Origin of the sequence: Vibrio sp. D420a (genome assembly GCF_030248625.1) — a bacterium.
Taxonomy (GTDB): domain Bacteria; phylum Pseudomonadota; class Gammaproteobacteria; order Enterobacterales; family Vibrionaceae; genus Vibrio; species Vibrio fortis_A.
In genome coordinates this window covers 173,015-219,694 of sequence record NZ_JAHGAN010000029.1, presented here as the reverse complement: position 1 = coordinate 219,694, position 46,680 = coordinate 173,015, and the positions used below count along the sequence as shown (strand labels likewise).

At 45.5% G+C, this 46,680-nt stretch carries 37 protein-coding genes and 1 tRNA gene (1 of these 38 running past the window's edge); 17 read left to right on the top strand and 21 right to left on the bottom strand.

The genetic code is table 11. From position 1 onward, the window contains the following. Nucleotides 1–15: 15 nt before the first annotated feature. The 6 genes from KI743_RS19455 to lptD all read right to left on the bottom strand — a co-directional run bounded on the left by KI743_RS19455 (nucleotide 16) and on the right by lptD (nucleotide 6,791). On the bottom strand, nucleotides 16–819 hold the full coding sequence (locus tag KI743_RS19455) for a symmetrical bis(5'-nucleosyl)-tetraphosphatase (RefSeq protein WP_285467803.1): 804 nt from the start codon (nucleotides 817–819) through the stop codon (nucleotides 16–18). A 30-nt stretch (nucleotides 820–849) separates the two neighbouring features. Beyond that, nucleotides 850–1,230 (bottom strand): Co2+/Mg2+ efflux protein ApaG, encoded by a 381-nt coding sequence (gene apaG, locus KI743_RS19450; protein WP_032553035.1) that lies wholly within the window; start codon nucleotides 1,228–1,230, stop codon nucleotides 850–852. A gap of 80 nt (nucleotides 1,231–1,310) precedes the next feature. Continuing rightward, nucleotides 1,311–2,126 carry a 16S rRNA (adenine(1518)-N(6)/adenine(1519)-N(6))-dimethyltransferase RsmA gene (gene rsmA, locus KI743_RS19445; protein WP_032553036.1) on the bottom strand — a complete coding sequence of 272 codons (816 nt, stop codon included), beginning with the start codon at nucleotides 2,124–2,126 and terminating at the stop codon, nucleotides 1,311–1,313. Beyond that, nucleotides 2,123–3,112, bottom strand: coding sequence for a 4-hydroxythreonine-4-phosphate dehydrogenase PdxA (gene pdxA / locus KI743_RS19440; protein WP_032553037.1), 990 nt, complete (start codon nucleotides 3,110–3,112; stop codon nucleotides 2,123–2,125). Before pdxA ends, rsmA begins: the two co-directional genes overlap by 4 nt. Beyond that, nucleotides 3,102–4,397, bottom strand: a complete 1,296-nt coding sequence (gene surA, locus KI743_RS19435) for a peptidylprolyl isomerase SurA (protein ID WP_285467801.1) — start codon at nucleotides 4,395–4,397, stop codon at nucleotides 3,102–3,104. The genes pdxA and surA overlap by 11 nt, the downstream gene beginning before the upstream one ends. Before the next feature lie 45 nt (nucleotides 4,398–4,442). Further along, nucleotides 4,443–6,791: an LPS assembly protein LptD gene (lptD, locus tag KI743_RS19430; protein WP_285467800.1), complete on the bottom strand. Its 2,349-nt coding sequence runs from the start codon at nucleotides 6,789–6,791 to the stop codon at nucleotides 4,443–4,445. 149 nt (nucleotides 6,792–6,940) lie between these two features. On the opposite strand from lptD, the gene djlA reads away from it, so the two are divergent. Then, the gene (djlA, locus tag KI743_RS19425; RefSeq protein ID WP_285467799.1) at nucleotides 6,941–7,795 is read left to right on the top strand and encodes a co-chaperone DjlA; all 855 of its coding nucleotides are present in this window, start codon (nucleotides 6,941–6,943) and stop codon (nucleotides 7,793–7,795) included. A gap of 51 nt (nucleotides 7,796–7,846) precedes the next feature. Next, a complete protein-coding gene (locus tag KI743_RS19420; RefSeq protein WP_285467797.1) occupies nucleotides 7,847–8,392 on the top strand; it encodes a DUF924 family protein in 546 nt (181 codons plus the stop codon). Between the two features lie 72 nt (nucleotides 8,393–8,464). Here KI743_RS19420 and KI743_RS19415 read toward each other — a convergent pair whose 3' ends face one another. The 5 genes from KI743_RS19415 to leuA all read right to left on the bottom strand — a co-directional run bounded on the left by KI743_RS19415 (nucleotide 8,465) and on the right by leuA (nucleotide 14,437). Beyond that, a complete protein-coding gene (locus tag KI743_RS19415; protein WP_285467795.1) occupies nucleotides 8,465–9,247 on the bottom strand; it encodes a DUF547 domain-containing protein in 783 nt (260 codons plus the stop codon). A 334-nt stretch (nucleotides 9,248–9,581) separates the two neighbouring features. Beyond that, nucleotides 9,582–10,184: a 3-isopropylmalate dehydratase small subunit gene (gene leuD, locus KI743_RS19410; protein ID WP_032553047.1), complete on the bottom strand. Its 603-nt coding sequence runs from the start codon at nucleotides 10,182–10,184 to the stop codon at nucleotides 9,582–9,584. Between the two features lie 15 nt (nucleotides 10,185–10,199). Next, a complete protein-coding gene (gene leuC / locus KI743_RS19405) occupies nucleotides 10,200–11,612 on the bottom strand; it encodes a 3-isopropylmalate dehydratase large subunit (RefSeq protein ID WP_032553048.1) in 1,413 nt (470 codons plus the stop codon). A 99-nt stretch (nucleotides 11,613–11,711) separates the two neighbouring features. Further along, nucleotides 11,712–12,803, bottom strand: a complete 1,092-nt coding sequence (leuB, locus tag KI743_RS19400; RefSeq protein WP_150870817.1) for a 3-isopropylmalate dehydrogenase — start codon at nucleotides 12,801–12,803, stop codon at nucleotides 11,712–11,714. An 86-nt stretch (nucleotides 12,804–12,889) separates the two neighbouring features. Beyond that, on the bottom strand, nucleotides 12,890–14,437 hold the full coding sequence (gene leuA / locus KI743_RS19395; protein ID WP_032553051.1) for a 2-isopropylmalate synthase: 1,548 nt from the start codon (nucleotides 14,435–14,437) through the stop codon (nucleotides 12,890–12,892). 563 nt (nucleotides 14,438–15,000) lie between these two features. Here leuA and KI743_RS19390 point away from each other — a divergent pair. From KI743_RS19390 to KI743_RS19345, 10 genes are all read left to right on the top strand, one after another. Then, nucleotides 15,001–15,651, top strand: a complete 651-nt coding sequence (locus KI743_RS19390; RefSeq protein WP_150895878.1) for a TetR/AcrR family transcriptional regulator — start codon at nucleotides 15,001–15,003, stop codon at nucleotides 15,649–15,651. A gap of 5 nt (nucleotides 15,652–15,656) precedes the next feature. Further along, nucleotides 15,657–16,982, top strand: a complete 1,326-nt coding sequence (locus KI743_RS19385; protein WP_285467793.1) for an efflux RND transporter periplasmic adaptor subunit — start codon at nucleotides 15,657–15,659, stop codon at nucleotides 16,980–16,982. Then, nucleotides 16,979–20,086 (top strand): efflux RND transporter permease subunit, encoded by a 3,108-nt coding sequence (locus KI743_RS19380; protein WP_285467792.1) that lies wholly within the window; start codon nucleotides 16,979–16,981, stop codon nucleotides 20,084–20,086. The genes KI743_RS19385 and KI743_RS19380 overlap by 4 nt, the downstream gene beginning before the upstream one ends. A 180-nt stretch (nucleotides 20,087–20,266) precedes the next feature. After that, a complete protein-coding gene (locus KI743_RS19375; protein WP_150895876.1) occupies nucleotides 20,267–20,791 on the top strand; it encodes a phosphatase PAP2 family protein in 525 nt (174 codons plus the stop codon). A gap of 46 nt (nucleotides 20,792–20,837) precedes the next feature. Beyond that, nucleotides 20,838–21,902 (top strand): MJ1255/VC2487 family glycosyltransferase, encoded by a 1,065-nt coding sequence (locus KI743_RS19370; protein ID WP_285467791.1) that lies wholly within the window; start codon nucleotides 20,838–20,840, stop codon nucleotides 21,900–21,902. A gap of 346 nt (nucleotides 21,903–22,248) precedes the next feature. Further along, complete coding sequence (gene leuO, locus KI743_RS19365) at nucleotides 22,249–23,208, top strand: transcriptional regulator LeuO (protein ID WP_285467790.1); 960 nt, start codon at nucleotides 22,249–22,251, stop codon at nucleotides 23,206–23,208. A gap of 202 nt (nucleotides 23,209–23,410) precedes the next feature. Continuing rightward, a complete protein-coding gene (locus KI743_RS19360; protein ID WP_285467789.1) occupies nucleotides 23,411–25,219 on the top strand; it encodes a long-chain fatty acid--CoA ligase in 1,809 nt (602 codons plus the stop codon). Nucleotides 25,220–25,677: 458 nt separating this feature from the next. Next, nucleotides 25,678–27,417 carry an acetolactate synthase 3 large subunit gene (locus KI743_RS19355; protein WP_032553059.1) on the top strand — a complete coding sequence of 580 codons (1,740 nt, stop codon included), beginning with the start codon at nucleotides 25,678–25,680 and terminating at the stop codon, nucleotides 27,415–27,417. 1 nt (nucleotide 27,418) lies between these two features. After that, a complete protein-coding gene (ilvN, locus tag KI743_RS19350) occupies nucleotides 27,419–27,913 on the top strand; it encodes an acetolactate synthase small subunit (protein ID WP_032553060.1) in 495 nt (164 codons plus the stop codon). Between the two features lie 103 nt (nucleotides 27,914–28,016). Then, nucleotides 28,017–29,900, top strand: coding sequence for a sensor domain-containing diguanylate cyclase (locus KI743_RS19345; protein ID WP_285467788.1), 1,884 nt, complete (start codon nucleotides 28,017–28,019; stop codon nucleotides 29,898–29,900). 514 nt (nucleotides 29,901–30,414) lie between these two features. On the opposite strand, the gene KI743_RS19340 is transcribed toward KI743_RS19345, so the two are convergent. Next, nucleotides 30,415–31,074: a GntR family transcriptional regulator gene (locus KI743_RS19340; protein WP_150870827.1), complete on the bottom strand. Its 660-nt coding sequence runs from the start codon at nucleotides 31,072–31,074 to the stop codon at nucleotides 30,415–30,417. 188 nt (nucleotides 31,075–31,262) lie between these two features. Next, nucleotides 31,263–32,675, bottom strand: coding sequence for a pyruvate kinase PykF (gene pykF, locus KI743_RS19335; protein ID WP_032553063.1), 1,413 nt, complete (start codon nucleotides 32,673–32,675; stop codon nucleotides 31,263–31,265). Nucleotides 32,676–33,105: 430 nt separating this feature from the next. Here pykF and KI743_RS19330 point away from each other — a divergent pair, with 430 nt between their 5' ends. Beyond that, nucleotides 33,106–33,876, top strand: coding sequence for a DeoR/GlpR family DNA-binding transcription regulator (locus tag KI743_RS19330; RefSeq protein WP_032553064.1), 771 nt, complete (start codon nucleotides 33,106–33,108; stop codon nucleotides 33,874–33,876). A gap of 109 nt (nucleotides 33,877–33,985) precedes the next feature. Beyond that, nucleotides 33,986–35,818 (top strand): glutamine--fructose-6-phosphate transaminase (isomerizing), encoded by a 1,833-nt coding sequence (gene glmS / locus KI743_RS19325; RefSeq protein ID WP_032553065.1) that lies wholly within the window; start codon nucleotides 33,986–33,988, stop codon nucleotides 35,816–35,818. Between the two features lie 75 nt (nucleotides 35,819–35,893). On the opposite strand, the gene KI743_RS19320 is transcribed toward glmS, so the two are convergent. From KI743_RS19320 to rpsU, 7 genes are all read right to left on the bottom strand, one after another. Beyond that, a complete protein-coding gene (locus KI743_RS19320; RefSeq protein ID WP_285467787.1) occupies nucleotides 35,894–36,970 on the bottom strand; it encodes a TRAP transporter substrate-binding protein in 1,077 nt (358 codons plus the stop codon). A 311-nt stretch (nucleotides 36,971–37,281) separates the two neighbouring features. Continuing rightward, nucleotides 37,282–38,550: an O-acetylhomoserine aminocarboxypropyltransferase/cysteine synthase family protein gene (locus KI743_RS19315; RefSeq protein ID WP_285467786.1), complete on the bottom strand. Its 1,269-nt coding sequence runs from the start codon at nucleotides 38,548–38,550 to the stop codon at nucleotides 37,282–37,284. A gap of 237 nt (nucleotides 38,551–38,787) precedes the next feature. Further along, nucleotides 38,788–38,863: transfer RNA gene (locus KI743_RS19310), tRNA-Ile, on the bottom strand. Between the two features lie 162 nt (nucleotides 38,864–39,025). Further along, the gene (gene rpoD / locus KI743_RS19305; protein WP_285467785.1) at nucleotides 39,026–40,876 is read right to left on the bottom strand and encodes an RNA polymerase sigma factor RpoD; all 1,851 of its coding nucleotides are present in this window, start codon (nucleotides 40,874–40,876) and stop codon (nucleotides 39,026–39,028) included. Between the two features lie 99 nt (nucleotides 40,877–40,975). Beyond that, the gene (gene dnaG / locus KI743_RS19300) at nucleotides 40,976–42,727 is read right to left on the bottom strand and encodes a DNA primase (protein WP_285467784.1); all 1,752 of its coding nucleotides are present in this window, start codon (nucleotides 42,725–42,727) and stop codon (nucleotides 40,976–40,978) included. Nucleotides 42,728–42,843: 116 nt separating this feature from the next. Further along, on the bottom strand, nucleotides 42,844–43,287 hold the full coding sequence (locus KI743_RS19295) for a GatB/YqeY domain-containing protein (protein ID WP_032553070.1): 444 nt from the start codon (nucleotides 43,285–43,287) through the stop codon (nucleotides 42,844–42,846). Between the two features lie 25 nt (nucleotides 43,288–43,312). After that, on the bottom strand, nucleotides 43,313–43,528 hold the full coding sequence (gene rpsU / locus KI743_RS19290) for a 30S ribosomal protein S21 (protein WP_001145625.1): 216 nt from the start codon (nucleotides 43,526–43,528) through the stop codon (nucleotides 43,313–43,315). Between the two features lie 229 nt (nucleotides 43,529–43,757). Here rpsU and tsaD point away from each other — a divergent pair, with 229 nt between their 5' ends. Together tsaD and KI743_RS19280 are read left to right on the top strand one after the other, a co-directional pair. After that, on the top strand, nucleotides 43,758–44,777 hold the full coding sequence (gene tsaD, locus KI743_RS19285) for a tRNA (adenosine(37)-N6)-threonylcarbamoyltransferase complex transferase subunit TsaD (RefSeq protein WP_285467783.1): 1,020 nt from the start codon (nucleotides 43,758–43,760) through the stop codon (nucleotides 44,775–44,777). Between the two features lie 64 nt (nucleotides 44,778–44,841). Further along, entirely contained in the window at nucleotides 44,842–45,660 is an 819-nt protein-coding gene (locus tag KI743_RS19280) for an alpha/beta fold hydrolase (RefSeq protein WP_150895864.1), read from the top strand. A 46-nt stretch (nucleotides 45,661–45,706) separates the two neighbouring features. Here the strand turns inward: KI743_RS19280 and plsY are convergent, their stop codons facing one another. Next, nucleotides 45,707–46,303, bottom strand: coding sequence for a glycerol-3-phosphate 1-O-acyltransferase PlsY (gene plsY / locus KI743_RS19275; RefSeq protein WP_032553074.1), 597 nt, complete (start codon nucleotides 46,301–46,303; stop codon nucleotides 45,707–45,709). Between the two features lie 122 nt (nucleotides 46,304–46,425). Here plsY and folB point away from each other — a divergent pair, with 122 nt between their 5' ends. Next, nucleotides 46,426–46,680 carry the 5' portion of a dihydroneopterin aldolase gene (gene folB / locus KI743_RS19270; protein ID WP_285467782.1) on the top strand. 105 nt of this gene lie beyond the right edge of the window, so only the first 255 of its 360 coding nucleotides appear in the window; it begins with the start codon at nucleotides 46,426–46,428; its stop codon lies off the right edge, out of view.

The window sequence follows — 46,680 nt, the reverse complement described above, 5'->3', positions numbered from 1 at the left end:
TCTCGTATCTCGTATTTATAGCGCTTTCTGTGTGAAGAATTTCTTATCTTCCCAGCGCAAGATGGTGAGCTCTCCTCCCCATACACACCCGGTATCCAAGCCAATGACATCTTTGCCTTGATAGCCTTCCAGTGCTGCCCAGTGGCCAAACAGTACCGTTTTATCGAGCTGTTTACGCTGTGGTAGGTTAAACCAAGGAATAAACTGGTTATCTGACACCTCTTTTGGTGGGAGTTTACATCCCATATCCAAACGCCCATCTGGGAAGCAAAAACGCATGCGGGTAAAGCTGTTAATGGCATAGCGATAGCGTTCGATTTTTTCTAAATCCTTGCTCCAGAGATCGGGAGTGTTGCTGTACATATTCTCGATCAGCCACGGCCATTTGTCTGACTGGAGGAGTTTGCTTATCTTGTCGCTCTCTTTACGAGCGCGCTTTAGGCTCCATTGAGGTGAAATACCAGCATGCGCCATCACAAATTCATCGTGCTCTTGCATTAGTGGCTGTTGTCGCAACCAGCTCAGTAGCTCTTCTCTGTCTGATGCATCTAGAATCGGTTGAGTCTTGTCTTTCGCTTTAGCAGGGAATAAGCCTTGAGACACGGCAAGCAAGTGCAAGTCATGGTTACCTAACACCACCTTTGCAGAGCTGCCAAGAGCGCGGATATATCTCAATGTTTCTAATGACTTGGGGCCACGAGCGACCAAGTCTCCTGCCACCCATAAGGTGTCTGTGCTCGGGTTGAATTGGATCTGTTCAAGAAGCTGCTCAAATTCATCAAAGCAGCCTTGGATATCTCCGACAATATAATTCGGCACGTTATTTCCTGTTAAATCAATGGGGGAGGGTTAGTTAAGAATATTGGGGATAGCCAAGCGAAACGGTTCAATCTCAGCAATAAATTCAGCCCCTTTACTGTCGGTCATGACGTAATGTCCTTGCATTACACCAACAGGGGTCTCGATGACAGTCCCACTGGTATAAGTGTATTCGTCACTGGACTCAATCACAGGTTGTTGACCAACGACACCATCTCCCTCAATAGAGAGTTGTTTTCCGTTAGAGTCGGTGATCAACCATCGTCTAGAGAGCAGTTGAACGGTCTCTTGGCTGAGGTTTTTGATTGTAATGATGTAGGCGAAGACGTAGCGGTTCTTAGTCGGCTCTGATTGGTCTTCTATGTATTTAGAGTGGACTTGGCACTTAATACAAGGCGTTGATACATCCATATTCGCACCTTTTTGTTATCGTTCAATCTAGAGTATTACATAAAAAAGAGGCTCCTAACCGTAGCTAGGAGCCTTTTTATTTATTTTGTCGCGTTGTGGTTATCGTATAACCAGTTCGCCATATCCACGAATTGCACCAGAGTAAGGTTTTCTGGACGCATGCTCGGGTTGATATCCAATTCTTCCAGAACTTCTTTGCTTATCAAAGATTTGTAGCAGTTGCGGACCGTTTTACGACGTTGGTTAAAGCCTTCACGACATACGCGGTCTAACCACTTCAGGTCTTTAGCTGGGTATGGAAGCTCTTCGTATGGCTGAAGACGAACCACTGCCGAATCTACTTTCGGTGGCGGAACGAACGCTGTTGGTGGTACTTCAAGTACAGGCGTTACTTTACAGTAGTACTGAGCCATAACCGTCAAACGGCCGTAAGCTTTGCTACCCGGCCCCGCTGCTAGACGGTTTACCACTTCTTTCTGAAGCATAAAGTGCATGTCTTTAATGTCTTTATGGAACTCAAAAAGGTGGAACATTAACGGCGTAGAAATGTTGTACGGTAGGTTACCGAAGATACGCAGTTTGTTGTTTGGCTTAACGAGCTGATCGAAGTCGAACTTCATCGCATCGCCTTCGTGGATCGTCAGCTTATCCGCTAGATCTGGATGAGTGCGTAGGCGCTCGGCTAGATCTCTATCGAGCTCAATCACGGTGAATTTGTCAACCAGTTTGCCCACTGGCTCTGTGATTGCACCTAGACCTGGGCCAATTTCTACTAGGTTTTGGCCTGGTAGTGGGTTAATGCTCGATACGATCCCGTCAATAATATACGGATCGTTTAGGAAGTTTTGACCAAAACGTTTACGCGCTTTGTGCCCTAAGTGGACATCATTTCTCATTGCTTTTTCTCTACTAATTCAATGGCGTGCGTGAGCGCTGTTCTAAAGCTCCCTGTATCAGCTTGGCCTTTCCCTGCCAAATCTAAGGCGGTGCCATGATCGACCGATGTACGAATAAATGGCAAGCCAAGCGTGATATTCACTGAGCGACCAAAGCCTTTGTATTTTAGTACAGGCAGAACTTGGTCGTGATACATACCTAAAACAGCATCTGCATCTTGCAAATATTTTTCATTGAAAATGGTGTCTGCTGGTAATGGACCAATCAGGTTTATGCCATCTTCTCGGCGAATTTTTTCGAGTGTTGGAGTGATGGTTTCAATCTCTTCACGTCCTAAACAACCATCTTCGCCGGCATGTGGATTTAGTCCACATACATAAATGTTAGGTTTCTCAATCGCAAATTTCTCAACGAGATCTCTATTTAGAATTTCGATAATTTGCGCAAGTCTGTCTTCGGTGACGGCTTGGGAAACATAGGCTAAAGGAATATGCGTTGTGACAAGCGCAACACGTAGTCCTTCAGTTGCCAACATCATTACAACTAATGGTGTGTTGGACTTCTCAGCAAAGAACTCAGTGTGACCGCTAAAAGCGACCCCAGCACGGTTAATTACTCCCTTATGAACAGGGCCGGTGACAATAGCATCAAATTCATTATTCATACAGCCTATTGCGGCAGTTTCTAATGTATTTAATACATAATGACCATTAGCTTCATTGAGCGTGCCAGCAATTGTGGGTTCTGCCATTGGAATATGGTTAACCACTAAGGTTCCGGCTTGCTGAGGTTGAGGTGCATCGTCACTTTTGTAGTCGAGTAGCTCAACATCTAAATTGAGGAGCTTTGCACGCTCAGCCAGCATTTGTTTATCTGCACACACCACTAATTGATGTGGCCAGCTCTCTTGAGATAGAGCCAATACTAAATCTGGACCGATACCGGCAGGTTCACCCGCCGTTACCGCAATTCTTCTAGTTGTCATCTTGCTCTTCCTCAACCATCTCTACAAAAGCACTTGCGCGAATCTCTTGTAGCCAAGCGCCAGCCTCTTCATTGAACTTACGGTTGAATAGAATCTGGTAAGCCTTGTTTTTAAGTGCTGAATCCGTGCGGTCTACTTCGCGGCGGTCAAGAACTTCAACAATGTGCCAGCCGTGAACGGTTTTAAATGGTGCACTGATATCGCCTTCTGGAAGGGTCTCAACTTGGTGTTTAAACTCGGGTACATACAGGTCTGGAGTCTGGTAACCCAGTTCACCGTTTTGAACTGCTGAGCCAGGGTCTTGGCTGTATTGCTGTGCCAATTCACCAAAGGTCGCTTCACCTGCTTTAACACGGCGTGTGATGTCGAGTAGTAGTTCTTGCGCACCTTCATCGCTCAAGATAACCGTTGGCTTCACTAGGATGTGTCGCGCATTTACTTCGGTAACTGCAACAGTTTCAAGACCTTTCACATCTTCGATTTTTAGAATATGGAAGCCTACACCACTTCGGAACGGGCCGATGATGCTGCCTTTATTCTGAAGTTTGATTTGGTCTGCAAAGATTGTTGGCATCTCTTCTTTACGCATCCAACCCCAATCACCGCCTTGCAGTGCTTTAGGACCTTTTGAGTAAGTGTAGGCCATGGTGCTGAAATCTTTGCCTGAGTTTAGTTCTTCAACAAGCTCATTGGCTTGTGCTTCTAGCTCTTCTTTGGTCTGGTCATCGTTAAAACGAAGCTGGATGTGGCCAATTTTGTATTGAACTGTTGCATTGGTTTCTTGCGCTAGGATGTCAGCTAGGTTATCGACTTCCGCTGGTAGGATATTGATTCGACGACGAACCAAAGCATTGCGCGCTTCGCTCGCGGCAATCTCTTTTCTTACCTGTTCGCGGAACGCGTTGTAGCTTAGGCCTTCTTCAGCGACTGAAGCGGTCAGTTGCTCAACGGTCTGGTTGTTGTCTTTAGCGATGCCTGTGATAGCTTGATCAAGGCGGCTATCATCGATACGTACACCAATGCGTTCTGCTTCTTGAGTTTGAATGGTGTCGATGATCAGTTTCTCTAATACCTGATCCTTTAGCACCTCTTGAGAAGGCAGAGTTTGTCCGCTTTTCTTAGCATTAGCACGTAATGTTTTCATCGAGGTGTCGATGTCACTTTGTAGGATAACGCCTTCGTTTACGATGACTTTTACTTTGTCTAGCTCAACAGGAGCTGCGTGGCTTACTGAAACAGTACAAGCAGTAGCAAGCGCGATTAGTGTGTGTTTCCACAGTGTCATGTGTTGTCCTTTCTATTTATCGGTTAAACACCAATAAACTCTAAATTAGTTATTTAAGAAGAATGGGCGGCCATACTCTAATGAGTTACCAGAGCTATCAAAGCCAGAAGTATTTGAGCCTGTGCCTGCTGCTGTACCAAAACCAACAATACCGAAGTTGATACTAAAGTTGTTTTCATAAACAGGGTCTGAGTTTAGATCTGAGTAACCGCCACCTGACCAGCTTCTCAATTCGTTGCTGTAGGTGACACCTACGTACCAACAGTCATCTTTGTAACGCAGGTTAGCGAGCCACTCGATAGCAATGTTTTCATTCATATCGTGGTAGTACTGGGCGCTAGCGTACCATTTTGGAGAAAACTGATAGCCTGTCACTAAGCCTGCTTGAGAAATACCATCACGGGTGATCTCATCAATATTAGTGATGGTGTCGCCTACATTGTCTTCAATGTATTCGCGGGTAACATAGCGATAGTTCGCTTGTACGAAGCCGTTCTCATCAATACGGTATTCAACCGTGCTGTTGGCCAGTTGCATGTCGCCATCGTCGATGTCGTATTGAACGCCGCCATGGTAGAAGAGGTAGTCATCGTAGTTGAAATCGATCTCGACAGCCCATGATGAGTAGCTCGTTTGTCCCTCTTCATCAGATGAAGCGCCCGGGTTCTTGGTATTTCTATCGATGAAGAAAATCTGACCAAAAGAGATGTTGAGTCGTTCTTTGTATTCATCGTCAAAGAAACGCGAAGAAGCACCATAGCTTAACTGGTTTGCTGCAGCTATACGGTCAACGCCACTATATTTACGGCTACGGAATAGGCCATAGTAGTCGGTTTGCAATAGAGTGGTATCGTATAAACCGATTTCACTTTGATCTTGCTTAGGTACGTATAAATATTGAACCTGCGGCTCGAGAGTTTGAGTATATCCAGTCAGGTAAGTTGTATCACGCTCAAGAATAATACCCGCATGAGTTCGAAACTCTGGGATCACTCGACTTGCTGTATCAGTGAGTTCTGGATTAGCCGCTAGGATAGTGCTGTCCAAATCTTGGTCATAGTAGGTGCCGAGCAGTCGGGCTTCTGTTGTCCAAGAGCCCCAAGTAGTGCTCAGAGGCACCTTAATTCCAGGTTCTACATGGACGCGAGTTGCAGATGGCTTGCTATCCGAATCTGTGTCAAAGCGTGAGATGTGACTGATCACATCCATCTCGACCGTATCCCAAATCAGAGGAGCGTAGTAGTTGAACTTAAGTTGTGGCATTACGCGATAAGGTTGGTTCTCACTTTCGGTTAAAACCTGAAAATCACGTACAGCTAAAGATGCGTCCCAATTTAGTGCACGATAAGCGACTTCACCTGACTGCATTAATTGACCGTCTTCACGGTTACCAATACTTGAATCCACATCCGTAAAATAATCTACATCGCTGACTTTTGAGTAATCGACGTCAAATTTCCAAGCTTCTTTGTAGATACCATTAAACTCAAACTGACCGCCCCAACGACTGCCTTTCTCTTTGAATTTTCTGTCGTTATCTAAGTACTCAAATGTGACCGTACTCTGACCAAACTGGCTTAAATGGCGGAATTCATTGTTTAGCTGAGTACCACGCTCAGACATGTACTTCGCTGTAGTTTGAAGATCGTAGTTCGGTGCAATGTTCCAGTAGAACGGTACTTCTGTTTCGAAACCATCGCTTGAGCCGTAAGAAAATGTTGGGTAAAGGAAACCTGTTTTACGACTCTCACCTACTGGAACCGTTAGGTATGGCAGGTAAAAAATGGGAACGTCTAATACTTCGAAGCGAGGGTTAATGAAAGTCGCGCTCTCTTCATCTTGATCAAGCTCGATATTGGAAGCTTTCAGGCGCCAAGATTTGTCACCAGGAGGACAAGAGGTGATCGTACCGTCTTCCAACTCGTAAACAGCTTTACCTGTGCGTGCAATGTATCTTGCATCACCACGGCCAGACTCACACAGCATCTGATACTGAGTATTTTCCAGCTCAAACTCATTGGTAGTGAGGTTGTTGGTCACTTTATCTGATGTGGCTTTGAACTGTCCGTCATTGAAAGTTACATTCCCTTCTGCGACAACAATATTCTCTTGCTGGTGTAAGGTAACCGTCTCGGCTTCAATGGTTTTGATGCCTTGAGTCACTTTTACAGACCCCGAGTAACTTGCTTTCTCACCGTTAACGGCTTCTAGGCGATCGGCCTCGACGTATGCCGGTGCATTAAGGTCTGAATCTTCAGATGATGCGATCAAACATTGATCTGTAGAGGGCATTTCCTGCACACTATCATCAATTGTTGTTTCAGCTTGAGTTGTCGGCACAAATAACGCAGAGCTGATCGATGCGGCTAACAAGGTGCGGGAGAAACATTGCATGAAGTTGAACTATCCTGTGTCACTAGAAGGAGGGTTGATCTAGTATCAATCCAATTAATAAAGCTTTGTCCTTATGATAAAGGAAATCTTAGCATTCAGCACCATAAGACAGCAGTACTCGAATAAAATTCATAGATAGAGAACACATAATGCAAATATTTGGCAAAATTTTGGGCGCTTTTTTTGGTTTCTTGTTTGGCGGACCCTTAGGCCTAATTTTTGGCCTATTTCTTGGTCATCAATTTGATAAAGCGCGCCGTTTAAATCAGTCAGGCTTTAACACTTCGGGGTTTGGTAGTGGGCCAAGTCAGGCTGAGAAGCAACAAGAGTTCTTTAAAGCGGCATTCGCGGTTATGGGACATGTTGCTAAAGCGAAAGGTCAGGTGACACGTGAAGAGATCCAATTAGCATCCACAATGATGGAGCGCATGAATCTTCATGGTGACCAGCGTATAGCCGCTCAGAATGCGTTCCGAGATGGTAAAGAGAGTGACTTCCCACTAAAAGAAACCTTGGAGCGAGTTAAGATTTCATCGGGTGGCCGCTTTGATTTGCTGCAGTTTTTCCTTGAACTCCAAGTATCAGCAGCGTTTGCTGATGGCAGCTTGCACCCTAGTGAACGCCAAGTTCTGCACAAGATAGCTCAAGGACTTGGCTTTTCATCGGAGCAGCTAGAGCGCCGCCTACAAATGCAAGAAGCGGCTTTTCGCTTTCAACAGCAAGGTGGCAGTTTTGGCGGTGGTCACCATCAAGGGCAGTCTTCCGGCTGGCAGCAGGCGACTCAACAAGATCAACTGGCGGATGCTTTTAAGGTACTCGGTGTGAGTGAGTCGGCAGATGGTAAAGCGGTGAAGAAAGCCTACCGTAAGTTAATGAATGAGCACCATCCAGACAAGCTTATGGCAAAGGGCTTACCACCAGAAATGATGAACGTTGCGAAAGAGAAATCTCAGGAAATTCAAAACGCTTACGATCTAATTAAGAAGGTCAAAGGCTTCAAATAATATCAATAGAGTCGCTCATTACAGCGGCTCTTTTTGTTTACAGGAGTAGATATGACAGTTAGTTATCAAGATGTTTTAGCGTTCTGGTTTGACGAATTAACCCCTCGAGATTGGTTCAATGGTGGCAAGGAAATCGACCTGCTGATAATAGAGCGCTTCGCTGAGCTACATTCTGCGGCAGTACAAGGCGAATTGTATACATGGCGTGAAAGCGCGTTAGGTCGTCTGGCAGAAATCATAGTGTTAGACCAGTTTTCAAGAAATATTGGTCGCGATACGCCACAAGCATTCTCCGCGGACCCAATGGCATTAGTCCTGGCCCAAGAAGCGGTGGCTGGTGGTTACGATCACCAACTCAGCGAACAACAGAAAAGCTTTTTATACATGCCTTATATGCACAGTGAGTCGTTGATGATTCATGAGAAGGCGGTCGAGCTGTTTAGTCAAACGGGGTTGGAACATAACCTCGATTTTGAGTTTAAACATAAGGTGATCATTGAAAAGTTTGGTCGCTATCCACACCGTAATCAAGTGCTTGGACGCGTTTCAACAGAAGAAGAACTGGCATTTTTACAGCAACCAGACTCTAGTTTCTAACACGCCCTAACTATCCATAAAATCAAGAGTAAGCCGTGGCTTACTCTTGAACCTTCATTGAATGCTATCAATTTATTTCGCTTGGTTGAGTGCCCAATCATATTCGTAATCGATGTTTTTTACGTTTGATAGCGGTTGAGTGCGATACTGATTGAGGTGCTCGATGAGTTGCTCCTGAGTACCAAAATCGGCGATAAACCAGTCATAAATTGAAGAGAGTTGTAATTTATTCTTTTGCACCAAAACTCCTTTGTCGCTGTTCACAAACTGACGAGCAGCCTGTTCCAGTAATGCTTCGGTGTTTTCAGCAGTGAAAGCTTGAGTTTGAAGGTTAGGGCAACCTAAGCTGGCACAGTTGACGGCGTAATGTGTTCTAGGGTCTTGCCAAATTGGGCGTAAAATTCGGTGCTCAATATCGTTCAGGGTCAGTGCTTTACTATTAATGGTAACGACTTCGTCTCCCCACGGACCAAAACTAAACAAACCGCCGAGTTTGGTGATCGATTTGACTGGATAAGCATCTAAGATTAGCTCCACAGTTATCGCATTGTAGAGATTTACCCAGTAGGCATATTGCTCCGCTTGAGGGAATTGTCGAGGGTCAGTGTTGGCGAGTTGTTCAATATACTGCTTCAGCAGTGAGCGATCATTAGAGCTAACGGCTTGGTAGCGGATGAGATGGTTTTGTCCGTCGATAACAATATAATTATCAAGAAACTGCTGCCAAGTAGCGTGAGAAATGGTGCCACTGTTTGACTCATTACTTTGATCCCAATATGACCATAGTTCTGATTTTGGTGCTGAAAAAGCCAATGAAGAAAAGAGTAGGCTAATAACTAGAAGTAGGTTTTTCATAAATGTTCTCCCTAATGACATCTATAAGACCTTGGCTACCCACACTTTCTTTCAACTTTTGCTAGTTTAAAGCCTAAGCATCAAAAAAGTTAAAGCCTAGACATCAAAAAAGGCTGACCTAAGCCAACCTTTTGAGTGTTACTAATACCAATCGTAGTAAATAATTGCTCAACCTAGCTTGCTAAAATGCTCGATAACTGCGTTAGAATTTTTGATTGTAGAATAACTACTTATCGAAAAATTCTGCCTTGTTCTCAAGCTTTTTTTCTGCGCTATTTTTGATCACTTACTTACTGTGATTGGTATAACATTGATTCTAGCTTGCGTTTAGGTGTTACTTTAGAAAGCTAGGGATGTTTGCTTCATACGCAGAAATTTTCTCTTCGTGTTGTAGCGTTAAACCAATGTTATCTAAGCCATTTAGTAGACAATGACGACGGAATTCGTCAATCTCAAAAGAGTACTCTTTGCCGTTCGCACGAACCACGTTTGCTTCTAGGTCTACTTCAACTTCAGCCCCTTCATTCGCTTCAACGAACTGGAAGATTTCATCGACTTCTTGCTCAGTTAGGCGTACTGGCACCATCTGGTTATTGATGGAGTTACCATAGAAAATGTCGGCGAAGCTCGGTGCGATCATCGCTTTAATACCGTAATCTGCTAGTGCCCAAGGTGCGTGTTCACGTGATGAACCACAGCCGAAGTTTTCACGAGCCAACAAAATAGAAGCGCCTTGGTAGCGTGGAGCGTTCATTACAAACTCTGGGTTTGGTTGCTGACCTGCATCATCTAGGAAACGCCAATCATGGAAAAGGTGTTTACCAAAGCCCAAGCGAGATACTTTTTGTAGGAACTGCTTTGGAATGATGGCGTCGGTATCAACGTTCGCAGCATCTAGAGGAACGACTAAACCAGTGTGTTGTTTGAAACCTGACATGTTAAATCCTCTAAATTAAAGTTCACGAATATCGACGAAGTGGCCAGCGATCGCAGCAGCAGCGGCCATTGCAGGGCTAACTAGGTGCGTACGACCATCACGGCCTTGGCGACCTTCGAAGTTACGGTTAGACGTTGATGCGCAACGCTCTTGAGGACCTAAGCGGTCATTGTTCATTGCAAGACACATTGAACAACCAGGTAGACGCCATTCAAAGCCAGCTTCTTTAAAGATTACATCTAGCCCTTCCGCTTCAGCTTGCGCTTTAACTTGTTCAGACCCAGGAACGATCAGAGCCTGTACATGAGATGCGACTTTACGACCTTTCGCTACAGCTGCTGCAGCGCGCATGTCTTCGATGCGAGAGTTAGTACAAGAACCCACGAATACTTTATCTACGTTGTAGTCAGATAGAGACTTGCCTGCTTCTAAGCCCATGTAAGCCAATGCTTTTTCAGCCGAGGCTTTTTCAACAGGGTCAGAGAAGCTGTCTGGTGATGGGATAGGAGTATCAACCGAGATAACTTGGCCTGGATTAGTACCCCAAGTCACTTGAGGTTTGATATCTGCAGCATTTAGTGTAACAACCGCATCAAACTCTGCGTCGTCATCGGTTTTCAGTGTGTTCCAGTACTCAACAGCCGCGTCAAAATCATCACCTTGTGGCGAGAATTTACGGCCCTTGATGTATTCGTATGTGGTTTCGTCAGGTGCGATAAGACCCGCTTTGGCACCTAGTTCGATAGCCATGTTACAAACCGTCATACGACCTTCCATCGTAAGATCGGTAATGGCTTCACCACAGAATTCAACAACATAGCCTGTACCGCCAGCAGCCGTTGTTTCACCGATGATCGCCAATACGATATCTTTAGCGGTGATGCCTGGAGCGACTTTGCCTTTTACTTCGATTTTCATGGTCTTAGCGCGAGCTTGTTTTAGCGTTTGAGTTGCTAGCACGTGCTCTACTTCTGAAGTACCGATACCAAAGGCTAGTGAACCAAATGCGCCGTGTGTCGCTGTGTGCGAGTCACCACAAACGATGGTCATACCCGGTAGCGTAATACCAAGCTCAGGACCCATTACGTGCACAATACCTTGGTATTTGTGGTTCAAATCGTAAAGTGTAACGCCAAACTCTTCACAGTTTTTCGAAAGCGTTTCCATCTGGATACGAGCCATCTCACCTGATGCATTGATGTCTTTGGTTTGAGTCGAAACGTTGTGATCCATAGTCGCGAAAGTCTTACCAACTTGGCGAACTTTACGTCCCTTTTCACGAAGGCCATCAAAGGCTTGCGGTGATGTTACTTCGTGTACTAGGTGGCGATCGATGTATAGGATTGGGTTTTCACCCTCAGCTGCAACGGCAACGTGCGCGTCGTAGACTTTTTCGTATAAGGTTTTGGCTTGCTGGTTTGTAGACATAGCTTGTTCTTCCTTGGGAGCATTAATCCCAGTGCTTATTTCAGCTCACCGCTTTGCAGTCAGTGAGCCGATATTGTTCTTATAGAGTGTTACGTGATCTTAAGCTTCTAGAATGTACTGTGCGATCTTATCGCCCATCTCTGAAGTGGTTAGTGCTGGTTTGTCGCCAGCAAGATCAGCGGTTAGTTCACCTGCAGATAGCGCTTTTGAAACTGCCGTCTCAATCGCTTGTGCTGCCTCTTCTTCACCTAAGCTGTAACGCAGCATCAATGCCGCAGACAGGATTTGAGCGACTGGGTTTGCGATGTTTTTGCCTGCGATGTCAGGTGCACTGCCGCCTGCTGGCTCGTATAGACCGAAGTTGCTCTCGTTTAAGCTAGCAGAAGGTAGCATGCCCATAGAGCCGGTGATCATTGCACATTCATCTGAGATGATGTCACCAAAGATGTTCGAACAAAGCATCACGTCAAACTGAGACGGGTCTTTAATAAGTTGCATCGTCGCGTTATCAATGTACATGTGGTTTAGCGTTACATCTGGGTAATCTTTTGCTACTTCTTCAACAACTTCACGCCACAAGATAGAGCTTTGTAGAACGTTCGCTTTGTCAATTGAGTAGACATTCTTGTTACGTAGACGAGCAGATTCAAAAGCGATTTTAGCGATACGCTCGATCTCGTAGCGGTGGTAAACCTCAGTATCGAACGCTTTTTCATTTGCGCCTTCGCCTTCACGACCTTTTGGTTGACCGAAGTAAATACCACCCGTTAATTCACGAACAACGACGATGTCGAAGCCGCGATCAGAGATGTCTGCACGAAGTGGTGAGAATGACTCTAGACCTTTGTGGATCTGTGCTGGGCGTAGGTTACAGAACAGTTGGAAGTGCTTACGTAGAGGAAGTAGGGCACCACGCTCTGGTTGGTCGTTTGGTGGAAGGTGTTCCCACTTAGGGCCACCGACAGAGCCGAATAATACAGCGTCAGACTCTTCACACCCTTTAACTGTTGACTCTGGTAGTGGGCAACCGTGATTATCGATCGCGATACCGCCGACATCATACTCTTCACGTGCAAAGCTAATTGCATGTTTCTTTTCAATAGCGTCTAACACTTTATGTGCTTGTTGCATTACTTCTGGGCCGATGCCATCGCCAGGTAGTACGGCAATTTTGTATGATTTGTCAGTCATGTTAATCCTTTAATTTCTTCGTGCTTGGAGGAGCGTTAATTTGTTTCCTAGCTCTCCTATATGAGAGAGCCAGAGAGTGATTCTGTTTATACGGTTTCGATTCGTTGCTGTTTCATTTCAGCAATCGTGTCTGCACGTTGAATGCTATTGATAACATGCAGTAGCGCTTGGCCAGATGCTTCTACGATATCTGTTGAAACGCCTGTACCGTGGTATTTGCGACCTTTGTAGTTAGCGATGATGTCGGCTTGACCCAAGCCATCTTCACCTTCACCTTTTGCCGTTAGGTCGAACTTGTCTAGTACGATCTCGTAACCAGTCAAACGGTAGATACATTGGTATAGCGCATCAACAGGGCCATTACCGACTGCAGCTTCACACTTCTCTTCATCACCACATTGCAGCTTGATGCTAGTGGTCGACATAACACTGCCAGATTGAACACTTAGGTAGTTCAACTTGTAGAAATCATCTTCGTCGCGAAGGTTAGCGAAGTGCATCAAGGCTTCTAAGTCGTAATCGAATACTTGACCCTTACGGTCTGCTAGCTTCAAGAAATCTTCGTACAATGAATCTAGGTTGTACTCGTTTTCTTGGTAACCCATCGCATCCATGTGGCTCTTAACGGCTGCACGGCCACTGCGGCTGGTTAGGTTTAGCGCTTTATCTTTAAGACCAATCGATTCTGGAGTCATGATCTCATAGGTATTTTTGTTCTTAAGCATGCCGTCTTGGTGGATACCTGAAGAGTGGCTAAAGGCGTTCGCACCGACAATGGCTTTGTTGTCTTGGATTGGCATGTGACATAGCTGGCTCACTAGCTTACTGGTACGGTGGATCTCTTCATGTTTAAGACCCGTATGAACACCTAGTAACTCTTGGCGTGTCTTGATGATCATTGCGATCTCTTCAAGAGAACAGTTACCCGCACGCTCACCAATACCATTGATCGTACCTTCGACCTGACGAGCACCCGCTTGAACCGCAGCAATAGAGTTGGCGACTGACATACCTAGATCATCGTGACAGTGAACAGAGATGATCGCTTTATCGATGTTAGGTACACGGTTGAATAGTGTTTGAATAATGCCACCGAACTCATTTGGCACTGTGTAGCCCACAGTATCTGGAATGTTGATGGTCTTTGCGCCTGCATCAATCGCGGCTTCTACCATGCGACATAGGTTGTCAATTGGTGTACGACCAGCATCTTCACAAGAGAATTCAACATCATCAGTGTAGTTACGTGCGTGTTTTACTGCTTTAACACCCATCTCAACCACGTCGTCGTAACTGCGACGAAGCTTGTCTTGTACGTGGACTGTAGAAGTTGAGATAAAGGTATGAATACGAAATGCTTCAGCAACTTTCAAAGCCTCCGCTGCTGCATCAATATCTTTGGCAACGGCACGAGAAAGGGCACAAATACGGCTGTTTTTGATGTTCTTTGCGATGGTTTGCACTGACTCAAAATCACCCGGAGATGAAACTGGGAAACCAGCCTCGATAACGTCCACACCGAGTCTTTCAAGTGCATAAGCAATTTGTAACTTCTCTTTTACTGTCAGGCTTGCAGCTAGTGCCTGCTCGCCGTCTCGTAAAGTCGTATCAAAAATTATCACTTGATCGTTCATGGGTGCTTCCTTATATCGATATCGTATCGATTGCTATCCAAAATATTATTGAGAATGATGTTCTTTTAATGAGCTTAGTTACAAAAAAACCCGCTTAGCGCGGGTTTTAATATTTGTGCAGTTCTTGACCCACAACTTACCCACGCGATTGGTTCACGATAAGGAGAAGTTTCAGCAGTCGAGAAAAAGAAAACGTCATGGCACAAATATCCGTAAATAAACTGTTAACACCATATTTACCGTAATTTATTCTGAGCGTCAAACGTGAAAATCCAATATCGGCGTGCATTGTGAGCTTTTTCATTTTGTTTGTGCTGATTTTTATTTGTTTATTGGTTTTTTGTTTTGCTTTTTGCTTTCGAGTTGCGCGGTTAGTTTATCGTTTGCATGATGTTTAGGTTATAACTTTGTACTAAATCTTTTTTACCGAGTGAATGACGGGAAAATAATTCAAGCTCAAATTTAATTAATCACTCGATTAAATAGTGAGTAATTATTCTTCACCACCTGTTGGAATATCACCCTATAATTAATCGTGTGATTAATTATAGGGTGGCTATAGAGTGGGACGAAAAGTTGGGCGACCGCAGAAGAATCGAGAGGTTCGGCAACTCTTGATTGAACATGCGCGGGATCTGTTTGTCGTGCAGCCTTATGACAAGGTATCAACTCGGCTCGTCGCTGAGAGGGCTGGTGTGAATATTGCGATGATTCGCTATTACTTCGGTAACAAGGCGGGTCTGTTTGAAGCGATGTTGCGTGAAACTCTGCGGCCAATGCAGTTGCAGATGCAAAAGCTCATTGATGAGAGTAACCACGATAACTTTCTCGATCTTATGCGTACTTACTACAAAGAGATGGCGAAGGTACCAAAATTTCCTCGCTTAGTGGCTCAAGTGATGAATATGCCACCCTCTGAGGTTCAGCGAGAGCTGCTTGAGAAGGTGTTCATTGATATCGCTAAACCTGCCCAAGACGTGATATTTGAGAAGCTGATTGACCATGGTGTGCTGAGAAAAGATATGGATCCTAAGTTATGTCGGATTTCGTATATCAGTTTAATGGTATTTCCTTTTATCGCACCACCACCACTGCTGGCGCTGCATGGCATTGAGTTAAATGAAGACTTTCTTAACCGTCTGATTGAACACAATATTCAACTAATGAGTGAGGGCTTTGTGAATCCAACAAGCACCTCAAAAATTCAGGACTAAACAGAATGAAAATAGGGAAAAAGTGGCTGTTCTTTCCAGCATTAGCGATAGGTATTGTCGGCTTAGTTGTGGCGATTAACCTTAAGCCAGACCTTCCAACCAAACCTGCTGGTGACCGAGCCCGCTTGGTAGAGGTACAAGTACTAGAGCCTCAATCTATGGCTCCTTTAGCGATTGGTTTTGGCAAAGTGGTGCCTAAAGTTGAGTGGAAAGCGATCGCGGAAGTTACAGGTAAGATCGTCTATCGCCACCCTGAACTAGAAAAAGGCAAAGTGATCCCTGCTGGTACAGAGGTGCTCAAGATTGATCCTCTCGATTATGAACTCAAATTGACGCAAGCTCAGGCCGACCTTAAATCTTCTCAAACCTCTTTGGCTAAGTTGAATCAAGAAGAGCAGAACCTAAACCAAACATTGAAGATCGAGAAAAACCGCTTAGTGATCAGTAATAAAGAGCTTAAGCGTAAACAAGATCTGCGCAAGAAAGGTTTAACCTCTCAGTCTGATGTTGATCTGCAAGAGCAGAGTGCGCTTTCGCAGCGCAAACTGGTGCTTGATATCGAGAACCAAATCGCGTTAATGCCAGACGAGAAGAGAGTGGCAGAAGCGGTGATCAAAGTAAATGTTTCTAAGGTAAGAGAAGCTGAGCGCTCTTTGGAAAAAACCACCATTACTCTGCCAAAAGCAATGCGTATCGCTCAGGTCGATATAGAGACCAACCAAGTGGTCAATCTTCAACAAACCATGTTTATTGCTCACGGTATTGATGTGATGGAGGTCGAAGCGCAGCTTTCAATTCACGATATGCAGACCTTGGCTTCGAGCTTAGGTGAATTCACCCGTGATGAGTCTGGTATTCCTAATACCGACACCTCAGAAATCTCCGCCACTATTGAACTTAATAGCGGTAACTTGAATGCAGCGTGGCCTGCACGAGTGGCACGTATCAGTGAAACCGTTGATGAAAACCAAGCAACAGCGGGTGTGATATTAGAAATTAAGCAAGACTACGCCCAACTTGAGCCAAGTAGTCTGCCACCTTTAGTAAACGGTATGTTCGTCAAAGCCCTGATTGAAGGTGCGTCTAATCTTGCTTGGGTAGTACCAGAGCGAGCACTGCATGGCGATACCCTTTACTTAATGGATAGCGAGCAGCGCTTAAGTATGGTTCAGGTGGAAGTTTTGTATCGCCGTGATAATCAGGTCGTGGTTCGTGGAGAGCTCAAACAGGGTGATAAGCTGATCCTCAATGATGTACTTCCCGCTATAGAGGGAATGTTACTGAGAGAGACCGGTGATGACTCAACCTCGATGCAGGAGAGTGATTCATGATTAAGTTTTTCTCTCGACACCCAACAGCTGCCAACTTACTCATGTTGGGGTTGTTGGTGCTGGGTTTGAGCTCGCTCTCCAACATTAAGCGAGAAACCTTTCCTGAGTACGATCCTCCATACATCATGGCGGGCATTGTTTACCCTGGCGCTTCACCACAAGAGGTGGAGGAGAGCTTGTGTATTCGTATGGAAGACGCCGTTGACGGTTTGGCGAATATCGAAGAAACCCAGTGTGAGGCGATCGAAGGCAGTGCGCGCCTGATCCTTAAGCTCAATGAGAAAGCGGACATTGGTCGTATGCTGGTGGACGTACAGACTCAGATTGATTCGATTAACGACTTCCCTTCAGAGATCGAATCCCCAGTTGTTCAAGAGCTTGATTGGAATGAGCCCGTGGTTGATGTGGCAATCACTGCAGATACTACATGGCCCGAACTCAAAGCTTATGCTGAGCAGTTAAAGCGGACCATGAAACTCGACTATGATGTCTCGCTGGTAGAAGTCAGTGGCTTTTCTGATCATCAATATCGTGTTGAGCTGGATACCCAAGCAATTCGTCAATTGGGGTTAACGGTTAATGACATCGCAGAACAGATTGGGCGTCAGAACGTTAAGCTGCCAAGTGGTAATGTCGAAACACCCGACAAGAACTTTCTGATCCGTTTTGATGAGCGTCGAGTGACTCCACTAGAGCTCGAAAGTATCGTAGTCGGCTCTGCTCCAAACGGCTCTGTGATTCGCTTGCGAGATATCGCAGTCATCACAGACCGATTTGAACTGGATGAGCAGAAGGTACTGTTTGATGGGAAGCCATCGGCTCTGCTTAAGGTCAGTAAGAACAAAGAAGATGACGCGCTGCGTATCAAAGAGCGCGTGACTCAATTCGTTGAAGACCAGAGTGCGATAGCCCCTGATGGCGTAACGCTACAAATGACCAATGACCTCTCTTCTGTATTGTGGGACCGTCTGACGATGATGGTACGCAACGGCTGGCAAGGGATCGTGTTGGTGTTCGCGACTATGTGGCTGTTCTTCAGCTTACGTTACTCATTCTGGGTTGCCGCCGGTCTGCCGGTTGCTTTTCTAGGTGGTCTGTTCTTGATGGCGAACCTTGGGTTATCCATTAACATCATGTCGCTTGTTGGTTTGTTGATGGCCATCGGTATTATGATGGATGACGCCATTGTGATCGCTGAATCGATAGCCTCACATCTCGATCGGGGGCAGAAGGTCGATGATGCTGTCTACAACGGGGTGAAAAAAGTTCTGCCTGGCGTACTTTCCTCGTTCTTAACGACTGTGTGTATTTTTGGCAGTCTGTTGTTCTTAGACGGTGAGATGGGGGCGGTTCTTAAAGCGGTACCTCAAGTCTTGATCTTAGTACTTTCGTTGAGCTTGATTGAAGCCTTCTTGATTCTGCCCAACCACCTGTCACACTCGCTGCATAAAGAGAAACAAGAGAAGCCAGCGCTGCGCTTTAAAGTTGCGTTATTGGAGAAATTTGAAAACTTCCGTAACACCACTTTGATGAGCATGGTGGAGCGCGTTGTCTCGTTTCGATATGCCTTTATGGGAGGCATAGTGAGTTTGCTGCTCCTTGCTATCGCTTTGATTGCAGGTGGTATCGTTAAATTCCAACCTTTCCCTGAATTGGATGGCGACATTGCTGAGGCTCGCGTGATTTTGCCACCGGGTGCATCGCTAGCACAAACTGAACGAGTCGTGGAGCATATCGTTTCATCTGCTGAGCGTTTGAACGTGCAATGGAGTGATGAAGTTGAGGGGGGGAACACCTTAGTTGAGCACATCACCAGTCAGTTTAATGCCAATGCGGATGCCAATGAATCAGGACCACATCTAGCGACAGTGCGTTTGGACCTGCGTGGTGCCGAGAGCAGAAACACGGTCATCGATGACTTTATTGATGCTTGGCGTAATGATGTGGGTGAACTGGCCGATCCTATTTCTCTAGTATTCAAGCAGCCGACGGTGGGGCCGGGTGGGCGAGCGATTGAAATTCGAGCCAAACATGATGATCTGCAAGCGCTGAAAGCGGCTTCGATTGATATTCAAGAGTATTTGAACCAGTTTGATGGTGTGCATGGCGTGCTTGATGACATGCGAATGGGTAAAGAGGAGATCTTAGTTAAGCTAAGACCGGGGGCGGAGACATACAACGTCAACGGACAGATGATCGCGTCTCAATTGCGTGCTGCATTCTTTGGTCAGACTGCGGATGAGATTCAGGTGGGTGTTGAGAACATCTCAATAGAAGTGCGTTTGGACAAGCAGCAAGCTGGCGATGTTCAGCAGTTGGCTAACTTCCCAATCATTACTTCAGACGGTAGTCAGATCCCGCTAGCGACTTTAGCGACGCTCGACTTTCAGCGAAACTATGTGCGAATCCAACGTATTGATGGCCTACGTACCATCAGTATCTTTGGTGATGTAAACAATAAAAAAGCCAGCTCGTCGGCTATCTTGGCCCAGTTCCAGCGCGATGAAGCGCCTAAGTTGCTAAAGAAATACCCTGGACTGCGTTTTGATTTTGAAGGTGAGGCGAAAGATGCGGCGAAGACTGGTGCCTCTATGGGTAAGGGCTTTTTACTGGGTTTGTTTGGCGTCTTTACCATATTGAGTTATCAATTCCGCAGTTACCTAGAACCTTTCGTGGTGATGCTGGCGATACCTTTAGCCTTTATCGGTGTTGTGGTCGGGCACTGGTTGCTCGGGCATTCCCTGAGTATGCCGAGTATGATGGGCTTTGTGTCATTAGCTGGGATCGTGGTTAACGACTCGATACTCTTAGTGCAATACATCCGGCACCATGTGGATGAGGGAGATAGCGTGCATGACTCTGTAGTGAAAGCGAGTCGTGAACGTTTCCGGGCCGTGTTCTTAACTTCGATGACTACTGCGGCAGGACTGTTGCCTCTGCTTACTGAAACCAGTTTGCAGGCTCAGGTTATACAGCCACTAGTGATCTCGATTGTGTTTGGTATCTTCGCTTCAACACTACTGGTGCTGTTTATGATCCCTGCAGCCTACGCGATTTTGGCTGACTTTGGATTAGTTAAGAAGCATGAGCCCCTCACTGTTTAGTTGATAGGGCGTGAACATCAAAAGCGGTGTTTGAGCCGCTTTTCTTTTGCCAACAATTCACTGCAATGATGAATCACCCTGAGGATGAAATGTTCATTTTTTATCCGCAAAATCGTCACCATATTGTCATTTCCAACTTCTAACGTAACCCCAAAGCACAGATAAGAGCTGAGGGAACACATGAGAACGATAGAACCAATTGTCCGCTGGGATGTGGCATTTTCTATGTTTTGCTTGAAGAGTCGTTACAGCAAGCAAACCGCGCAGATCAGTAAAGCCATTTCCCATACTGGGGACGGGCACCTATACCTTTTGTTTGCAATAGCTGCTCTGTTCTTAGATGAGCAGAACGGCAAAGCGTTTCTTATGGTGGGTTTGGCGGCATTTGCCATTGAGCTCCCTATCTATTGGCTTGCAAAAAATACCATCAAGCGTCGTCGCCCAGCTGAGTTTTCCTCTTTCCTACATTCTTACATCGTGCCTTCAGATAAATACAGCCTGCCCTCGGGACATTCGGCCGCGGCTTTTGTTATGGCCACCGTCATTGGGCACTTTTATCCGCAGGTTTACTTATTGAGCCTCGTTTGGGCTGGTCTGATCGCAGGTTCACGTATCTTGCTAGGGGTTCATTTTCTTACCGATGTGCTGATCGGTGCGGCACTTGGTATTGCTTGCGCGAATCTTGCGCTCAATGGACTGCTTTAGTTTTAAAGATACTTCCTCCAATTCGAGAGTCTAAAAAGGACCGAATATGAAAATACTCTATGGTGTACAAGGCACTGGCAATGGTCATATTGCGCGTGCTCGTGCGATGGCGAACGCTCTGAAAGCGAAGAATGTGGATGTTGACTTCTTATTCTCTGGTCGTGACGGGGATAAGTATTTTTCGATGGAAGCATTTGGTGATTACCAAACTCGCCATGGCTTAACTTTCTTCAGTGAACAAGGGCAGGTGAAGTATGGCAAAACTTTCTTTAAGAATAGCCTGTTGCGTTTTCGTCGTGAAATCGCTGAATTGGATCTCTCGCGTTACGATTTGGTCTTGAATGACTTTGAGCCGGTATCGGCTTGGGCGGCTAAAAAACAAAAAGTACCGTGTATTGGCATTAGCCATCAGAATGCATTTCGCTTCGATGTGCCCAAGAAGGGCGGAAACTGGATCGAGCACTCAGTGATACAGCACTTTGCTCCGACTGAGCACTATATCGGATTGCACTGGTATCATTTTGAACAGCCAATTTTACCCCCGATTGTTCATACCTTGTCTAGCCGCGAAAAGGCGTCATGTGCAGAAGGGAGCGCAGACTTCAGCCTAGTTTATCTGCCGTTTGAAGATTTGGATGATGTGACGGATCTTTTGATTAAGTTCATCTCTCATCAGTTTGTCTGTTATCACCCAGATATCATCGAGCAGCGCACTGTTGAAAATATCGTATTCAAGCCACTTAGCCATGATGGTTTCCAAATTGACCTTCAAGCATGCTCTGGCGTGATTGCCAATGGTGGCTTTGAGTTGCCCTCCGAAGCGATGACTTTAGGAAAGAAGTTACTATTGAAACCGCTTGCTGGCCAATTCGAGCAACAGAGTAATGTGGCAACTCTAGAGGCCTTAGGTTTGGCTCAGATGATGAGCTTCCTTGACCCTGCAACCTTACGCACTTGGCTAGGGGAGAAACAAGCGGAAATGGTCTCTTATCCAGACGTGGCGAGTGCGATCGTTGAGTGGATTTTGGCGAAAGATTGGCACTGTCAGGAGCAACTAAGAAGGCAGTTATGGGAGAAGGTCGACTTCCCTAGTTACGCTTCTATCACTTGATTCATAGGTGAGGTTTTTGAATGCCTTGCACTATCAATTCATTGGCTCAATCATTTGTAACAAATGTAACTGAATGATTGAGCCGTCAAATAAGTCGTAAGAAAATCCCAAAATGCGCCATTTTATGTTTTTTTATAAATCCATAAGTGTATGATATTAAATTAATAATTATTCATTGAGGTAAAATAAAATTATTCTTTATCAATCTTGTTGGTAGCGTTCGATTGATTGGTTAATAGTAGATGTTATCCGAAACACATCGGCCAGATAAATATAAGAACTAGTGGTTATCTATTCCCACACTATTACAAATTTAACGCTGTCATACCGACAAGAGGCAACTTGAATGTTAGAGAAAAAAGACGCAATGAGTGCTATTGCAAGCTACAGAATGGAAAGCACACTTCGTGGAGTAGACCTAAACCTATTGACTGTTTTTGATGCTGTAATGCAAGAGCAAAACATTACCCGTGCAGCGCACAACTTGGGTATGTCTCAGCCTGCAGTAAGTAATGCTGTAGCACGTCTAAAAGTGATGTTTAACGACGAGCTATTTATGCGTCAGGGGCGCGGTATTCAACCGACTCAACGTGCACGTCAACTGTTTGGCCCAATCCGCCAAGCACTGCAACTAGTACGCAATGAACTACCAAGTTCTGTATTCTCTCCTGAGTCGTCTTCTCGTCTATTCAAGTTGGCGATTTGCAGCCCTTGTGACATGCGTTTTGCACCTAAGATTATGTCGACTATCAATGAGCTTGCGCCAAGTGTTCAACTACACATGGATGCTGAGTTCGACCGTCAACTTTCTGAGCGCATGCGTTACCAAGAAATCGACTTCGTTATCGATTACGCTCGCTTCGATGAGCAAGGCTTCTCAAGCACAGAAATCTTCCAAGATGAGCTAGTGGTTGTTGCTTCAGCTTCACACCCACGCATCAACGGTTCAGTAACGGCGACTGAGCTTCTAGAAGAGAAGCACGCGAAACTGTCTCGCATTCACGGTCAGCGCAGCTTCTCTGAGCAAGCATACCGCGACCTAGACTGCACGCCTTACTATGAAGGTACTAGCCTAAGCAACGTGCTATACGTTGTGGGTCAGTCTGAACTTGTAACGATTGCACCTCGTTGGATGGTTGAACATGCAGCAAATAAAGAGCAGCTACAGATTCTAGATTTCCCATTCGATAATGCGGCAATCTCAGGCTTCCTAAGCTGGCACGAATCAAGCGAGAAAGACAAAGGACACATTTGGTTACGAGATCAACTAATGATGATCTGTGGCGAAGTTGTAGCACTTAACTAATCGCTGAAAACCTTGATTTATAAGCCCTGAGCTAGTTTGTTAGTTCGGGGCTTTTTTGTACCAGAACGCCGAACTTCGTTCATTTTTTAGAGTTAAGTTTACTATTACTGATAACTTTGAGCTCCATCAGTTGCCTTTTCCATGATCAGAGGTACACTTGTGCGCTCAAAAAAGCTTACAGGTGTAAGCCAAAGGTAAAGAGATGGCCAATTTAGATTTTCATATCGTAAAACGACTTCGCGAGCAGATTGCTCAAGGCGGCAACCGCACGGCTTTAAAGCATAAAGTTAATGATGTTTGGCAAGGCATTAGCTGGCAGCAATTTGGTGAACAGATCGATAAGCTGTCACTCGCACTATTGGCTCAAGGACTGAGAATCCAAGACAAGATCGGTATCTACTCAAATAATATGCCTCAATGGACTGTGGCAGACTTTGCAGCCCTGCAAGCTCGTCTTGTAACTGTGCCGATTTACCCAACGAACACTGCGGCGCAGTCTTCCTACATTATTCAAAACGCAGACGTTAAAGTGCTTTTTGTTGGCGAACAGCCACAGTTTGATGCAGCAATCAGCCTATTTGACGAATGTGAACAGCTTGAAATCATCGTTGCGATGTCAGATGACATTGATACTCAAGGCTATGACTTTGCTATCTCTTGGCAAGAGTTCATCGAGCGCGGTCAACAGGCTCAGCAAACGGAATTAGACGTTCGTCTTGCTGATGCGAATATGGATGATCTGCTTACTCTTATCTATACCTCTGGTACGACTGGCCAACCGAAAGGTGTAATGCTGGATTACGCTAACATCGGCTCTCAACTGGAAGGCCATGACGAGCGCTTAAGCCTAAGCAAAGATGATGTTTCCCTCTGTTTCTTACCGCTATCTCACGTATTTGAACGCGCATGGACTTTCTATGTCCTTTATAAAGGCGCAACTAACTGTTACCTGCAAGACACAATGCAGGTGCGTGATGCTCTAAGCGATGTGAAGCCAACCGTGATGTGTGCGGTTCCACGTTTTTACGAGAAGATCTTCTCAGCCATCCACGAGAAAGTATCCAAAGCACCACTGATTCGTAAGGTCCTCTTTACTTGGGCTGTGAACATGGGCGCTAAATTGGCAGCTTGTCACCAAGAGGGCCGCACACCTTCTCTAATGTTGAAGAAGAGCCATGCATTGGCGGATAAACTGGTGTTATCTAAGCTGCGCGCTCTACTTGGTGGAAACATCAACTTTATGCCATGTGGTGGTGCAAAGCTTGATGAAACTATCGGTCGCTTCTTCCACGCAATTGGCATCAATGTGAAGCTTGGTTATGGCATGACAGAAACCACAGCAACGGTTTCATGTTGGGATGATCGCTGTTTCAACCCGGACTCAATCGGTATGTCTATGCCGGGCGCGGAAGTAAAAATTGGCGAACAGAACGAAATCTTAGTTCGTGGCCCAATGGTGATGCGCGGCTACTATAAAATGCCAGAAGAAACAGCTAAGACTTTTGACGAGCACGGCTTCTTGAAAACAGGTGATGCGGGTCACTTCGATGAGAACGGTAACCTATTCATTACCGACCGTATTAAAGAGCTGATGAAAACCTCTGGCGGTAAATACATTGCCCCACAAGTGGTTGAAGGTGCTATCGGTAAAGACCACTTTATTGAGCAGATTGCCGTGATTGCCGATACACGTAAATTTGTTTCTGCATTGATCGTCCCTTGTTATGACTCTCTGGAAGAGTACGCGAAAGAGCTCAACATCAAGTACCACGACCGTGTTGAGTTGATTAAGCATCACCAGATTGTTGAGATGCTAGAAAAACGCGTTAATGACCTACAACAAGAGCTGGCTAAGTTTGAGCAAGTGAAGAAATTCAAACTGTTACCAAAAGCCTTCTCTATGGATGCTGGTGAACTGACACCGACTCAGAAACTGCGTCGTAAAGTGATTAACGATAAGTATCAAGACGAAATCGAAGAAATGTACACTGAAAAGCCGAAAGATAAGTAATTTTATCTAAGTTAACTTTTTAGTTGTTTAAAAATCCCCCTAGTCGTACATGGTGACGATTAGGGGGATTTTTTACGTCACGACATCAGGTAAATGTGCGTGAGAGCACATCTAGAGCGTGGTGTTCACACTGAAAAAAAGAGAGATTGTGAAATATTTAGAGTTTTTTTAGTAGTCACTATTGGTGAATTGTTCTGCTTTGAAAGTTCTGGGTGGTGTTAGATGAGGTTTTCTTTCTAAAACATGGTTATATCGAATTATTGACTGTAGAAGGGTGTTAGACCCGATGATAATAAAACGTTACAGTTGTTTCGTACCACTGCTTATTGTTATCACGACGAGCAATCATAGCCGAAAAAGTGGAAGTATTTCGAATTAGGCTACGAATAAGACCTAGACTATGTAAAAACCAGCCCCTTCGGCTTACCCAACTGAAGGAAACTGGTAAGGAGAGCAATATGACAACTAAGCCAGAGTGCGCCCAATTATCCGGCGCGGAAATGGTAGTTCAGTCCCTAATTGAAGAAGGGGTTGAGCAGATCTTTGGTTATCCAGGCGGTTCCGTTTTGGATATCTACGATGCCCTACACGCAAAAACAGACAAGATTAAACACGTATTAGTGCGCCATGAGCAAGCAGCGACGCATATGGCCGATGGCTATACGCGTTCAACCGGTAAACCTGGTGTTGTACTAGTATGTTCAGGTCCTGGTGCGACCAACACCGTAACGGGTATTGCGACAGCGTACATGGACTCGATTCCAATGATCGTTATTTCAGGTAACGTACCGAATAACTTGATTGGTAATGACGCATTCCAAGAGTGTGATATCGTAGGTGTATCTCGTCCAATCGTAAAACACAGCTTCTTAGTAAAGAAAGCTGAAGACATCCCAGAGATCGTAAAAAAGGCCTTTTATATTTCGACCACAGGTCGACCTGGTCCAGTTGTGATTGACCTTCCTAAAGATGTACTTAATCCACAAATTAAGCTGCCGTACGAATACCCAGAAACGATCAAAATGCGTTCGTACAACCCAACGGTAACAGGCCACAAAGGACAAATTAAGAAAGCACTTAAGGCACTTCTAGAAGCGAAGAAGCCGGTTCTTTATGTTGGTGGTGGTGCGGTTATTTCGGAAGCTGATAAACAGTTGCTTAAGCTTGCCGAGGCGCTAAACCTACCTGTTGTTAGCACACTGATGGGGTTGGGTGCCTTCCCGGGCACGCATAAAAACTCGCTAGGCATGCTTGGTATGCACGGCCTATACGAAGCCAATATGGCAATGCATAACGCAGACCTTATTTTCGGTGTTGGTGTTCGTTTTGATGATCGTACGACCAACAACCTTGAGAAGTACTGTCCAAATGCCAAGATCATGCACATTGATATTGATCCATCGTCGATCTCTAAGAACGTGAAGGTGGATCTACCGATCGTAGGCTCTGCTGAGCGCGTGCTTGAGAGCATGGTGAACCTGCTTATTGAGCAAGGCGGAACCAATGATGCTGAAGCCTTGGATGCATGGTGGGCTGAAATTAAAGTATGGCAAGACCGTAAGTGTCTCGCTTACGACAAATCGCCTGAGCGTATCAAACCTCAGCAGGTTATCGAAACTCTACATAAAGTGACTAATGGCGATGCGTATGTTGCTTCTGATGTAGGTCAGCACCAAATGTTTGCTGCACTTTACTATCCATTTAATAAACCACGCCGTTGGATCAACTCTGGTGGCCTTGGCACCATGGGCTTTGGTTTACCTGCGGGTATGGGCGTTAAGTTCGCGAAACCGGATGAAGAAGTGGTCGTTGTAACAGGCGATGGCAGTATTCAGATGAATATCCAAGAGCTATCAACGGCTCTGCAATACAACATCCCGGTTAAGATCATCAACTTGAATAACCGTTTCTTAGGCATGGTAAAACAGTGGCAAGACATTGTTTACCAAGGTCGTCACTCAAACTCATACATGGACTCTGTGCCAGACTTTGCGGCTATCGCGGAAGCGTATGGTCACGTAGGTATGCGTATCTCGTCTCCTGATGAACTTGAATCAGGCCTAGAGAAAGCACTGGCAATGAAAGACCGCCTGGTATTCGTCGACATTAGTGTTGATGATACAGAGCACGTATACCCAATGCAGATTAAAGGCGAGGGTATGGATAACATGTGGCTAAGCAAAACGGAGAGAACATAGTATGAGACACATTATTTCGCTATTAATGGAAAACCAACCGGGTGCCTTGTCTCGAGTGGTTGGCTTGTTTTCTCAACGTGGTTACAACATTGAATCGCTGAACGTGTCGCCGACAGATGATCCGACGCTTTCACGTCTGAACGTAACGACCAACTCAGATGAGATGCAACTAGAGCAGATCCAGAAGCAACTGCATAAGCTGATTGATGTGCTTAAAGTTCAAGAAGTATCAGAGCTTGATCATATTGAGCGTGAGCTACTAATGGTTAAGGTTCGCGCGAGCGGTTTTGCGCGTGCAGAGGTTAAACGTACTGCTGATATCTTCCGTGGTCAGATCGTCGACGTAACCGCCTCTCAATACACAGTGCAGATGGCGGGTACCAGTGAGAAGCTGGATGCGTTTATTCAAGCATTATCAGAAGTAACGGAAGTGCTTGAAGTGGCACGCAGCGGCGTGGTTGGGATTGCTCGAGGAGAGCGCTCTCTAAAAGCTTAAGAAAATTGTATGATAGAAAGCCGCATTAAGTGCGGCTTTTTTATTTTGTTAATTTATAACAATGATATAATTCTCGCCATATTTACCCTATTTTGAGCAATTAATGAGAAATAAAAAAACAATCGCCACGCTTCTCGTTATTTGCGTCACCTTTTGTGCAGCTATCGCTCTGTACTACCAGCAACGCTATCAAGACGTCAAAAAGCAGAGTTATCAACGCACTGCAAAACAGGCTCTTCATCAACTTGTATACGCCGAGCGCGACTATAATGTGTTGAAAGACCAGTTGGTCTCTATGATGCAACTGCTCAGCCACAGTCAAAGCTTGGTTGATTTTGCGACATCTCCTTCTGCTGAAAATAAGAACCTACTGGAAGAGGTTTGGCAGTCGGTATTGGTCAATCAAAGATGGTATACCCAGATCCATCTGTTGGATATTGATGGCCATGAGAAGGTCAGAGTCAATTACTCCTCAAGAACAGGTGTTGTTACTCTTCCTAGTGAGCTACAAGATAAATCGAACTACGGTTATTTCGACTATGCACAGACCCTGGATGCTGAAGAGATTGGCGGGTGGGGTATTGAGCTGGAATCCGAATATGGTGAGCTGACTTATCCATATACTCCCGTATTGAGAGTGATCACGCCTGTACAAACACCAGAGCGTCGCGTCGGCTACTTAGTGATAAACCTCGATGTATGGGGATTAGCGTCGCGCTTAAACTTCTCTCCTGATTTTGATTTTCATGCTGAAGTGGTGAACCAATATGGTTACTACATTGCGAGCCAAAACAAGAGCAAGCTGTTTGGTGATTCGATCCCTGAGCGTAAAGGGTTCAACCTTTCACAAATCGCCCCAAAAACTTGGCAGGCGATCTCTTCTGAACGCATGGGTTACATGTTTGAAGACGGCAATCTATTTGCCTTCAACACCGTTGATCTTGCGCAGAAACAAAAGATGCACTTAGTGATTCAGTTGAGCTCAGAGCAGTTATTAGAGAGAGCAGAGCGCGATCTCAATGACTTAGCGCAAGAGCAGCTGATCGTGTTCTTTACCGTAATGGTTTTTGCTTTCCCGCTGGCTTATCTCGTGACGCATTATCAAAGGCGCAGTCTAGAGAGCAAATTGGCTCGAGCAGCGCTGAACGGTATGTCTGCGGTGATGATCTCTGATAAACACCATCGCACCATCATGACCAACAATGAGTTTGAGAACATGACTGGTTACAGCAAGTCGCAGGTTGATGGTAAAAATGCCCTGCAACTGCTGCTAGAGAATAGCGAACAACTTCACACTGCAAAAAACATCTGGACACATCTCGAAGAGAATGATTTGTGGGAAGGTGAGGTGAGCTGCAAGAGCAAACTTCGAATCCCTTTCACTGCGATCATGCGAGTGCAAGCAGTCAAGAGCAACTCAGGTAAGGTGAGCTACTACATCACGTCGCTGGTGGACATCACGGTGCGTAAAGAGTTAGAAGTACGATTGCGTATTCTCAGTGAGCGAGATTCACTGAGTAAGCTATGGAATCGCCGCAAGTTTGAAGAGCAGCTGGCACAGTATTCACGAATGGTGGAGCGTTTCCCTAACGAATCTCAAGTGTGCTTAGCGTTGATCGACATCGATAACTTCAAACGCATTAATGATGAACTTGGCCATGACGAGGGCGATCGTGTGATTGCTAGAGTGGCTGCGATCCTTCAAGAAAGCTTGAGAACCACAGACTTTGTCGCGCGTGTTGGCGGTGAAGAGTTTGCTATCTTAATGCCTCATACTTCGTTAGCTGAAGCGAGAAGAGTGTTGGATCGCCTACGAATTGAAGTACAACTCTCTGGCGGCACGAAAGTGACGGTCAGTATCGGCTATACCGATCTTACTGGTAACAGCACCCACTCCTATAAGTGTGCGGATATTGGTCTTTATGAATCTAAGTCCTCTGGTCGCAACACCATCTCTATCTGTACAAGTCAGGCGGACGTTGCCTAGTTTGCATCTTGGGCTTGAGTTTGAACATCGGCAAAAAATAGAACCAATCTGTCTTATCTTTGAGAGATACCCGTCACAATATTTGTACGATTAGACTAAAGTCTAATTTGTGCGCAAATTTGAACTAAACTGAACAATAAGTAAACTACCTTGCTTCGTAGAGTTAGTGTTGCACTGACTCTTTTTGAGAAACCAGATCTCAAAAAGGGATGACAAAGTTAACTTAATTCAACTGCTCAGTTTCATCGACTTTTATCAGCAGAATTAGGTTAGCAGGAGCAAGAGTTAGGGATTCATACTGTCTGGTGAAATGAGGCGTGGTATGTTTGTCGATTTTTTAGTGAGATTGACCATCGGCACACTAGTGATTCTTGGTTTTAAACTCAGTGCACTGTATTTTTTGCCTATGGTTTTACTGCTCAATACTCATCATAAAGAGTTCTTTGGGTGGTAAACAAAAACGGAGCATTAGGCTCCGTTTTTTTATTCACTGAGATGCTCAAACTACATAAAACTACGCAGCTTCAATCACTCTTTCAATGCGTCTCATTGAGCCCATTAGGTGTTGATCAAGTAGCTCTGTCGCTTGCTCAGCATTCTTCGCTAGTACCAGTTTCATGATCATTTCATGCTCATCAATGTTAAACAGCTCATCTGATTCTTGATCGTCTGCTAATGCTAAGAAACGATAACGTTTCACCTGATTGATCAAATCACTGAAGAACTCGAACATGTTCTTTGAATCTGCACCTTCTAAAAGTGCCACATGGAACTGCTGATGGCGCTCTTCCCACTCTGCACTATTAAACTCTTCTGCTGTGTTGTTCACACGAGAAAGCTTGTGGTACGAAGTAAGAACTTCTAGTTCCCAGCTTTCATCACCGGTAGCGATTGCTTTTTTCAGCAGAACAGAAGAAACCACACGTAGGCTTTCGTATAAGTCGTTAAGTTCTTTCTTAGAGACTGGGGCTACCCAACAGCCTTTTTGAGGCTCAAGCTTTACATACTTGCTCCAAGAAAGCTGAACGAGAGCTTCACGAATTGGTGAAGCGCCGACGTTGTATTTCTGTTTTAGATCAGCCACAACCAGTTTCTGGCCTGGGCGCAATTCACCATTAAGAATATCTTGGCGAATCATCTTTGATACTTTGTCGGTGAGAGTAGGGCTAGACATTGTGCAACCTCATGTAATTTGAATTCTTAGCCTGCTAATTCAAATGACCTAAGGCGGGAATTAACAGTACGCAGTTCTATTGTTAATTTGATAATACAGCGTACTGATTATTAGAGCAAGATGTAATATATAAAAAAAGAGGGCCGAAGCCCTCTTTTTTATTTAACTGATGATTAAACTCTTCAGTCTTATAGAACGTGTACAGAAGCTGTGTTCGTAGTGCCTGAAGCTACTAGAGCACCAGAAACCATAACTACGATGTCGCCTTTGCTACCGAACTCAGCGTTAAGAGCGTACTCTTTACCCATTTGGTAGAAAGCGTCAGTGCTGTCGATAGAATCAACAAGAACAGGGCGAACACCTTTAGTAAGAACTAGCTGAGCAGCTGTCTTCTTGTTTGTTGTTAGTGCGATGATGTTTGCAGTTGGGAAGTACTTACGTACAGAACGTGCAGACTTACCACCTTCAGTAGCAACGATGATTAGTGGAGCAGCTAGCTTCTCAGCTGTGTCTACCGCACCTTTACATACTGCTTCAGTGATGCGTAGGCGTGGGCTGTCTAGACGAGAACCTAGTTCAGCTTTAAGAGCGCTGTCAGTACGGTTCGCGATTTGAGCCATGATAGTTACTGCTTCAACTGGGTATTTACCTTTCGCAGTTTCACCAGAAAGCATTACAGCATCAGTACCGTCCATGATTGCGTTCGCAACGTCACCCGCTTCTGCACGAGTTGGACGTGGGTTGTTGATCATAGAATCAAGCATTTGAGTTGCTGTGATAACCATCTTACGTGCACGGTTACACTTCTCGATCATCATTTTCTGAGCGAAGATTACTTCTTCAGCTGGGATTTCAACACCTAGGTCACCACGAGCAACCATGATACCGTCAGAAAGCTCTAGGATTTCGTCGAAGTTATCAACACCTTCTTGGTTCTCAATCTTAGAGATGATGTGGATGTCGCTGCCGCCGTTCGCGTCTAGGATCTCACGGATCTCTTTAACGTCAGATGCTTTACGGATGAAAGAAGCTGCTACGAAGTCAACGCCTTGCTCACAACCAAACTTAAGGTCGTTCTTATCTTTTTCTGATAGAGCTGGAAGTTGAACAGAAACGCCAGGAAGGTTAACACCTTTGTTTTCGCCTAGTGCACCGTTGTTAAGAACTTTACACTTAACTTCAGTTTCAGTAGTAGAGATAACTTCCATTTCGATTAGGCCGTCATCTACAAGGATAGTGTTACCAACGTTTAGGTCAGCTGCGAAACCAGCGTAAGTTACCGCTACAGTCTCTTTGTTACCTACAACTGAAGTGTCAGTTGTGAAAGTGAATTCTTGACCAGCTACTAGATCTACGTCGTTGCCGCCTTCTAGCTTGATAGTACGGATTTCTGGGCCTTTAGTATCAAGAAGGATAGCCAGTTGCTTACCTACTTTGTCCATTACTTCGCGGAAGTTCGCAATACGAGTGCCGTGCTCTTCGTAGTCACCGTGAGAGAAGTTAAGACGCATAACGTTCATGCCTGCGTTTACTAGTTCAGTTAGCTTCTCTACAGATTCAGTTTTAGGGCCAATCGTACATACGATTTTGGTCTTTTTCATGGAAGGTACTCTCCGGTAAGTTTTGTTACAAATTGAAATTTATCTGTTTTCTGAAGCGGCCTACCCATTTCGTCAGCATTTTGTGCCTGCTGCGATAATAGAGGGACTTATCAATTGCCCTTCAGAGTTGTAAGTCTTTCATCAATTTTAGTCATTTTATGACCAAATGATTTTGATTCAACATCGGTTTTCTGTGACTTACCCCAATATATCAGGTGAAAGTTGCAGAAAAATAACGGTCATTTTTGTAATTTTTTTTCTTTTCGGGTGCGGATTCTACCACCGAATGAATTCAATATCACTGCTTAACAATTGTCTTAGGACAAGGTTTTAGCGCTATTTATTAATTTTTTGGATCGAAATAAATGGACTAAATGGTTTCGTTGTAACTATAATATCTTTCATATCGAAACTTATGGTTCATTTTTAAATGTCGAAACGAAACACTCAGCTCAGAAGACACGCAATTTCTAATCTAGTTAACGAGAAAGGCGAGGTTAGTGTTGATGAATTGTCCGCTAAGTTTGAAACCTCGGAAGTCACAATTAGAAAGGATTTGGCGTCTTTAGAGAAAAATGGTCAGCTTTTGCGCCGATATGGCGGTGCTGTTTCATTGCCGAAAGAAGTTGTGAACGATGAGATAGGCAAAAAAGTTTCGACTCGAAAGCTTTCATTGGCAAAAGCTGCTGCAGACCTAATTCGTGACCATAACCGCATTGTGATCGACAGCGGTAGCACGACAGGTGCTCTGATCGAACAGCTAAATAGTAAGCGTGGTCTGGTTGTGATGACCAACTCGTTGCATGTTGCTAACGCACTAAATGAACTAGAAAGCGAACCTACATTGCTAATGACGGGCGGAACCTGGGATACACACTCAGATTCGTTCCAAGGTCAGGTCGCAGAATCAGTACTGCGTGCTTATGACTTTGACCAACTGTTTATTGGCGCTGACGGTATCGACCTTGAAAGAGGTACTACAACATTTAATGAGCTAGTCGGACTGAGTAAGGTCATGGCTGAAGTATCACGTGAAGTTGTGGTGATGGTTGAATCAGAGAAAGTAGGTCGCAAAATCCCGAATCTTGAGCTGTCTTGGGAGCACATCGATGTCTTGATCACTGATACCGAACTGGCGGAAGAAGCCAAACAGAGTATCGAGTCTCAAGGGGTGCGTGTGATTCTCACCGAGCCAGTATAGAAACTAAATTTAAAATTTATGCATTTAACTTCCTATAATAGATCTCTATGAGACATGGCCTTTGCTTGCTGCCAGATAGGAATAACCAAAAAATTGATGGAGTAACATTATGTGTGGAATTGTTGGTGCAGTAGCACAACGTGACGTAGCAGAAATTCTAGTAGAGGGCCTACGCCGTCTTGAATACCGTGGTTACGACTCTGCAGGTGTCGCGGTTGTGGATAGCGAATCCAACCTAACTCGTGTACGTCGTCTAGGTAAAGTACAAGAGTTGGCTGACGCAGTTGAAGCGCAACAGGTAATCGGTGGTACAGGTATCGCTCATACACGTTGGGCGACTCACGGTGAACCTTCTGAAGCGAACGCGCACCCACACATGTCTGGTGACATTGCAGTTGTTCACAACGGCATCATCGAAAACCACGAAGAGCTGCGCACGCTTCTTCAAGGTCGTGGTTATGAGTTCACGTCTCAAACAGATACTGAAGTAATTGCTCACCTAGTTGAGTGGGAACTGCGCACCTCTGAGACGCTAGTTGAAGCTCTACAAAAAACAGCGAAGCAACTAGATGGCGCTTACGGCACAGTAGCTGTTGATCGTAAAGATCCTTCACGTATTGTTGTTGCTCGTTCTGGTAGCCCTATCGTAATTGGCTTTGGTGTTGGCGAAAACTTCCTAGCGTCTGACCAACTAGCACTACTTAGTGTGACACGCCGCTTTATGTACCTAGAAGAGGGCGATGTTGCTGAAGTGACTCGTCGTGAAGTTAACGTATTTGACGCAAGCGGTGAGCCTGTTGAGCGTGAAATCGTTGAATCTAACGCAGAACATGATGCAGGTGACAAAGGCAAATACCGTCACTTCATGCAGAAAGAGATCTTTGAGCAGCCAACTGCACTGATCAACACAATGGAAGGTCGTATTTCAGATACAGCTGTTATCACCAATGCAATCGGTGTTAAAGCTGAAGAGATCCTAAGCAAAGTAGAGCACGTTCAGATCATTGCATGCGGTACTTCTTACAACTCAGGTATGGCGGCACGCTACTGGTTTGAGTCTCTAGCGGGCGTAAGCTGTGACGTAGAGATCGCTTCTGAGTTCCGTTACCGTGATTTCGTTGTTCGTCCGAACAGCCTGCTTGTGACGCTTTCTCAATCTGGTGAGACGGCAGATACGCTAGCAGCACTTCGCCTTGCGAAAGAGAAAGGCTACATGTCAGCAATGACTATCTGTAACGTAGCGGGATCTTCACTGGTTCGTGAATCTGATTTTGCGTTCATGACTCGCGCAGGTACAGAGATCGGTGTAGCTTCAACAAAAGCATTTACTACGCAGCTTGCAGCAATGCTAATGATGGTAACGTCGATCGGTCGTCTACAAGGCCGTATCGATGAAGCGAAAGAAACTGAAATCGTTCAAGCTCTTCACCAACTGCCTACAGACATCGAGAAAGCACTGGCGTTTGATAAAGAGATTGAAGCGTTAGCGACTGACTTTGCAGACAAGCACCACACACTATTCCTAGGTCGTGGCGAGTACTACCCAATTGCAATGGAAGCGTCTCTAAAACTGAAAGAGATCTCTTACATCCACGCTGAAGCATACGCTGCAGGTGAGCTTAAGCACGGCCCTCTCGCTCTGATTGATGCAGATATGCCAGTAGTGGTTATTGCACCAAGCAACGACCTGCTAGAGAAGCTGAAGTCGAACGTAGAAGAAGTACGTGCACGTGGTGGCCTACTGTATGTATTTGCGGATGAAGCAGCTGGCTTTGAAAGCGATGAGAACATGAAGATCATCAAGATGCCTCACGTGAGCGAAGTGACTGCACCTATCTACTACACGGTTCCAATGCAGCTACTGTCTTACCACGTAGCGCTAATCAAAGGTACTGACGTTGACCAACCTCGTAACCTAGCGAAAGCGGTAACGGTAGAGTAAGTTAACTTACCCTAGTAAATAGACGAAAGCCCATCATGATGATGGGCTTTTTTGTTTTTCAGCATTGAGCCTTTGTTACTCGTGGTTGAGGTAGGCCTTGGTTGAGATGTTGGTCCACGCTCGCACTTTCCTTGCGTAGTCAGCTTGAGAGTCGATGATTTTCTTCGCTAACGGGTCTTTTGCGGCTTGCTCAGCAAGCAGTTCATCTGTGGCTGCGTGCATCGTTTGGAGCACTTCTGGCGGGAAGTCTCGAACCTTAATATCAGGGTAGTCAGATTGCATGGTTGCCCAGCTGCTAGCATTGGCATCGAGCGCTTGGGTATACATATCGAAGGCTGCCACTCGGAAAGATGTTTCTAGAATGAGCTGAAGGTCTTTTGGTAGCTTATCCCAAGTCTTTTTGTTCACTAAAAACTGAGTCTCTGACCCCGGCTCATGCCAAGCTGTGTAGTAGTAAGGTGCAATCTTTTGAAAGCCCATACGTAGGTCAAAGGCAGGGCCAACCCATTCGAGTGCATCAATCGTGCCACGCTCTAGAGAAGTATAAAGTTCACCCGGTGCAATATTGGTTGGCTTCGCGCCAACCTTAGCGAACACTTCGCCAGCAAAGCCTGGAATGCGCATCTTCAAGCCTTTAAGGTCCTCGATTGAGTTAATCTCTTTCTTAAACCAGCCACCCATTTGAATATCAGAGTTACCACCTGGGAACGACAGTAGGTTATGTGGCGCGTACACCTCTTGCATTAGCTCCATGCCACCGCCTTGGTAAAACCATGCATACTGCTCGGTAGTCATCATGCCAAATGGCATTGAAGAGAAGTAGAGTGTATTTGGCACCTTACCTTTCCAGTAGTAAGAGCTTGAGTGTCCTAAATCGTATTGCCCCGACTTCACCATATCGAACACCCCAAGCGGTGCTTTGTGCTTATTGGCTGAGTCGATACGGATCTGCAGGCGGCCGTTAGACATTTCATTAGCTAACTTAGCCATGTTCTTGCTGGCGTCACCGAGGATTGGGGTATTCGGTCCCCATGTTTCCGCAAGTTTTAAGCGATATACTTTTTCTGCAGCGTGTGCGGAGAGTGAAACGGTTGCGAGCAGCGCCACTGAGGCTGCTTTTATCAGGGGGAGGATTTTGTATCGAGTCGTCATGAGGTTCCCATTATCAGCTGTCATTATTATAGGTTTGACTTAGATTCCCGAGTTATCTCAGCAAGGTCAATCAAGCTGATGTGATGAGAAGTGAGCGGTGGCAGTCGTTTCGTTCAAGTTTAAGTCAGGCATGAAGATGTTTGGGGGAGGTATGTCTCTCTTATGTAGAAAGATATTCTGATAGAAGGTGGGAAGTAGGGAAGATATCGTTATTGCTTAATTGATATGCTAATCACAGAACGATAGCGTCAACAAATAAGCCAGCACGTGACATGCTGGCTTATGGTGTTGTTTGCTATAGAAACATAACGTTAAGCGTTTAATGCTTGCTCTAGGTCGGCAAGAATATCGTCGATATGCTCGATACCAACAGATAGACGAATCATCTCTGGAGATACTCCTGCTTGTTTCTGCTCTTGCTCACTTAACTGACGGTGAGTCGTTGATGCTGGGTGACATGCTAGCGATTTAGCATCACCAATATTCACCAGGCGCTTAAAGATCTGCAGCGCGTCATAGAAGCGAACCCCAGCTTCATAGCCATCCTTGAGGCCGAAAGACAAAATAGCGGAAGGTTTACCCTGCATGTATTTCTCTGCCAGTGGGTAGAACTCTGAGTCTGGCAAGCCTGCATAACTTACCCAGCTCACTTTGTCATGCTTCTTGAGGTACTCAGCAACCTTGAGAGCATTTTCAGTGTGACGTTCCATACGCAGTGATAAGGTCTCTAAGCCTTGCATCAGCATAAAGGAATTCATTGGTGAAAGTGCTGAACCCGTATTGCGCAGCGGTACTGTACGCGCTCGGCCGATAAAGGCAGCTTCACCAAAGGCTTCTGTGTATACCACGCCATGGTAAGACGGCTCGGGTTGGTTGAATACTGGGAAGCGATCTTTATGCTCGGCCCAAGGGAATTTTCCTGAGTCGACAATGACGCCACCTAGAGTGGTACCGTGGCCACCAACGTATTTCGTTAATGAATGCACAACAATGTCCGCGCCAAAATCGATAGGCTTGCATAGCACTGGAGTTGCAACTGTGTTGTCGACGATGACAGGAACACCTTGTGCGTGGGCAAGTTCGGCGACACGCTCTAGGTCAATGATATTACCAGCAGGGTTACCAATACTTTCACAGTAAATCGCCTTGGTGTTCTCATCGATGAGCTCAGCTAAGCTTTCTGGCTTGTCGTCTTTGGCAAAGCGTACTTCAATGCCTTGGTTTGGCAGCATGTGTGCAAACAGGGTGTAAGTGCCACCGTATAGTTGAGGGGTAGAAACAATGTTGTCGCCCATTTGCGCCAAGGTCTGAATTGCGTAGTTGATCGCAGCACTACCCGCACTCACAACTAAGCCAGCAATACCACCTTCAAGCGCTGCCATTCGTTTTTCCAACACATCATTAGTTGGGTTCATGATGCGGGTGTAGATGTTACCTGGAACTTCGAGATTAAAGAGGTCCGCGCCGTGCTGAGCATCATCAAACTCGTAAGCCACCGTTTGATAGATAGGTGTAGCGACAGATTTGGTTGTTGGATCTGTCTCGTAACCAAAGTGGATCGAGAGAGTTTCGTCTTTCATTTGTCTTCCCTGAACAGTTGATTGAATAGTGACCTTTCATAGTGCCGCCTTTTAGAATAAAAAAACGCAAATCAAGTCACAGGTAAGTGATTGAATACACCGTGTTGTGAAGAAGTATTGAGGAAACTGACTCAAAGATGCTGTAAACGGGAAGGGCCAAAATTGGGGGCAAGAAATTATTCTGCTCAGAAAAGCAAAAAGCCAGAGCAGCATCAACTGTTCTGGCTTTTCGGAATTTGGTGGCCCCTCCCAGATTTGAACTGGGGACCGAACGATTATGAGTCGTGCGCTCTAACCACTGAGCTAAGGGGCCGTAGGGCAATGATTATAGGGGATGCAATGGGTGGTGTCTAGCCACTAAAGGGGGCAATTGCGCTTAGTTCTTAGCCACTTAAATCATATAGATACAAAAAAGGTGAGCTAAAGCTCACCTTTCTTCTTATATGCTTAAAAGCTAGCCAAATCTCGCGAGAGATTACTCGTCTAGGAAACTACGTAGAGTTTCAGAACGGCTTGGGTGACGCAGCTTACGTAGCGCTTTTGCTTCGATCTGACGGATACGCTCACGAGTTACGTCGAACTGTTTACCAACCTCTTCTAGAGTGTGGTCAGTGTTCATGTCGATACCGAAACGCATGCGTAGTACCTTCGCTTCACGAGGCGTTAGGCCTGCTAGAACGTCTTTAGTTGCGCCGCGTAGGCTGGTTGCCGTTGCAGAGTCTAAAGGTAGTTCTAAAGTTGTATCCTCGATGAAATCACCTAGATGCGAATCTTCGTCGTCACCAATTGGTGTCTCCATTGAGATAGGCTCTTTAGCGATCTTCAGTACTTTACGGATCTTGTCTTCCGGCATTTGCATGCGCTCAGCCAACTCTTCCGGTAGCGGCTCACGACCCATCTCTTGCAGCATTTGACGAGAGATACGGTTTAGTTTGTTGATCGTTTCGATCATGTGAACCGGAATACGGATAGTACGAGCTTGGTCGGCAATCGAACGAGTGATCGCTTGACGGATCCACCATGTAGCGTAAGTAGAGAACTTGTAACCACGACGGTATTCGAACTTATCTACCGCTTTCATCAGACCGATGTTACCTTCTTGGATTAGATCCAAGAATTGTAGACCACGGTTGGTGTACTTCTTAGCAATCGAGATTACTAGACGTAAGTTCGCTTCAACCATCTCTTTCTTCGCACGACGAGCTTTCGCTTCACCGATAGACATGCGACGGCTGATATCTTTGATGCTTTGTACTGTTAGTGATGTCTCTTTCTCGATCATATCCAGTTTCTGGATAGAGCGGCGGATTTCACTTTCGTTACGTTTGATCTTCTCTGCATATGGCTTGTCTGAAGCAAGTACTTCATCTAACCATGCTTCGCTAGATTCGTTGCCTGTGAATAGGGCAATGAAAGATTTCTTCGGCATTTTGCCGTACTCAACTGTTTGGCGCATGATTAGGCGCTCTTGAGTACGTACACGATCCATTGAAGTGCGAAGTTCATTAACTAGGTAATCGAACTGTTTTGGCGTTAGGCGGAACTCTTTGAACACGTCTTGCATCATGGTTGTTGCAAGAACAGCTTTCGGGCTTTCTGCGCCGTATTCGTTGATCGCTAGCTGACGATTTTGGAAGCTTGTGCGAAGTGCAGTGAATTTCTCAAGAGCAAGCTCAGGGTCGATACCTGTATCTTCTTCTTCCTCTTCAGCATCGTCTTCTTCGTCTACGTCTTCAGCATCTTCATCGTCAAGATCAGATTCTGCCAGCTCAGAACCGATATGCGTTGCTGTTGGTGCTGCAGTACCATCGTCATCTGGGTCAACGAAACCGCTAATCAGATCGGTAAGGCGCAGCTCTTCAGCTTGAACCTTGTCAAACTGTTCTAAGATGTATGGGATAGTGCCAGGGTATTCAGCAACAGAAAGCTGAACTTGGTTGATACCATCTTCGATACGCTTAGCAATATCGATTTCGCCTTCACGAGTCAGTAGCTCAACAGTACCCATCTCACGCATGTACATACGTACTGGGTCAGTTGTACGGCCGATCTCGTTTTCTACGCTTGAAAGCGCAGCTGCTGCCGCTTCGGCTGCATCTTCATCTGTGATGGTATCGTCATCATTTAGGGCTAGATCATCGGCATCAGGTGCGGTTTCTACAACCTTGATACCCATGTCGTTAATCATCTGAATGATGTCTTCTACCTGTTCAGAATCAACAATTTCTGCAGGTAGGTGGTCGTTTACTTCGGCGTAGGTCAGATAGCCTTGTTCCTTGCCTTTAATAACAAGTAATTTTAGCTGTGACTGCGGATTTTGATCCATAGATGATATCCAACTTCAGGTCTGGTGAAGGACGTTGCATTTTTAAATGCAAACCATAAATGTTAACAAATTTTATCAATGCTGACTAATCAATCAGGGTTACGCTTTTAAATCTAGCATCAAGGCTAGCAGCTCCCTTTTTTCTTCGGCTGATAAACCGACACTTCTTGCTTTGGCCTGCAGGTTTTCAATTTGCTTTTCTACGCACTGGGCAAGAATATTGTCCAATGAGTCTAAGAATATATCTTCTTGATTGTCATCATCGAGGGGGATTTCCCAGCTCGCGAGACGAGACAGAAGTGCCTCATGTTTACTGTGTCGCCAGTGCTCTAATAACTGGCCGGTGTTGATATGGGGGTTAGTATGGCATTTATCAAGTACCTCAACGAATAAACTTAAACCAGGTAATGGTAAGTCTCGAACACTCGATAAATCCGGTACCATATCAGCATAGCTCGGATTTTGTAGAAGCAAAGCGATCACTTCTCGCATAGGGGTGCGTTTAAGCTCTTTATGCGGTTGCGGACTAGAGCTCTTGTTATGAACTCTAGCTCGTCTTAGCTGATTATCAAACCCAGTGCGCTCATCCAGTAACTTTTCGAGCAGTTCTTGGAAGTAGCTATCAGGAATTTTATTGATCAGTGCACTGGCATGGGCTCTCAACGCCGATTTACCTTCAGTTGTTCCAAGGTTTAATTGATGAATTTCAATTAGGTTGTCGAACAAGTAAGTAGAAAGTGGCGTTGCGTTTTGAACCAGTTGTTCAAAGGCCTCTTTGCCGTGTTGTCTAATATAGCTGTCTGGGTCTTCGCCATCTGGCAAGAACAGAAACTTCAGGGTATTCCCGGTCTTTAAATACTCAAGTGCATTTTCCAGTGCGCGCCAAGCGGCTTCTTTACCCGCTCTGTCACCATCATAACAACACACAACCGTGTGGGTTTGACGGAACAGCATTTGGATATGATCACCGGTTGTCGAAGTGCCCAACGAGGCGACGGAATAATCTACGCCATATTGCGCTAGTGCGACAACATCCATGTAACCTTCAACTACCAAGACTTGAGGTGGCTCACGGTAAGCCTGTAAGACTTCGTAAAGACCATATAGCTCTTTGCCTTTATGGAAGATCGGAGTCTCAGGGGAGTTGAGGTACTTTGGTGTTCCATCTTCAAGAACACGGCCACCAAAACCAATCACTCGACCACGACGATCGCGAATCGGGAACATGATGCGTCCACGAAAACGGTCGTATCGGTTACCCTTGTCGTTTTCGATTAACATGCCGCCCGTGACCAGCATGTCCTGCGCTTCTTTTTGCTGACCGAAATTCTTACGAACTAAATCCCACTCATCGGCGACGTAACCAATCCCAAACTTCTGTACGATTTCGCCTGACAGACCTCGATTCTTGAGGTAATCAATCGCGGGCTTGCTCGCTGATAGCTTGAGTTGTGAGCGGTAAAATTGGCTAATACCACCCATCAAGTCATATAGGTTACGCTTTTGCTCCGTGTTGGCACGCGGCTGAGTTGAAATGGCACCGCTGCGCTGCTCTCGAGGGACTTCTAAGCCAAGAAAGCTCGCAAGCTCTTCAATGGCCTCAACAAACTCGAGGCGTTCGAACTCCATAATGAAGTCGATGGCATTACCGTGTACGCCGCAACCAAAACAGTGATAGAACTGCTTTTCTTGGCTTACGCTAAAAGAGGGAGTTTTTTCGTTGTGAAACGGACAACAAGCACTGTAGTTTTTGCCCTTTTTCTTAAGTTTTACGCGTGCGTCAATGATGTCGACGATATCGAGACGCGCGAGGAGGTCATCAATGAAACTACGTGGGATAATTCCAGCCATAAAACCTTAGAAAAATGCACTAACTGAGAGTGATGATAATAGTTTGAATAGGTAGCAGATACAAACAAGCCGTGCGTTCCATAGGATTGCACGGCTTGTTGCAATTTGATTTGGGATTAAGCGAGTTTAGAACGAACTAAACCACTAACTTTACCCATATCTGCACGCCCTTGAATTTGTGGTTTCAAGATAGCCATTACTTTACCCATGTCTTGCATGCCCGCAGGTTGAGCTTCTGCAATTGCGCTATCTAGTAGTGCAATCACTTCTTCTTCAGTAAGCGGTTGAGGCATAAAGCCTTCAAGTACAGCAATTTCTGCTTGTTCCACGTCAGCAAGATCTTGACGACCAGCCGATTCATATTGAGCAACAGAATCGCGACGCTGTTTAACCATCTTAACTAGAACAGCAAGGATGTCGTCGTCGTTCAGAGTGATCTGTTCGTCAACTTCACGTTGCTTAATAGCTGAAAGAGCTAAACGGATAGTGCCAAGGCGCGGTTTGTCCTTGGCTTTCATCGCTAATTTTTGCTCTTCTTTGAGTTGTTCAATAAGAGCCATAACTCAGTCCTTATGGATTAAGTTATTAGTACAGGCGAACGCGACGTGCGTTTTCGCGAGCTAGCTTCTTAGCGTGACGCTTTTGAGCTGCTGCTTTAGCGCGTTTGCGAACTGTAGTTGGTTTTTCATAGTGCTCACGACGACGCACTTCAGAAAGGATACCTGCTTTTTCGCAAGAGCGCTTGAAACGACGTAGTGCAACGTCGAACGGTTCGTTTTCACGTACTTTAACTACTGGCATATGCCTTTCACCTCAGGGGTTATTCGTTAACGCTGGTAACTTAGTGAACTGAACTTAAATATTCAGTCTTAACCAGCTTGATCAAAAATGGTGCGGAATTTTAATCCGATCACAGTGGCTTTGTAAAGCACTTTGTCGATTATAGTCTGTACAATATTTGTTTGCTGAGCTTAGGCAGGGTAATATTGCGCTAATTTCCCATTAAAGATGAAAGCGTGCCGAGAAAATTATGCGCATTATTGGTATTGAAACCTCTTGTGATGAAACAGGAATCGCAATTTATGATGATGAGCAAGGTCTGCTTTCTCATCAACTCTACAGCCAGGTAAAACTGCATGCCGATTACGGTGGTGTTGTTCCTGAGCTGGCATCACGTGATCACGTGAAGAAAACCATCCCACTGATTAAAGCAGCTCTTGAAGAAGCAAACTTAACCTCTAAAGATATTGATGGCGTAGCTTACACAGCGGGCCCTGGTCTGGTTGGTGCGCTGCTTGTTGGTGCTACGATCGGCCGCAGTATTGCTTATGCATGGGGTGTGCCTGCAGTACCAGTTCACCACATGGAAGGTCACCTGCTTGCCCCTATGCTAGAAGATAACCCACCACCGTTCCCATTTGTGGCGCTGCTGGTATCGGGTGGTCACACTATGATGGTTGAAGTAAAAGGTATTGGTGAGTATCGAATCCTGGGTGAGTCGATTGATGATGCAGCTGGTGAAGCCTTCGATAAAACCGCCAAGCTAATGGGTTTAGATTACCCTGGTGGTCCACTGCTTTCTCGCTTGGCAGAAAAGGGTACGCCGGGTCGCTTTAAGTTCCCGCGCCCAATGACAGACCGTCCGGGTCTAGATATGAGTTTCTCAGGCCTAAAAACCTTTGCAGCTAATACCATTCGTGACAACGACGATAGCGAACAGACTCGCGCAGATATCGCATACGCATTCCAAGAGGCGGTTTGTGGCACCTTGGTAATCAAGTGTAAGCGTGCCTTGGCTGAGACAGGCATGAAACGTATAGTAATTGCTGGTGGTGTGAGTGCAAACAAGCAGTTACGAGCAGAACTTGAAGCGCTGGCGAAGAAGATTGGTGGTGAGGTTTATTACCCTCGCACTGAGTTTTGTACTGATAACGGTGCAATGATCGCTTATGCAGGTATGCAGCGTCTTAAGAACGGTGAGGTGGCTGATCTTTCTGTTCAAGCGACACCACGCTGGCCTATCGATCAGCTTGAGCCAATTGCTGAGTAATCGAATCTGAATAAATGGACGGTCGCTGAAGTAGCGGCCGTTTTTATATGACTTAGGGAAGAAAATGAACAATTTCACTATTGAAAACCAAAACATGGCGTACCTAGATGAAGGGCAAGGGCCTGTATTAGTGTTTGGTCACAGCTACCTATGGGATAGTGCAATGTGGCAACCTCAGGTAGAGGCACTGAAATCTAAGTACCGTTGTATTGTTCCTGAGCTTTGGTCTCACGGCCAATCTGATGCAGCGCCAAGCTCAATGCGCACGCTAAAAGATTATGCTCAACACGTTTTGGCACTGCTGGATCATTTGGGTATTGAGGAGTTCTCAATTGTTGGCCTATCGGTAGGCGGCATGTGGGGGACTGAGTTGGTGGAGTTAGCGCCGTCTCGCGTGAAAACCTTAGTACTTATGGATACCTTTGTTGGCCTAGAGCCAGAAGTGGCACACGCTAAGTATTTCTCGATGCTTGATACCATCGCACAAACAAAGATGGTTCCACCACCGATTGTTGAAGCGGTTGTCCCATTGTTCTTTGCTAATCAAGCAGAGCAAAATAGCCCTGAGCTAGTGAAAGGCTTCACAGAATTTCTATCTCAGCTAAATGGTGAGCACGCGGAACAGGTCGCACGCATTGGGCGTATCGTGTTCGGACGTCGTGATATGATTGAATCGATTGAGAAGTTTGCTCTGCCAGTTTTGGTTGCCGTGGGACAAGAAGACAAACCTCGTCCAGTGTTGGAATCTTACTTAATGCATGATTGCATCGCAGGTAGCGAGTTGGCTGTGATCCCTAATGCAGGTCATATTAGTAGCTTAGAGCAGCCTGACTTTGTAAATGAGATGCTTGCGAGCTTCCTAGATAAACATCTTCTGGTGTAATTGAGTCACCAACGAAATGATGAAAAATCGGCGTAATCTATATCGATTACGCCGATTTTTTTTGTCCTAATTTTGGCTCGCTGCCGTCAAGTAATCGGCGAATATTTTGATGATGGCGCAGCACGATCAAGCAGCACAACATGGCAACAGGAAGTGTGTACTGTGGTTTAACCATCCATGCATAAAACGGAGTGACTAACACGGTGACAATCGCGGCCAAGGATGAGTAACGGAAGAGGAAAGCGACCAGTAGCCAAGTGCCCATAATCATACCGGTAAGGTCAAGACCAATAGGCGCGATGGCGCCCAAGGCCGTCGCAACGCCCTTACCACCTTTAAAGTGGAAGAAGATTGGGTACATATGGCCCAAACAAGCAGCAATCGCGACAACACCCAGAATGATAGGGTCAATATCGAGGAAGTAACCAAGCCAGACGGGAATCGTCCCTTTTAGCATGTCACACAGCAATACAGAAGCTGCAGCGGCTTTGCCACCGATACGCAATACATTGGTAGCGCCGGGATTATTTGAACCTACGGTTCTAGGATCGGGCAGACGCGCGACTCGGCATATCAAGACCGCACTTGAGATTGAACCTAATAGATAGGCTGCAATGATCATAATGAGTGCCAATGGAGTCATGTCTGTCCTTAATGGTGCGAAAATAATGCTCAATCCAAGAGTAATTGATATCATATCCTGAATTAGGCAAATAATACGTTTTTTTCCCATTTTTGGGTATCCGACCTCTAAAAGGACAACTAATGGCACTGGATAAAGTTTTCATCGAACAGTTAGAAGTAATCACAACAATTGGTGTGTATGACTGGGAACAAGAAATTAAGCAAAAGCTAGTGCTTGATATAGAGATGGCTCACGACAACCGTCCTGCAGGTAAAAGTGATGACGTGGTCGATGCTTTAGATTATTCAAAGGTGAGCACGGTGGTGCTTGAGCACATTGAAAATGGTCGCTTCCTATTGGTTGAGCGTGTTGCAGAAGAGATCGCTGAGTTGATC

Bases quoted from the DNA above. Each gene is read 5' to 3' on its own strand.
- apaG (WP_032553035.1), bottom strand. From the start codon at position 1,230: ATGGATGTATCAACGCCTTGTATTAAGTGCCAAGTCCACTCTAAATAC.
- rsmA (WP_032553036.1), bottom strand. From the start codon at position 2,126: ATGAGAAATGATGTCCACTTAGGGCACAAAGCGCGTAAACGTTTTGGT.
- pdxA (WP_032553037.1), bottom strand. From the start codon at position 3,112: ATGACAACTAGAAGAATTGCGGTAACGGCGGGTGAACCTGCCGGTATC.
- surA (WP_285467801.1), bottom strand. From the start codon at position 4,397: ATGACACTGTGGAAACACACACTAATCGCGCTTGCTACTGCTTGTACT.
- lptD (WP_285467800.1), bottom strand. From the start codon at position 6,791: ATGCAATGTTTCTCCCGCACCTTGTTAGCCGCATCGATCAGCTCTGCG.
- djlA (WP_285467799.1), top strand. From the start codon at position 6,941: ATGCAAATATTTGGCAAAATTTTGGGCGCTTTTTTTGGTTTCTTGTTT.
- KI743_RS19420 (WP_285467797.1), top strand. From the start codon at position 7,847: ATGACAGTTAGTTATCAAGATGTTTTAGCGTTCTGGTTTGACGAATTA.
- KI743_RS19415 (WP_285467795.1), bottom strand. From the start codon at position 9,247: ATGAAAAACCTACTTCTAGTTATTAGCCTACTCTTTTCTTCATTGGCT.
- leuD (WP_032553047.1), bottom strand. From the start codon at position 10,184: ATGTCAGGTTTCAAACAACACACTGGTTTAGTCGTTCCTCTAGATGCT.
- leuC (WP_032553048.1), bottom strand. From the start codon at position 11,612: ATGTCTACAAACCAGCAAGCCAAAACCTTATACGAAAAAGTCTACGAC.
- leuB (WP_150870817.1), bottom strand. From the start codon at position 12,803: ATGACTGACAAATCATACAAAATTGCCGTACTACCTGGCGATGGCATC.
- leuA (WP_032553051.1), bottom strand. From the start codon at position 14,437: ATGAACGATCAAGTGATAATTTTTGATACGACTTTACGAGACGGCGAG.
- KI743_RS19385 (WP_285467793.1), top strand. From the start codon at position 15,657: ATGAAAATAGGGAAAAAGTGGCTGTTCTTTCCAGCATTAGCGATAGGT.
- KI743_RS19380 (WP_285467792.1), top strand. From the start codon at position 16,979: ATGATTAAGTTTTTCTCTCGACACCCAACAGCTGCCAACTTACTCATG.
- KI743_RS19375 (WP_150895876.1), top strand. From the start codon at position 20,267: ATGAGAACGATAGAACCAATTGTCCGCTGGGATGTGGCATTTTCTATG.
- KI743_RS19370 (WP_285467791.1), top strand. From the start codon at position 20,838: ATGAAAATACTCTATGGTGTACAAGGCACTGGCAATGGTCATATTGCG.
- leuO (WP_285467790.1), top strand. From the start codon at position 22,249: ATGTTAGAGAAAAAAGACGCAATGAGTGCTATTGCAAGCTACAGAATG.
- KI743_RS19360 (WP_285467789.1), top strand. From the start codon at position 23,411: ATGGCCAATTTAGATTTTCATATCGTAAAACGACTTCGCGAGCAGATT.
- KI743_RS19355 (WP_032553059.1), top strand. From the start codon at position 25,678: ATGACAACTAAGCCAGAGTGCGCCCAATTATCCGGCGCGGAAATGGTA.
- ilvN (WP_032553060.1), top strand. From the start codon at position 27,419: ATGAGACACATTATTTCGCTATTAATGGAAAACCAACCGGGTGCCTTG.
- KI743_RS19345 (WP_285467788.1), top strand. From the start codon at position 28,017: ATGAGAAATAAAAAAACAATCGCCACGCTTCTCGTTATTTGCGTCACC.
- KI743_RS19340 (WP_150870827.1), bottom strand. From the start codon at position 31,074: ATGTCTAGCCCTACTCTCACCGACAAAGTATCAAAGATGATTCGCCAA.
- pykF (WP_032553063.1), bottom strand. From the start codon at position 32,675: ATGAAAAAGACCAAAATCGTATGTACGATTGGCCCTAAAACTGAATCT.
- KI743_RS19330 (WP_032553064.1), top strand. From the start codon at position 33,106: ATGTCGAAACGAAACACTCAGCTCAGAAGACACGCAATTTCTAATCTA.
- glmS (WP_032553065.1), top strand. From the start codon at position 33,986: ATGTGTGGAATTGTTGGTGCAGTAGCACAACGTGACGTAGCAGAAATT.
- KI743_RS19320 (WP_285467787.1), bottom strand. From the start codon at position 36,970: ATGACGACTCGATACAAAATCCTCCCCCTGATAAAAGCAGCCTCAGTG.
- KI743_RS19315 (WP_285467786.1), bottom strand. From the start codon at position 38,550: ATGAAAGACGAAACTCTCTCGATCCACTTTGGTTACGAGACAGATCCA.
- rpoD (WP_285467785.1), bottom strand. From the start codon at position 40,876: ATGGATCAAAATCCGCAGTCACAGCTAAAATTACTTGTTATTAAAGGC.
- dnaG (WP_285467784.1), bottom strand. From the start codon at position 42,727: ATGGCTGGAATTATCCCACGTAGTTTCATTGATGACCTCCTCGCGCGT.
- KI743_RS19295 (WP_032553070.1), bottom strand. From the start codon at position 43,287: ATGGCTCTTATTGAACAACTCAAAGAAGAGCAAAAATTAGCGATGAAA.
- rpsU (WP_001145625.1), bottom strand. From the start codon at position 43,528: ATGCCAGTAGTTAAAGTACGTGAAAACGAACCGTTCGACGTTGCACTA.
- tsaD (WP_285467783.1), top strand. From the start codon at position 43,758: ATGCGCATTATTGGTATTGAAACCTCTTGTGATGAAACAGGAATCGCA.
- KI743_RS19280 (WP_150895864.1), top strand. From the start codon at position 44,842: ATGAACAATTTCACTATTGAAAACCAAAACATGGCGTACCTAGATGAA.
- plsY (WP_032553074.1), bottom strand. From the start codon at position 46,303: ATGACTCCATTGGCACTCATTATGATCATTGCAGCCTATCTATTAGGT.